The organism is Paenibacillus sp. NPDC058174 (genome assembly GCF_042883865.1).
Taxonomy (GTDB): domain Bacteria; phylum Bacillota; class Bacilli; order Paenibacillales; family Paenibacillaceae; genus Pristimantibacillus.
Window position 1 is genome coordinate 1 of the sequence record NZ_JBHVUY010000012.1, and the last position, 57,671, is coordinate 57,671.

At 51.3% G+C, this 57,671-nt stretch carries 44 protein-coding genes, 2 tRNA genes and 1 riboswitch (1 of these 47 running past the window's edge); of the genes, 39 read left to right on the forward strand and 7 right to left on the reverse strand.

What is annotated here, in order from left to right; genetic code table 11:
* The first annotated feature begins 345 nt into the window (after window positions 1–345).
* The 20 genes from ACFVVF_RS27695 (at window position 346) to ACFVVF_RS27790 (ending at window position 30,683) form a co-directional block, all read left to right on the forward strand.
* Window positions 346–2,523 carry a hypothetical protein gene (locus tag ACFVVF_RS27695; protein ID WP_387816329.1) on the forward strand — a complete coding sequence of 726 codons (2,178 nt, stop codon included), beginning with the start codon at window positions 346–348 and terminating at the stop codon, window positions 2,521–2,523.
* Between the two features lie 547 nt (window positions 2,524–3,070).
* Entirely contained in the window at window positions 3,071–3,811 is a 741-nt protein-coding gene (locus ACFVVF_RS27700; RefSeq protein WP_387816331.1) for an FCD domain-containing protein, read from the forward strand.
* Between the two features lie 30 nt (window positions 3,812–3,841).
* Window positions 3,842–5,884 carry a hydantoinase/oxoprolinase family protein gene (locus ACFVVF_RS27705; RefSeq protein WP_387816333.1) on the forward strand — a complete coding sequence of 681 codons (2,043 nt, stop codon included), beginning with the start codon at window positions 3,842–3,844 and terminating at the stop codon, window positions 5,882–5,884.
* On the forward strand, window positions 5,881–7,866 hold the full coding sequence (locus ACFVVF_RS27710; RefSeq protein WP_387816334.1) for a hydantoinase B/oxoprolinase family protein: 1,986 nt from the start codon (window positions 5,881–5,883) through the stop codon (window positions 7,864–7,866). Before ACFVVF_RS27705 ends, ACFVVF_RS27710 begins: the two co-directional genes overlap by 4 nt.
* Window positions 7,867–7,929: 63 nt before the next feature.
* The gene (locus ACFVVF_RS27715) at window positions 7,930–9,063 is read left to right on the forward strand and encodes an ABC transporter substrate-binding protein (protein ID WP_387816335.1); all 1,134 of its coding nucleotides are present in this window, start codon (window positions 7,930–7,932) and stop codon (window positions 9,061–9,063) included.
* A gap of 39 nt (window positions 9,064–9,102) precedes the next feature.
* Complete coding sequence (locus ACFVVF_RS27720) at window positions 9,103–10,230, forward strand: ABC transporter ATP-binding protein (RefSeq protein WP_387816337.1); 1,128 nt, start codon at window positions 9,103–9,105, stop codon at window positions 10,228–10,230.
* Window positions 10,227–11,135 (forward strand): ABC transporter permease, encoded by a 909-nt coding sequence (locus ACFVVF_RS27725; protein WP_387816339.1) that lies wholly within the window; start codon window positions 10,227–10,229, stop codon window positions 11,133–11,135. Before ACFVVF_RS27720 ends, ACFVVF_RS27725 begins: the two co-directional genes overlap by 4 nt.
* Window positions 11,136–11,140: 5 nt before the next feature.
* Window positions 11,141–11,974, forward strand: a complete 834-nt coding sequence (locus ACFVVF_RS27730) for an ABC transporter permease (protein ID WP_387816341.1) — start codon at window positions 11,141–11,143, stop codon at window positions 11,972–11,974.
* 5 nt (window positions 11,975–11,979) lie between these two features.
* The gene (locus ACFVVF_RS27735) at window positions 11,980–13,194 is read left to right on the forward strand and encodes a M24 family metallopeptidase (protein WP_387816343.1); all 1,215 of its coding nucleotides are present in this window, start codon (window positions 11,980–11,982) and stop codon (window positions 13,192–13,194) included.
* A 76-nt stretch (window positions 13,195–13,270) separates the two neighbouring features.
* Complete coding sequence (locus ACFVVF_RS27740; protein WP_387816345.1) at window positions 13,271–14,467, forward strand: MFS transporter; 1,197 nt, start codon at window positions 13,271–13,273, stop codon at window positions 14,465–14,467.
* Between the two features lie 255 nt (window positions 14,468–14,722).
* Complete coding sequence (locus tag ACFVVF_RS27745; RefSeq protein WP_387816347.1) at window positions 14,723–14,956, forward strand: hypothetical protein; 234 nt, start codon at window positions 14,723–14,725, stop codon at window positions 14,954–14,956.
* 75 nt (window positions 14,957–15,031) lie between these two features.
* On the forward strand, window positions 15,032–15,490 hold the full coding sequence (locus tag ACFVVF_RS27750; RefSeq protein ID WP_387816348.1) for a GNAT family N-acetyltransferase: 459 nt from the start codon (window positions 15,032–15,034) through the stop codon (window positions 15,488–15,490).
* 246 nt (window positions 15,491–15,736) lie between these two features.
* Window positions 15,737–17,020 (forward strand): histidine--tRNA ligase, encoded by a 1,284-nt coding sequence (locus ACFVVF_RS27755; protein WP_387816351.1) that lies wholly within the window; start codon window positions 15,737–15,739, stop codon window positions 17,018–17,020.
* 202 nt (window positions 17,021–17,222) lie between these two features.
* Window positions 17,223–19,565: a helix-turn-helix domain-containing protein gene (locus tag ACFVVF_RS27760; RefSeq protein WP_387816352.1), complete on the forward strand. Its 2,343-nt coding sequence runs from the start codon at window positions 17,223–17,225 to the stop codon at window positions 19,563–19,565.
* 137 nt (window positions 19,566–19,702) lie between these two features.
* Window positions 19,703–21,331, forward strand: a complete 1,629-nt coding sequence (locus ACFVVF_RS27765; protein WP_387816354.1) for an extracellular solute-binding protein — start codon at window positions 19,703–19,705, stop codon at window positions 21,329–21,331.
* 110 nt (window positions 21,332–21,441) lie between these two features.
* Window positions 21,442–22,338: an ABC transporter permease gene (locus ACFVVF_RS27770; protein ID WP_387816458.1), complete on the forward strand. Its 897-nt coding sequence runs from the start codon at window positions 21,442–21,444 to the stop codon at window positions 22,336–22,338.
* A gap of 81 nt (window positions 22,339–22,419) precedes the next feature.
* Window positions 22,420–23,244, forward strand: coding sequence for a carbohydrate ABC transporter permease (locus ACFVVF_RS27775; RefSeq protein ID WP_387816460.1), 825 nt, complete (start codon window positions 22,420–22,422; stop codon window positions 23,242–23,244).
* Between the two features lie 358 nt (window positions 23,245–23,602).
* Window positions 23,603–27,784 carry an Ig-like domain-containing protein gene (locus ACFVVF_RS27780; RefSeq protein ID WP_387816356.1) on the forward strand — a complete coding sequence of 1,394 codons (4,182 nt, stop codon included), beginning with the start codon at window positions 23,603–23,605 and terminating at the stop codon, window positions 27,782–27,784.
* Window positions 27,785–27,861: 77 nt separating this feature from the next.
* Window positions 27,862–29,652 (forward strand): glycoside hydrolase family 36 protein, encoded by a 1,791-nt coding sequence (locus ACFVVF_RS27785; protein WP_387816358.1) that lies wholly within the window; start codon window positions 27,862–27,864, stop codon window positions 29,650–29,652.
* A gap of 137 nt (window positions 29,653–29,789) precedes the next feature.
* Entirely contained in the window at window positions 29,790–30,683 is an 894-nt protein-coding gene (locus tag ACFVVF_RS27790) for a polysaccharide deacetylase family protein (protein ID WP_387816360.1), read from the forward strand.
* A 151-nt stretch (window positions 30,684–30,834) separates the two neighbouring features.
* Here the strand turns inward: ACFVVF_RS27790 and ACFVVF_RS27795 are convergent, their stop codons facing one another.
* The 3 genes from ACFVVF_RS27795 to ACFVVF_RS27805 all read right to left on the reverse strand — a co-directional run bounded on the left by ACFVVF_RS27795 (window position 30,835) and on the right by ACFVVF_RS27805 (window position 34,101).
* Window positions 30,835–31,596: a MerR family transcriptional regulator gene (locus ACFVVF_RS27795; RefSeq protein WP_387816361.1), complete on the reverse strand. Its 762-nt coding sequence runs from the start codon at window positions 31,594–31,596 to the stop codon at window positions 30,835–30,837.
* 464 nt (window positions 31,597–32,060) lie between these two features.
* On the reverse strand, window positions 32,061–33,287 hold the full coding sequence (locus ACFVVF_RS27800) for an MFS transporter (RefSeq protein WP_387816363.1): 1,227 nt from the start codon (window positions 33,285–33,287) through the stop codon (window positions 32,061–32,063).
* Between the two features lie 181 nt (window positions 33,288–33,468).
* Window positions 33,469–34,101 carry a TetR/AcrR family transcriptional regulator gene (locus ACFVVF_RS27805; RefSeq protein ID WP_387816364.1) on the reverse strand — a complete coding sequence of 211 codons (633 nt, stop codon included), beginning with the start codon at window positions 34,099–34,101 and terminating at the stop codon, window positions 33,469–33,471.
* Between the two features lie 283 nt (window positions 34,102–34,384).
* Between ACFVVF_RS27805 and ACFVVF_RS27810 the strand changes: the two genes are divergently transcribed.
* The 8 genes from ACFVVF_RS27810 to ACFVVF_RS27845 all read left to right on the forward strand — a co-directional run bounded on the left by ACFVVF_RS27810 (window position 34,385) and on the right by ACFVVF_RS27845 (window position 43,528).
* Window positions 34,385–35,839, forward strand: coding sequence for a 4-hydroxyphenylacetate 3-hydroxylase family protein (locus ACFVVF_RS27810; RefSeq protein ID WP_387816366.1), 1,455 nt, complete (start codon window positions 34,385–34,387; stop codon window positions 35,837–35,839).
* Window positions 35,840–35,890: 51 nt separating this feature from the next.
* A complete protein-coding gene (gene ssuD / locus ACFVVF_RS27815) occupies window positions 35,891–37,075 on the forward strand; it encodes an FMNH2-dependent alkanesulfonate monooxygenase (RefSeq protein ID WP_387816368.1) in 1,185 nt (394 codons plus the stop codon).
* Between the two features lie 20 nt (window positions 37,076–37,095).
* A complete protein-coding gene (gene sfnG, locus ACFVVF_RS27820; RefSeq protein ID WP_387816369.1) occupies window positions 37,096–38,226 on the forward strand; it encodes a dimethylsulfone monooxygenase SfnG in 1,131 nt (376 codons plus the stop codon).
* A 140-nt stretch (window positions 38,227–38,366) separates the two neighbouring features.
* Window positions 38,367–39,788: an APC family permease gene (locus ACFVVF_RS27825; protein ID WP_387816371.1), complete on the forward strand. Its 1,422-nt coding sequence runs from the start codon at window positions 38,367–38,369 to the stop codon at window positions 39,786–39,788.
* Window positions 39,789–39,809: 21 nt separating this feature from the next.
* Window positions 39,810–41,012 carry an acyl-CoA dehydrogenase family protein gene (locus ACFVVF_RS27830; protein WP_387816373.1) on the forward strand — a complete coding sequence of 401 codons (1,203 nt, stop codon included), beginning with the start codon at window positions 39,810–39,812 and terminating at the stop codon, window positions 41,010–41,012.
* A 19-nt stretch (window positions 41,013–41,031) separates the two neighbouring features.
* Window positions 41,032–41,901 carry an acyl-CoA dehydrogenase family protein gene (locus tag ACFVVF_RS27835; RefSeq protein ID WP_387816374.1) on the forward strand — a complete coding sequence of 290 codons (870 nt, stop codon included), beginning with the start codon at window positions 41,032–41,034 and terminating at the stop codon, window positions 41,899–41,901.
* Window positions 41,871–42,206 (forward strand): acyl-CoA dehydrogenase family protein, encoded by a 336-nt coding sequence (locus tag ACFVVF_RS27840; RefSeq protein WP_387816376.1) that lies wholly within the window; start codon window positions 41,871–41,873, stop codon window positions 42,204–42,206. The genes ACFVVF_RS27835 and ACFVVF_RS27840 overlap by 31 nt, the downstream gene beginning before the upstream one ends.
* Window positions 42,207–42,343: 137 nt before the next feature.
* A complete protein-coding gene (locus tag ACFVVF_RS27845; RefSeq protein ID WP_387816378.1) occupies window positions 42,344–43,528 on the forward strand; it encodes a MalY/PatB family protein in 1,185 nt (394 codons plus the stop codon).
* 20 nt (window positions 43,529–43,548) lie between these two features.
* Here ACFVVF_RS27845 and ACFVVF_RS27850 read toward each other — a convergent pair whose 3' ends face one another.
* The gene (locus tag ACFVVF_RS27850; RefSeq protein ID WP_387816381.1) at window positions 43,549–44,151 is read right to left on the reverse strand and encodes a YdcF family protein; all 603 of its coding nucleotides are present in this window, start codon (window positions 44,149–44,151) and stop codon (window positions 43,549–43,551) included.
* A gap of 148 nt (window positions 44,152–44,299) precedes the next feature.
* On the opposite strand from ACFVVF_RS27850, the gene ACFVVF_RS27855 reads away from it, so the two are divergent.
* Complete coding sequence (locus ACFVVF_RS27855) at window positions 44,300–45,490, forward strand: acyl-CoA dehydrogenase family protein (protein WP_387816462.1); 1,191 nt, start codon at window positions 44,300–44,302, stop codon at window positions 45,488–45,490.
* A gap of 109 nt (window positions 45,491–45,599) precedes the next feature.
* On the opposite strand, the gene ACFVVF_RS27860 is transcribed toward ACFVVF_RS27855, so the two are convergent.
* The 3 genes from ACFVVF_RS27860 to ACFVVF_RS27870 all read right to left on the reverse strand — a co-directional run bounded on the left by ACFVVF_RS27860 (window position 45,600) and on the right by ACFVVF_RS27870 (window position 46,059).
* Window positions 45,600–45,676 (reverse strand) — tRNA-Pro (locus ACFVVF_RS27860).
* Window positions 45,677–45,684: 8 nt separating this feature from the next.
* Window positions 45,685–45,760: transfer RNA gene (locus ACFVVF_RS27865), tRNA-Thr, on the reverse strand.
* Window positions 45,761–45,846: 86 nt separating this feature from the next.
* Window positions 45,847–46,059, reverse strand: a complete 213-nt coding sequence (locus tag ACFVVF_RS27870) for a YrzA family protein (RefSeq protein ID WP_387816383.1) — start codon at window positions 46,057–46,059, stop codon at window positions 45,847–45,849.
* A 162-nt stretch (window positions 46,060–46,221) separates the two neighbouring features.
* Window positions 46,222–46,306, forward strand: a riboswitch (cyclic di-GMP riboswitch).
* Window positions 46,307–46,397: 91 nt separating this feature from the next.
* Between ACFVVF_RS27870 and ACFVVF_RS27875 the strand changes: the two genes are divergently transcribed.
* From ACFVVF_RS27875 to ACFVVF_RS27920, 10 genes are all read left to right on the forward strand, one after another.
* Window positions 46,398–48,146, forward strand: a complete 1,749-nt coding sequence (locus tag ACFVVF_RS27875; protein WP_387816385.1) for a methyl-accepting chemotaxis protein — start codon at window positions 46,398–46,400, stop codon at window positions 48,144–48,146.
* Window positions 48,147–50,058: 1,912 nt separating this feature from the next.
* Window positions 50,059–50,442, forward strand: coding sequence for a GntR family transcriptional regulator (locus ACFVVF_RS27880; protein ID WP_387816387.1), 384 nt, complete (start codon window positions 50,059–50,061; stop codon window positions 50,440–50,442).
* Between the two features lie 3 nt (window positions 50,443–50,445).
* Window positions 50,446–51,150 (forward strand): ABC transporter ATP-binding protein, encoded by a 705-nt coding sequence (locus ACFVVF_RS27885; RefSeq protein WP_387816389.1) that lies wholly within the window; start codon window positions 50,446–50,448, stop codon window positions 51,148–51,150.
* The gene (locus ACFVVF_RS27890; RefSeq protein ID WP_387816391.1) at window positions 51,147–51,911 is read left to right on the forward strand and encodes a hypothetical protein; all 765 of its coding nucleotides are present in this window, start codon (window positions 51,147–51,149) and stop codon (window positions 51,909–51,911) included. Before ACFVVF_RS27885 ends, ACFVVF_RS27890 begins: the two co-directional genes overlap by 4 nt.
* A 237-nt stretch (window positions 51,912–52,148) precedes the next feature.
* Window positions 52,149–53,066, forward strand: a complete 918-nt coding sequence (locus ACFVVF_RS27895) for a prenyltransferase (RefSeq protein ID WP_387816464.1) — start codon at window positions 52,149–52,151, stop codon at window positions 53,064–53,066.
* Between the two features lie 25 nt (window positions 53,067–53,091).
* Window positions 53,092–53,820, forward strand: coding sequence for a DUF6081 family protein (locus tag ACFVVF_RS27900; RefSeq protein WP_387816393.1), 729 nt, complete (start codon window positions 53,092–53,094; stop codon window positions 53,818–53,820).
* Window positions 53,821–53,988: 168 nt separating this feature from the next.
* The gene (locus tag ACFVVF_RS27905; RefSeq protein ID WP_387816394.1) at window positions 53,989–55,410 is read left to right on the forward strand and encodes a sensor histidine kinase; all 1,422 of its coding nucleotides are present in this window, start codon (window positions 53,989–53,991) and stop codon (window positions 55,408–55,410) included.
* Window positions 55,403–56,107 (forward strand): response regulator transcription factor, encoded by a 705-nt coding sequence (locus ACFVVF_RS27910; RefSeq protein WP_387816396.1) that lies wholly within the window; start codon window positions 55,403–55,405, stop codon window positions 56,105–56,107. The genes ACFVVF_RS27905 and ACFVVF_RS27910 overlap by 8 nt, the downstream gene beginning before the upstream one ends.
* Window positions 56,108–56,948: 841 nt before the next feature.
* Entirely contained in the window at window positions 56,949–57,617 is a 669-nt protein-coding gene (locus tag ACFVVF_RS27915; protein WP_387816397.1) for a YwaF family protein, read from the forward strand.
* On the forward strand, window positions 57,614–57,671 hold the start of the coding sequence (locus tag ACFVVF_RS27920) for a DUF2339 domain-containing protein (protein WP_387816399.1). It continues 1,598 nt past the right edge of the window; only the first 58 of its 1,656 coding nucleotides appear in the window; it begins with the start codon at window positions 57,614–57,616; its stop codon lies beyond the right edge, outside the window. Before ACFVVF_RS27915 ends, ACFVVF_RS27920 begins: the two co-directional genes overlap by 4 nt.

Sequence of the window (57,671 nt, forward strand, 5' to 3'; positions counted from 1 at the left end):
TGGGTTATTTATCACCCAATCAATTTGAGTTGAATTATTACAAAAAAGTAAGTTGATACACTTAAGCAGTGTCTACTTTCTTGACAGAGGTCCAATGTGCATTTTGATTGGCCTGAAAAGCCTCAAAAGGGCGAAAATATGAGATTCCAAATGTACTTTTACATTTTGAGCGCTGATTTGGACCATTTGGGGCTCATCAACCTGCACTTTTGCATTTTGTTGCCTGATTAGCACGGGGCACTGGCACTTGAAGCATTGGAGCATCGGAAGATGAAGTGCATGTAAGGGTTACTTTCTGACCGGCACCTTGTTGCCGGTCATTCTTATTAGGAGGAGAGAGAGCATATGGGAGAGCGGAAGTCAGAAATGTGGGGAGTACCGGGCCTTCAGGAGCCTAGAGTGACCGGACAATATACAGAAAGGTCATTCAAATGGAATCAACAGGAGGCTGCTGCGGGCGTATTTGAATGCATCATACAGTTTTCGGACGACAGGCCAGCCGGGAAGAGCGGCAATGGAGCCGTTCAATTGGATTTTGCCATCGAAGGCTGGTCGGTTAAAAATCAGATTATGCTGCCCGGATCGGTATACGGAGGCAACCGGTTTCAGGCACGAAGCATACCTTACCCCCCAATATTTAAGGATGAGGGGGATCTGCGCAAAGATTTGCCGGTAACCGTTACAAATATTGCCCGTTTGAACATTGGGCAGGGAGAGTCCCGATTGGAGCGGGACACCCGGGATTTGTCTACGCCTGCAATCGGCATCTATATGCCGGACAGTCATGTTGGCTGCTGGCTGCTGCTGGAGTCTAATCTGTCTGGCGGCCCGATTGGTATCGTGATTGAGGAAAACGAGGACCGCTCTAGGGCGGTGCTGTCGCTGCAAATTCCGGCAAATGGCGCCACGTCGTTGCTCACACAGGAAGGTCAAGCAGATTCAAGCGGAGAAACAAACGTCCGCCTCCATGCCCATGTGTTCCCGTGTACGAGCGTTACAGAATGGATTGCGCGCTTTGCCCCGATTCGCAAATCATTGGCGAGTGAGCAGCAATTGCCTGCTGCTATCCCCTTTTTCGCGGCATGGGATATTTTGGAGAACAAGTATAACGAAATGAACTGGGAAGATAAGGAGCATTATTACTCCGTTGGCCTTAGAGAGAACCACTTTCAAGATTGGCAATGCGGCTGGGTAGGCGGCGGAATAACGACATATCCATTGATGGCGGCTGGCAGCGTCAAGAGCCGGGAGCGGGCTCGCCGTACGATTGATTTTATGTTCCGTACGCAAACGGAATCGGGGCTGCTGCACGGTATTTATTCGCAGGGGCAGTATCAGGGCGACGGCTTTGACCGGGAGGATGCTTCAAGGTGGCATCTCGTCCGTAAAAGTGGGGACGTATTGTACTTTGCCCTCAAACAAATTGCACTTATCGAGCAGCAGGGCGAAGCAATACCGGATGACTGGAAGGCCGGAGTGAAACGGCTGGCTGACGCCTTCGTCCGCTTGTGGGAGCAGAACGGCCAGTTCGGCCAGTTTGTGGACGTTCACACCGGCGATATTATCGTCGGCGGATCTACCTCCGGAGCCATTGTACCTGCCGGACTTATGCTGGCGGCTGAATACTTCAACGACGAGAAATACGCAGCAGCAGCTCGTGAATCCGCGCGGCTATATGTGGAGAGGGATTTGAGAGCAGGCTATACGACGGGGGGGCCGGGCGAGATTTTGCAATGCCCGGACAGCGAATCGGCATTTGCGCTGCTGGAATCGTTGATCGTGCTCTACGAAATAACGGGCGAACAAGAGTGGCTAACGTCGGCCCGGGAAGCTGCGAGCCTGTGCATGACCTGGTGCGTATCCTATGACTTTCAATGGCCATCCCATGCGGAGTTTGGCCGTCTGGGGATGAAGACCACGGGAACCGTGCTGGCGAACGCCCAGAATCAGCATAGCGCTCCCGGTATTTGCACACTCTCTGGCGATTCCTTGCTGAAGCTGTTCCGTGCGACCGGGGATATGCAGTGGCTGGAGCTGCTGCGCGATGTTGCCCGTACGATTCCACAGTATATGTCCCGTGAAGACCGGCCGATCATGAGCTGGGATGAACCCGGAAGCCGTCTGACTGCCGGATTTGTCAACGAAAGAGTTAATCTGAGCGCCTGGGAAGGGGAGGACAAGGTTGGCGGCGTCTTCAATGGCTCCTGCTGGAGCGAGACGGCGCTTATGCTGACTATTGTCGAGGTGCCGGGGCTCTACGTTCAGCCTGATACCGGCATCTTCGCAGCGATTGATCATATTGGAGCGGAAAGGCTTGCCGATGTGAACGAAGGCGAGCTTTGCTTGCGGCTATGGAACGAGACGGATTTTCCAGCCGCCGTTCATGTCCTCTCTGAAACGTCACTGGAAGCCCGTAAGCCGCTTGGGCAGCAGCATGTACGCTCGTTGCCTGCTCTTGAGCTTGCTCCCGGAGCATCGATCATCGTTCAATTTGGTCAGCGAGGTTTTGAAGTCGTGTCATGAGTAGGATAGCGTTCTGACCGTACCAAAAAGTTTTTGGTGTATTGTCACCGGGATCGGGCGTCTGAGTCTTCGAAGTCTCCAAGCGTTCAGTGAATGTTAAAACCTTCTCATCCTCCACCGTTGTGGAAGATGAGAAGGTTTTTTATTTAGAGGGAATTAGGTAAGCATAAAAAAATGATTGGGAAAAAAAGGAGAATGACAAAAATTGTCGAATTAACACAAAACTCGACAAAGAGAAGGCGGGCATCAAAATAGAGCGGGAGATCTCTTAATGGAGGGGAATAATGACGATTATAGTATTGTGGGCAACAGATATTGGCTGCTGTACGATTGTTTCAAACGTTTCCCATTGTAAGCTAGGCCGGCCAGTTTGAATGAAAGCGGCAAGCTTTCAAAGATATTCGATCAAGCACGGCATTATTCGCACTAATTTGGTGTGAATAGTTGATTATTTGTCGAAAGAGCGATATAATCCGATTAATCATCAATGAGTAACAACGTAAGGCGACATCAAGAATGATACGGATTGCCTGAAAGGATGAGCAGAATGACCTTGGAATTACAGAGCTTGCAGCTGGAGTATGAGCTGCTTAAGGAATTGTTGAACGCCGAAAGCCCTTTGGGGGCAAGTACACTGGTTCACACGCTCGGTAAAAAATATGATTTGAGTCAAGCCACGATCGGCCGGAAGCTGATGGAACTGGACGTGGAGGGCTTTACCGTTCTGGAAGGCCGTAAAGGCCGGATTCTAACGGAGGAAGGTAACAAGCGCATCGCGTATCTGGAAAGAGAGCTGCAGCAGAAAAATGTGAATGTCCGGCTGCTTCAACTGCTGAACAATTCCGGAGAATCCGCATTGCTTGATGTGCTCGTAGCCAGGCGGGCGCTGGAGCGGGAAATCGCTTCTCTGGCTGCGCAGCGGGCAACGAAGGAAGATATTCTTTTGCTGGAGGAATCCATAGCTGCCCAGCTCAAGCTGTTGTCCAAAAATATGATCCCTTACGAGGAAGATCGTGAATTCCACACGATATTGGCTCTTACAGCACGCAATCAGGTGCTTTTCCATGCCGTTCAATTAGTCTGGCAGACGAGCAGAGACTTTATGGAAACCGCCTATATCCGCCGTTCGGTAGGCAGTGAGCTGGTCGTCGATCATCAGCGGATATTGGATGCAATTGCGGCAGGCTCTCCAGAACAGGCGGAAGCGGCAATGGTTACGCATATCAATCAGATGATCGAGGATGTTAAACGTTATTTCGCGATCAAAAATAAAGAGCACCGTATTTAGCAGGTTGCGCAAGGTGGAGGAGTGAGGGAGATGGATGCCATCTACCGGTTAGGCATAGATATTGGCGGTACGTTTACGGATGCCATCGTCACGAATGGCGAAGGCCAGGTTGTCGCTGCACTGAAGACGCCTTCGGTTGCCGATGCGCCTGAGCAGGCTATCTTTCATGCGCTGGAGCAGCTTCAAGACCGCGGAATCGATACGGGCAGCATTGATCTGTTTGTTCACGGTACGACGCTTGGAGTCAACACATTAATTGAAAGAAACGGTGCGGTTACAGGCCTGCTGGTGACGAAAGGCTTCCGGGATGTGCTTGAGATCCGCCGGCTTCGGCTTGAAAATACGACCAACCTGTACGGAGACAAGACGCTTCCGTTAGTTCCGAGGCATCTGGTGAAGGAGGTTGATGAACGGCTGCTTGCGGACGGCAGCGAGCTTCGGCCGCTTATTCCCGAACAATTGCTAAAGGCGGTAGATGAGCTCGTTCAAGAGGGCGTCACCGCGCTGGCTATCAGCTTTCTGCATGCTTATGCGAATGCTGAGCACGAGCGGCAGGCCGAGCAGCTCATTCGCGAGCGTTATCCGCAATTATTCGTTTGCACAAGCAGCGCCATTTGGCCGCAGCAGCGGGAGTTCGAACGAACATTGGCTACGGTTATGAATGCTTATGTAGGTGAAAGAATGGGCTCGTACTTTAACCGGCTGCAAGCTGGAATCGGAAAATATGGCGTGGAAGCGACGCTGCTGTCGACGATGTCTAACGGAGGCATTATGACAGCTGCAAGAGCGGCTGCAGAACCAGTCCGAACACTGCTGTCAGGTCCGGCATCCGGCGTCATCGGCGCAACTCATATTGCGGAGCAGGCAGGGATTTTCCAAGTAGTGACGTTTGATATGGGCGGAACGAGCGTAGATGTTGCCTTGATCGATAAAGAACCGGCGTATTCGACGGAAAATCAAGTGGGCGACTTTCCCGTTATCATTCCGGCGGTAGATGTGACTGCAATTGGCGCCGGCGGAGGCTCCATCGCCTGGGTCGATTCGGTCGGCGTTCTAAAGGTAGGCCCGCGCAGCGCGGGTGCCAAGCCGGGCCCGGCTTGCTACAATCGGGGCGGTGATCAGGCTACAACGACGGATGCGTATCTGCATCTTGGCATTTTGCAAGCAGATCGTTTTCTCGGCGGCCAGATGCAGTTATTTCCCGAATTAGCGGAGCAGGCGCTTAAGCGGCTGGGCGATCAGCTTGAATTGAATGCGACGGAGACCGCACAAGCGATATTGGATGTCGCAACAGCCAACATGTACGCACAGTTCTCGCCGCTGATGGCTCGTAAAGGTGTCGATCCTCGCGATTTTACTCTGCTTGCCTATGGCGGAGCGGGGCCGATGCATGCTTTTCTAATGGCTCGGGAGGTTGGCATTCGCCGGGTTCTCATTCCGCCCTCACCAGGAACGCTTTGCGCTATGGGCTGTACCGTCGCGAATCTGCGCAATGATTTTGTCTATACGCATCATAAGAACAGCAGCGAACTGAAGGCGGGAGAGCTTGCCGGACAATTCGCCGGGCTGGAGCAGCAGGGACGCCGATGGATTGAGGAGGAGATTCGCGGCGGAGTGAAGCCGGAGCGCATTTATGTCATATACAGCGCGGATATGCGCTATGAAGGACAGGCCTTCGATATGGAAGTAACCCTAACGGAAGAAGAAATTAATAACCCTTTACAAGCAACCGCGAAGTTTCATGCCCTCTATGAGACGGTATTTGGCATCAGCCAGCCGGAGGCGGAGGTTATGTTCGTCAATTTACGGGCTACAATCGTCGGTGTACTTCCGAATAAGAGTACGGCCGTCAGTCAGGCGCCAGCCCTTAACGAGAAGCCGATTGAGACTCGAAGAATTACATTTGACGGGCGTCTGTATGAGGCTAGCGTACTGAGCCGTGATCAGCTTTCCGCTGATGCGCGCCTGCCCGGTCCAGCCATCATCGAAGAGTATGATACGACAGTATTCATCCCGCCAGGATACTCGATTTATCGAGATGCGAACGGCAATATAATCGGGGAGGCTGAATGATGATTACCGACAAAGTCTTCCTGGAAATCTTCAACAACCGGATTCAGGCTGCGGTCGAGGAGATGGCTAACGTTGTTCTTCGTACCGGGTTTACCGCTTTTGTCAAAGAAACCGGCGATTTCGGCACCTATTTGCTGTCGCCGGAGGGAGAGACGTTTGGCTCGCCGCTTGATACGGGCTACAACCTGTCGCTGGGCATTCCGGCAGCTGCGGCTATTCAAGCGATCGGTCATTGGCAGGAAGGCGATATTGTCATTTGCAATGATCCCTATACGACTGGGGGAATGGTCACGCATCTTCCGGACATTCATTTGATCAAGCCTTATTTCCATGAGGGCCGGATTATCGCGTTCGGCATGTGCTTTGTCCATTCCTCGGATGTCGGCGGCAAAGTTCCCGGCAGCGTGTCGCCGACCGCTTACGATATTCATATGGAAGGGATACGGATCGCACCGGTCAAGCTGTATGAAGCCGGCCGGCCTAATGAGCAGGTGCTTCGTCTGCTTCTGGACAACAGCCGTATCCCTGAACAAAATCTTGGTGATTTGAAGGCGCTTATGGCGGCGCTGAATCGGGGCGAGACCCGGCTCAAAGAGTTGATCGCCAGGTATGGTGCTCCTCAAGTCGAACAGGGGATCGAGAGCCTGCTGGAGTATGCCGAGCTGAAAGGGCGGGCGATCGTCGCAGATATTCCCGACGGCTCCTATGATTTCTGGGATTACCTGGAGAAAGGGCCGGGAGGCTATCCGATCCGGCTGCGCTGCCGGATGACGATTGCCGGCTCGGACATTCATCTGGACTTTAACGGAACCGATCCGCAGGTACGAGCTTCATTTAATATACCAACGCATAACCAGCAAGGCCATTACATGCTCGTCCCGGCGTTAATCCGTTATTTCCGTACAATCGATCCTACAATTCCGTGGAATTCCGGAATGATTCGGATGGTGAGCAACGATGCCCCGCCGGCTTCCGTTCTCAATCCGGAGCCGATGGCTGCAGTAGGAGCGCGGGCGGCAACTTTTATCCGCGTGATGGACGTTATTACCGGCGCGCTCAGTCAGGCACAGAGCCGCAAGCTGCCCGCAGCGGGAGCAGGCCAGGCGTGCATTGTCATGATGGCGATGACCGATTCCTCGAACGGGAAGAAAAAAGTAGGCGTCATTCAGCCGATATGCGGGGGATCGGGCGCAAGACCGATGAAGGATGGCATTGACGGCATGGACTTCGCTGTCGGGCATTTGCGCAACATTCCGGCAGAAACCGTTGAAGCGGAAATGCCGGTCTTGATCGAGCGTTACGGGCTGCGTGCCGACTCTGCTGGCGCAGGCAAATACCGGGGCGGAAGCGGCATTGATCTTCGTGTCCGGATTCTCAGTCCGGATACCGTAATGACCGCAAGAAATATGGAGCGGATGCAATTCCAGCCCTGGGGCCGTCTTGGCGGCGGTGTCGGCGAACACGGAGAAGCGATCCTGAATGCCGGATTGTCTGATGAATGCGCTCTGGGGCGAATTGATGAGCTACTGCTGCAGCCGGGGGAAACCGTAACCTTTCTATCCCAGGGCGGCGGAGGCTATGGCGATCCCTTCGAAAGAGAGCCTGCTCTCGTACTGAAGGATGTGCAAAGCGGACTGTTGTCAGCCGGCAAAGCACGCGAAAGCTATGGTGTAGAGGTGAAAGGGAATCAGCTCGATGAAGCGTCTACCGCCAGATTGCGGGCTAATCATGTAAGAAGCGAGGCGCCGTTCAGCTTCGGCAGTGCGAGAGAGCAGTTCGAAGCTATGTGGAGCGATGAATTGCAGCTTGCCGTCAACGCCGCTTTGCGCAGCTATCCGGTTTCGCTTCGAGATTTCCTGAAGCGAAAAACGATGGCGGAAATTGAGCATCTCAATCAAGCCGATCAGACAGACCAGCTTGTACCGCCCCATGAAGTCGCAAAGCTGATGGAGCAGCTTCGCCGGGGCATCGAGCTTCGTTAGTCAGGACGCCAGGCTGCAACAATAAATAAAAAACAAACGAACAACCAAGAGGAGAGATCGACTATGTTCACTGGAACACGTAAACGTTCAAATGTATGGCTTACACTTGCGCTCGCCCTGATGCTGGTGCTGTCAGCTTGCGGAGGAGGCACCACCAATAATAGTCCAGCCGTTAATAATCCAGACAATGCCGGAAGCGGCAAGAAGGTTAAATTGACAATGTTTATATGGGCGGGATCGAATCAGGATACTGTTCCGAAAGAAGTAGTAGCCGAGTATGTGAAGAAACATCCAAATGTAGAGGTGACTTTCGAAGAGTCCTCGAACTCCGTTATGTATCCGAAAATGGTAGCAGGCAAGCAAGCCGATCCGAACAACCCGATTGTGAACTTCGGTTACTTTAACGCCGATGCAACAGCTAAAGGCTTGAACGACGATATGTGGGAGCCGCTGGACACCAGCATCGTTACGAATATGAAAGATATTCCGGAGCAATTCCATACATCCGATAACAAAGGCATCGTATGGGGTGTATCGAGTTTTGCCCTGGTTTATAACAAAAACCTGGTGAAGACACCGCCAACAAGCTGGAATGACCTGTGGGACAACAAAGAATTCAAAGGAAAATCGGCGCTTTGGGATTATATGTTCTATTCCTACTTGTCCCCGCTGATTGCCGTTAAAGGCGAAGAGCTGGGAGCATCCTATGAAAATCCCGAGCCTGCCTTCAAGTTCTGGGCGGAGCACAGCGACCAGATCGGTACGCTCGTTACGTCCAATGATCAGTTGAAAGGCTTGCTCGATTCCGGCGATGCCCTCATCGCGCCATTCAGCGCGCAAGTTGCGCAGACGTGGATCGACGGCGGTTCGCCGCTTGCAGTTGCTTATCCGAAGGAAGGCGCGATATCCTTCCCGTATTCTTTGCAAGTTGTAAAAGGCTCGACGCCGGAGCAGCAAAAGGCTGCCAACGAGATCATTAATGAACTGCTTAGCGCAGAGGCGTTGTCCCGCTATGCCGAAGTGACAGGAACGCCTGTTACGAGCACGGCTGCGGCAGTTCCGGATAAATACAAAAACGACCCTTCCTTCTCTGTCGAGGAGCAAAGCAAAGGAATTAATCCGGACTGGGACGCACTTGCCAAGAACAGCTCCGCTTGGAAAGAGCAGTGGGACCGTCTTGTGAAAACAAAGCTGTAAGCCGGCTGGCTGTGCAGTAACAGATAGGAGGAGAGCACGATGAGCGACGGGCAGGGTACTATAGCGATAGAAACGCGGAATGCTGTAAAGCGTTACGCGGGAAATACTGCCGTTGATCAGGTGACGTTGCAAGTGAAGCGGGGAGAGTTCGTATCGCTGCTGGGGCCAAGCGGCTGCGGCAAAACGACGCTGCTCCGGCTGCTCGGCGGCCTCGAGCAGCCGGACGAGGGGACGGTACTGCTGTCTGGCAAGGATGTCTCGGGCATTCCGGCTTACGGAAGGAATTCGAATATGATCTTCCAACAGCTTGCGCTGTTTCCTCATATGGATGTCTACAACAACATCGCCTACGGCTTGAAAGTGAGAAAGGTTGCAAAAGCGGACATTAAACGGCGCGTTCATGAAATGCTGGAGCTGGTGCAGCTCGGGGATTACGGCCGCCGTTCCGTCTCCCAACTGTCCGGGGGCCAAGCGCAGCGCGTAGCGATTGCACGCGCTCTGATCAACAAGCCCGAGGTGCTGCTGCTGGACGAGCCGTTATCGGCGCTGGATATGCAGCTTCGCCTCGATATGCAGCGCGAGCTGAAACGGATTCAGCGCGAATTTGGCGGCACCTTTATTTTCGTCACGCATGACCAAAGCGAGGCCATGAATATGTCCGACCGGATTGGCGTGATGAGAGGCGGGAAGCTGCTTCAATACGCTGCGCCGGACGAAATTTACGAACGCCCTGCCGACAGCTTTGTCGCTAAATTTATAGGCGATACCAACTTGCTTCCGGTGAAAGTGCTGGAAACCGGGCAAGATCACGTTCGTGTTGCTTGCTTCGCCAGCACACTCCAAATCCGGCAGTCGAGGGAGGCCTCGCCTTCCCGTTCAGGCAGCTTGCTTGCGCTTTCTATCCGATATGAGTACGTCAGACTCGGTGAAGCGGCAAGTCATATGGCAAACCGCTTGGAGGGCAAGGTAATCGAGAGCGTCTACGGCGGTGCCAGCATACGGTACACGCTAGATATCGGCGGACGATTCCAACTCCAGGCAAGTGTGCTTTATCAGCGTGGTGACATCCGATATAACGTTGGCGATACGCTGCAAATTGGCTTCAATCCCGAGGATGGACTGCTCCTGAATGATGAATCTTCTGGGAGCATGGGGGCCGCTCTATGATGCGGGCAGCCAGCCGGATTGTCGGATTGTTCACCTACGGGAACCGACCTTGGGCCGCTCAACTGCTGCTGCTGTTGCCCGCCATCGCATTAATGGGTGTTGTTTATCTTGGAGGCCTGCTTATTTTTGGACGCTACAGCTTTGATCTGTACGACAACGGAAGCTTGATACGTGATTGGAACGGGCAGGCTTATCGGGCTTTCCTGACTGACCCATACTATTGGACGCTGATCGGAACAACATTTCGCGTCGCGGCCAAGGTAACGTTCTGGAGCCTGCTGCTTGCTTATCCGCTGGCCTACTGCATGGCTGGTCTGCGACGGCCCGGACTGAAGCAAACGCTGCTGTTGCTAACGTTTCTTCCGCTGCTGGTCAGCGCCGTCGTAAGATCCTACGGCTGGCAATTGCTGCTTTCCCGCCAAGGCTTTATGAACTGGTTGTTTATCCATCTGGGGTTGACCGATCACGGATTCAATATGATGTACAACGAGACCGGCGTCGTCATCGCTCTGGTGCATATCTTTTTGCCGTTCATGGTATTCCCGCTGCTGAATGTGCTCTCGCAAAGCGACAATCAATTAAAGGCTGCCGCCCATGATCTGGGGGCAGGCAAATGGCGCACATTCTTCACCATTACATTCCCCTTGTCGGCGAGGGGAATTGCGAGCGGCGTACAAATCGTATTTACGCTTTGCCTGACGGCCTTTACGACACCGCAGCTGATAGGCGGAGGGCGGGTTATGACGCTTCCTGTATTTATTTATCAGCGGACGCTGGACACCAACTGGCCGATGGCGGCCGTAGCCAGTATCTTTCTGTTCGTCTCCTCGATCGCGGTATCGCTCATTGTCAATAAGGGTGCGGATTGGCTTATGTTCCGCCGCGCCCGGCAGGGGAGGATATAACAACGATGCCTAAGAAAACAGTTGATTTCAAGTGGCTCCTCTATGTTTTCGTCGGAGCAGTCGGCCTGTATTTGCTTTTGCCGCTGCTGATGATTATTATGACCTCGATAAGCATGGGGGCCGCCACGAAATTTCCGCCGGAGGGGCTGACGCTGGAGTGGTATGGCAAGCTCGCGGATCACAAGCAATTTCTGCAAGCCTTTCTGAACAGCATCGCCGCTTCGGCAGGCGCCGTGACATTGGCATTAGTCGCCGGCACCTTGGCTGCTTTGGCGATTATACAATATCCGTTCCGGGGGAGCGGCGTGCTGCGCGCCTTCTTCATGTCGCCAATGGTTATGCCGAAAATTACACTCGGCGTCGCTTATTTAATTTTATTTTCCAAAATGCACATTGCCGGAGGGCTTTTTGCACTGATTTTAGGCGAGGCCGTCATCGTATTGCCGTTCGTCCTGTCTATTGTAGGGAGTGCTATGGCTAATCTGAATGCGGCGCACCGCGAAGCTGCAGCAGATCTTGGGGCAGGTCCGCTTCGCATTTTTTTCACGGTTACGCTGCCTCAGCTGCGCCTCTCCTTGCTATTGGCCGGGTCGATTGCCTTCGTATTTACATTTGATCAGGTGGAGACTGCGCTGCTTATATTGCGGCAGGGCAGCTATACGCTGCCGATCCAGCTCTTTCTGTATATGGAGAAATGGCAGGATCCGACCGTTGCCGTCGTCTCTGTTGTGCTTATCGCATTTGCCCTGACGTTGTTTTTGGCCATTAAGCTTATTATTCGTTCGGCGCCCGGTATAGACAGCTTGCTTGGCGGCGGGCAGAACAAAAGGAGGTCATGAATGCCATGAATGATCTTGCCTCACTTGGAGAATCGGGGGTAAACCGGCCGCGCGCGGAAGAGCTGATGGCCGCAGCAGGTGTGGAAGCTATAGTAGCGACTACGCCTGAAAATGTACATTATGTGCTGGGCTCATCGCTCCGCGCGACCAATTGGACGATGCAGATTTATGCGCTGCTGCCGCGGGACTCAAGCTTGCGCCCATGCCTCATTATTCCGACCAACCGGCTTGGCGTCATCGCGCAGATGGGTATTACGAGCGCTGATTTATATGTATACAGCGACTTTTTCGTAGAAGGGTCTGTGGAGGGCAAGCCGTCTACGCCTGATATCGATCTGTTCTATTCCTTGCTTCAGAGCGTGAATACGTACGCTGGACCCGTCGAAGCTTTAGAGGCTGCAGCAGCGGATTTGGGGCTTAAGGGTCAACCTATTGGCGTTGATGAGATGAGAATGACACCGGATCTTCTGAGCCGGTTTGCCGAAGGTCTTCCTGGAGGAGAAGCGCTGCCGGCTTATAAGCTGTTCCGGCAAATTCGACAGATCAAGACGCCATTTGAATTAGAGCGATTGAGGCGTTCGGCTGCGCTTAATGAGAGCATCGAACAGCAGCTGATCGATCTGATCGCGGCTGGTGTTCATGAACGGGAGCTTGCTGAGCATTACCGGCTTAGCGTTATGAAGGGCAGCGGCACACCTGCTATGACGGCGGTAGGCGCGGGACCTCGCAGTGCGCTGCCGCTGATCGAGAACTATTTCCGCACTATTGAAGCGGGCGATCAAGTCCGCTTCGACTTATGCATGCAGCTGGACGGTTATTGGGGAGATACAGGCCGGACTGCGGTGCTCGGAGAGCCGACGGCTTGGATGACCCGTCACTTTGCTGCCGTATTAAGCGGCTGGAGAGAGGCGCTGGATCTCATTCGCCCGGGAGTCAAAGCATCGGAGGTATTTCAAGCGGCCGTCGCCAGAGTGCAGAAGGAAGGCATTCCCCATTACCGGCGTCAGCATGTCGGGCATGCCATCGGTTTGGAGCTGTACGATGATATTACGTTAGCCCCTGGCGATCACCGCATGCTGGAACCTGGAATGGTGCTCTGCGTGGAAGTGCCTTATTATGAGCTGGGCGCCGGCGGTTTTCAGATTGAAGATACCGTTGTCGTGACGGCTGACGGCTTTGAATTTCTAACGCACATGGAGCGGAAGCTATTCGTTAAATAAATGGGCGGGTTCCGGTCAACCGGTCCCGGTCCTGCCAGGGCAGCCGGAGCTTGCTCAGTGAAGAAGGTTGGAGGAAATGCGGATTCAACAAGGTACAAAGTCTTTCCGCAATGTTAGCTTTGCACTGTTTGCGGGCGGATTCGTCACATTTGCCTTATTATACAGCTTGCAGCCGTTAATGCCTGAGATGACGGCCGCATTTGATATTACACCGACGCAATCCAGCTTGACTTTGTCGGTAACTACGGTTTCCATGGCATTAACGATGCTGTTTATCGGCTCATTGTCCGATGCGCTTGGCCGAAGATCAATCATGACGGCCTCGCTTATTGCAGCATCTGTTATTTCCATCCTTTCGGCATTTAGCCCTCATTTTCCGGTGCTGCTGCTTTTGCGTATTTTGCAGGGCGTCGCGCTCGCTGGACTGCCGGCTATTGCGATGACCTATCTGGTGGAAGAAATTGACTCCAGAAGTTTAGGCTATGCAATGGGGCTGTACATCAGCGGCAATTCCATCGGTGGAATGGCGGGCAGAATGATAAGCGGCCTGCTGACGGACTGGTTCGGCTGGCGTGCAGCTATAGGCGGCATGGGGGCGGTTGGTCTGGCCGCCGCGTTGTTTTTTTTCGTAACGATTCCTCCGTCCCGTCATTTCATCAAACAGAACGCCAAGCTGAACCGGGTCATCCCGCTGCTGTGGTCACAATGCCGCAATCCCCGACTGCTCTGTCTGTATGGACTTGGTTTTTTGCTGATGGGCAGCTTTGTCACGCTGTTTAATTACATTGGCTTTGAACTAACCGGCGAACCGTTTCATCTAAGCCAATCGATCGTGGGCAGCATCTTTGTCGTCTATTTGATGGGCACATTCAGCTCTACCTGGATGGGCAGACTCGCTGACCGTTACGGGCGGACTGGGGTCATCATCCTTGCCCTTGCCATTATACTGGCAGGTGCCGTACTTACTCTTCATCCTCACTTAGGGGTGAAGATCGCCGGGTTGGCGCTGTTTGCCTTCGGCTTTTTCGGCGGCCATTCCATTGCCAGCAGCTGGGTCGGATTGGTGGGCGACGCCCATAAGTCGCAAGCCAACGCCTTATATCTGTTTTTCTACTATGTAGGTTCCAGCGTTAGCGGTACGGGCGGCGGCTTGCTGTACGGGCAGCTAGGCTGGATCGGCATCGTTGGCATGATTGGGGCTTATGTGGCTATCAGTGTCGTGCTGTGCTATTTTCTTTGGTATAAGGGGAAAATGGCCGTGCGGCCTTCTTGAAGCGCAAAGTCATTTGATGAACAAGAAACCTCAGAGAAACATTCTCTGGGGTTTTTCGTTATACAAACGAACGGAGGCTATTTTCTAGGACCATTGACCGCCTTTGTTCCCTTTTACAATTTAAGACAATCTTAAGAATTACTTTAAGTAATGTACAGGTTGTGGTTGCTATACTATTGTGGAGATGCACAATACGTTAGGCAGTAGGTGAGAACGGATATGAACGGGAATGCAATGACACTTGAAGATCGAGCCGTGAATAAGATCGAAATTCTTCGCGATTATGAGCAATACTGCTACCAGATCGCATACTACTTAGTACAGGATGAAGCGGCAGCAGCGGCTGCGACATGCAATACCTTGCTCTCGATATATGCGAATGAAGCCTTTTTCACGTCCACACAAGCCGGGCAGCAGGAAGCAGTCAAGCAGGCTGCAATGAGAGAGGCGCTTCAAGCCTTCAAAAAAAGCCGTGCGGAGCTTAATTGATAAATAATATCAATTGAATTAAAATGTAACAAAACGCTGTCCGTCCTATGGGAGTTAACAGAGAAGGGGGCGAATATGATGATAAGTCAAGTCGTCGCTTTAAAACCGATAACCGAGCAAAACCGGGAGCTATGCATCGGGCTAAAACCTCGGGAAGATCAAATGAATTTTGTTGCACCTAACTTGCATTCGTTAGAAAAGGCTGAGGCAGAACCTTCTTCCAGGCCTTATGGCATTTATGCAGGAGAGATGATGGTCGGTTTTACTCTTTTTGACGAAGAACCCTATCCGGAAGACGGATTTTATTGGATTGTGAGATTCATGATTGATGAAAGATATCAGGGCAGAGGATACGGAAAAGCGGCGTTGAACGAAATTATTAGCAAAATTCGAGATGGCCGTGAGCAAGCATCTATTCGCATTTCTCATGTGCCTCAGAACGTGGTCGTCAATAAATTATACAAAGATTTAGGCTTTATCGAGACCGGAGAAATAATCGGCGGCGAAATCGTGCTTGATCTGTTGCATCGTTAGCCGCATATGTTATAATCAATTTTATTTCAATGCAACGATTCGATTTGAAGGGGTTAACGACATGAATTTCATCATGCAAAATCAACTTCATCATCATCACAAACAGCGTTAGCACACCTGTCGAACATTTCAGGGTGGGCTAACGCACTTCGCGTTGGCCTCCCTGCCGCATATGGAGCGCGCAGGACCAAGAGGTCCTGCGCGTTTTTTATTTTTCTATTACAAAAAAAGAGAGGGATGAGTGTCATGCAAAATGTGAAGGGAACCTATGATTTTTTCGGAGCCGAGCAGGCGCTTCGGAGCAAAGTGCAATCCGTGCTGCAAGAGGTGTTTGAGCTGTATGATTACGGCAGAATGGAATCGACGATCTTAAATGAACTGGACTTGCTTGCTTCCAAGTACGCGGGCGGCGACGAAATTATGAAGGAAATGTACCAGTTGACGGATCAAGGCAAGCGGAGCTTAGGTCTTCGTTATGATCTGACAATTCCGTTCTCCAAGGTGGTGGCTTGGAACCCGGGAATTGAACTGCCGTTCAGAAGATATGAAATCGGAAAGGTATTTCGGGACGGACCGGTCAAAAAAGGACGGCTGCGGGAGTTTCTGCAATGCGACGTAGACGTGGTTGGCATTGAAGGTCCGGAGGCTGAAGCCGAACTGATCCTCATAGCGGTTGAGGCGTTCAAACGATTGGAAATCCCCATTGTGCTGAAATGGAATAACCGGCGCTTTCTGGGAGAACTGCTGGAAGCGGCTGGCGTTGCGGAGGATCAGAAGCTGTCCGTTATGCTCACGCTCGACAAAATCGAGAAGATTGGCATAGGAGCGCTCATCGAGGAGCTGCGAGATAAAGGAATAAGTGAAACGGCAATCGGCGCAATTTCCGAGCTTGCTGTAATGGAGGAGCCATCCTTCCAGCGCTTGTCGGGCTTATACGGCCTCGAAAATTCGAGAGGTTCAATGGAAGTACAAGCGCTTCAGCAATTGCTGGACAAACTCGGGCTGGGCCAAACCTGCCGGTTCGATCCCTTCCTGTCTCGCGGTCTTTCCTTCTATACGGGGACTGTATACGAAATTTTTGATGCGGAGCAGCGCTACGGTTCCAGTCTTGGCGGAGGGGGACGGTACGATGCGATTATAGGCAAGCTGGCTGGCAGGGAGGATATTCAATATCCGACTGCAGGCATCTCATTCGGCATGGAATCGATCATGGAGATGCTTAAGGAACGGCCGGTTCAATTACCGCTGCCGCTGGCTGCCGTAATCCCGATCGGTGACACAATGGCAGAAGCTTTAAAGGCAGCAGCCGAGCTTCGAGCCAGCGGTATCCGTACAAGCGTTGAGATGGGCAAGCGGAAGCTGAAAAAAGCGCTGGCCTCCGCTGCATCCAAGGGCATCCGGTATGTCATCTTAGTCGGCAGCGAAGAAGCGGAAGCCGGTATACTGCGGCTGAAGGATATGAGCGCGGTGAGCGAAACGCTAATGAGCGTGCAGGAAGCGATTGCGGTTATAGGCAAAGAGAACGGGTAAACGTTAATAGGAGTACTGCGCGGCATCGCCTGCTGCGCAGTCTTTTTTTCGTTCTGTCCCGTGCATATCTTATAAACGGTTCATGGATCGAATGAAAGGATAATCTCTAGTCGTTTGTAATATTGGTATACTTAAACAATCTTAGAGACAGAGGCAATCGTATATCACTTGCATGGAAAGCGGAGGAAGCCGGATGCGTACGATGAGTAAGCACAAATGGGAATGGTTTAGATTAAACGGGGCATGGTCAGCGTTATTCTGGTCGTATATTGCGATTCTTCTATTATTGATCGTAATTGGAAGCCTGCTGTATTGGCGCGCCAAGGATGTGGTAGAAACGGCAGTTGAACACACGAATTCGGCAATGCTGGGGCAGCTGCGGGAGCTGGCTGACGGGCAATTGCAAATGATTGAACAGCTGGAGCAGCAGGTCGCTAGCCATCCTAAGCTGATGCAGCTGATGAGAAGCAAACTTCCATTGTCGGACAAGGATCAATACGCCATGATCGAGGTGGCCGACGATTTGAAGCGGTATAAGCAATTGACGCCTTTTATTTACGACTATTATATTTACTTGCCTAAGCTCGGGACGATGCTTGGCCCCGGTGTGAAGACGACGCCTGACATTTTGTTTGGCCAAGTGGACCGGTTCGAAGGCATAACGGCAGAGGACTGGATGAACAGGTTTCAGAACGGCTATCATTTCCGTACGTTTGAACCGGCGCTGCAGGCGAGCAACAGCTTCGGAGAGGATCGCCGCATTCTTGGTTATATGCAGACGCTGCCGCTTGTCGACCGTTCTAAGCAGCTGGCAACCTTATTCATAATGATTAATGACGAGCAGCTGGGGAATATGTTCAAGGGCCTTGCTGAGGCGGGCAAAGGACAAATCTATATCGTTGATGCCGACAATCGGATTATTAGTGCAACGACAGAACAACGAGACGTTTTGCCGTTCAGCTATGCGGACATGGCAGGCGATCAAGGAAAGCTGTCGGCCAAGCGAAGCGGCGAAGATACGGTTATTTCCTATGCCACATCGAGCGTCTACGGCTGGAAGTATGTATTGGAGGTTCCTCGCACTGTATTTCTGGCAGAGGTGAATGAAGTGAGAAGCTGGGCCTTGCTGTTATTTGTATTGGCAGCGTTTTCAGGGGCGGTTGTATCCGGATATTTGGCTTTTCGGAACTACAGGCCGATTCGTGATCTTGTAACAGCCGTTTCCGGCAATAGCGCTGGCGTCGTCTCCCCAGGTAAGCAAGGGCCAATCGAATATGAGTTTATTCGCACATCGATTCAAACCGCCCGATTAACAGAGACGGAGCTGCGGGGCAGATTGTCACAGCAGACGCCAATTATTCGGATTCATTTTTTAAGCCGCTTCATTAGAGGTTATGCCGAACCTCATGAATTGCTGGAGCAGTCGCTGCAGTTTATGGGCATCCGTTTCGTCTCGGAAAGCTTTGCCGTAATGCTGATTGATGTGGAGGATATGAGCGCTTTTGCAGCTGAAAATGATGAAAAAGAACGGCTTTTCGTCAACTTCGTCATCTCCAATATTGCATCCGATCTGGCTAATGAACGGTACATGGCGTATACAACGGAGCTTGATCCGGGAAGAGTGGCTCTTATGATCAATTTCTTTGAAGCGGATGACATTCAGAATGCAAGCGGACTTGCAGCTATCGCGGAACAGCTTGATCAAGTGCTGCGCCAGCGGTTCCGTCTGCGTGTTGCCATTGGCGTTAGCTCCCTCGTTCATGATCGCCATGATATTGGCGAGGCGTTCCGCGATGCTCTGAAGCGGCTGGACGAAAACCGGAAGAGCCATGCCGAGCAACTCGAGGCGAATCAGCTGCCGGAGCAGATACCGGCCTATTATTTTCCGCTCGATATTGAGCAGCAGTTGACCAACTACGTAAAGTCCGGTGAAGAAGAGAAAACCGAACAGCTGCTGAATGCGCTGTACACTGACCATGATACGGGGGAAGGCACCCGATCAGTGATCATCTCTTATTTTCTCATGCATCTGTCCTCGACGCTGTTCCGTATCGTCCAGACGACGCCGAGGGCTGAGCCGGATATGGCATTACGGTTATTGAGAAATCAAGGGGACAGCATGCAGGATGCGCATCGCCAGTTTCTGGAGCTGAAAGCGGACTACCAGGCCGTATGCCGTCATTGGAAGGAGGGCCGGAGCGATCAGGGAAGCCGTATGCTGGATACGATTCAGCGGATCGTACAGGAGCGCTTTGGTCAAAACATGCTTAGCGTAGGCCTGATTGCAGACGAGCTTGGTATTACACAGCCGTATTTGTCTTCCTTCTATAAGAAAGCAACGGGGCGCACCATACTGGAATTTATATCGGAGGTTCGGCTGCGCGAGGCGAAAAGACTGCTGTCGGAAACGGAGTCCACGGTTGCGCAAATTGCTTTGGTCGTCGGCTACTCGAATGATATCGGCTTTATCCGTTTTTTCAAGAAGCATGAAGGCATTACACCGGGACAATACCGGGTAAACAAACATACGGAACATCCATCTTAAAAGTAGATAGCCGCGCATGGATAAAAGGAATGCCGATCTAACAACCGGATTATAGGCAGCCGCTGGGCGCCGGCGATAGGATAGAGGTCAGGCAGCGAATACAGGCCTAACCAAACTCAAGGGGGTATAACATTAACATGCACAAACGTAAATCCATCATGCTGCTGTCGGTTATTTTGACCGTCGCGTTAGCCGGATGCTCAGGGGGCAACAATTCAGCGAAATCGCCTGCAACCGCTTCGCCGGGTACAGCGACAGCAGAGGCGCCGGCAGACGGCAAAATCGTTTCAAGTCCGCTCACACTCACTTATTTTGTAGAGATGTCGGGGAGCCCGGCACCGGGCGTGAAGACCTTGAACGACATGGCAGCCTATCAGGAAACAGAGAAGAAGACGGGCATCCATATCGATTTTAAACATCCCGCTGGCGGACAAGAGAAAAATCAGTTCAACCTGTTGATGAGCTCCGGCGATTATCCGGATGTCATCCAATGGGGCTGGAATGATTATCCTGGCGGCGGCGTTGGCGCTATGAATAACGGCGTCATTATTCCGCTTAACGACTACATCGATAAGTTCGCGCCAAACCTGTCCAAAATATTGGCAGACAACCCGGCGATCAAGAAAGAAATTTCGACCGATGACGGCCGTATATTCGCTTTCCCGTTTCTGAGAAGCGATCCATATTTGCGTACGTATTTCGGACTAGGCATTCGCCAGGATTGGCTGGATAAGCTGAATCTGCAGATGCCAACTACAATTGATGAATGGCATAACGTATTGACTGCATTTAAAGAAGGCGATCCGAACGGCAATGGGAAGGCGGATGAAATTCCGCTGCTGATCCGCAAAGATACGATGCTTAATTTCAGCAACGTATTTGTGAACGCCTGGGGCATTTCCGGCCGCTTCAATCTGAAGGACGGCAAGGTGCAGTACGGTCCGGTTCAGCCGGAGTACAAACAGTTTTTGCAAACGATGCGCAGCTGGTACGTGGAAGGGCTGATCGACCGCGACTATGCCGGTACGGATGATAAGCAAAAGGATGCGAAGTGGACGGGAGAACTTCTTGGTTCGTCCGAAATGGCCGTCGGCGGCGGTATCGGCAAGTATACGAATGCGATGAAGGAGAAAAATCCTTCCTTTAACCTCGCAGGCGCGCCTTATCCGACTCTGGCTAAGGGCGACAAGCCGGTGCTTGGACAGCTGGAGCCGATTTTCAACAGCGTAGGCGCAGCTATAACGAAAAACAACAAGCATGTTGAGGAAACGGTAAAATGGCTTGATTACAAATATGGTGAAGAAGGCTCGATGCTGTTCAACTTCGGAATCGAAGGAAAAAGCTATGAAATGAAAGACGGCTTCCCGACTTACACGGATGAAATTATGAAAAATCCGGACGGTTTGTCTTTCGCAACCGCGCTGGGCAGATATGCCGTACCGTTCGGGGGACCGCTTGTTCAGGATAAACGCTATCAGGAGCAAAATGCTTCGCTGCCGCAGCAGAAGGATGCGCTTAACACCTGGATGAATGTTGAGAACAGCAACTGGCTGCCGCCGCTTTCATTCACGAACGACGAATCCGCGCGGCTTGCGGCTATTATGACGGACATTACCACCTTCCGCGACGAGATGTTCGACAAATTCGTAATGGGCGCTGAGCCGATCGACAACTTCGACAGCTTCGTGAAGACGATTGAAGGCATGGGGCTGCAAGAGGCGCTGAATATTCAGCAGGCTGCTTACGACAGATACTTGAAACGTTAAGAAAGTAGGGAAGGGAAGCGGGTTCGCCGGAAGCAGCTTCGAGAGCTTGTAGCCGGGGAACCCGCTTGCTTCGTCACCTTTTCAACAGAAGGAGGGCTTGGAAGTTGAAACTGCTGCGGGAATGGTCACGCAATAAATACATTTATTTGATGCTGCTTCCGGTCGTGATCTATTACGTTGTGTTTCTTTATTTTCCAATGTACGGCTTGCAGATTGCGTTCAAAAATTTTTCGCCCGCTATCGGAATTTGGGGCAGCGAATGGGTTGGCTTCAAGCATTTTATCTCTTTTTACGAAAGCTATTATTTCTGGAGACTGATCCGCAATACGGTCATGATCAGCTTGTATGAGCTCGTATTCGGCTTTCCCGCTCCAATTATACTGGCACTACTGCTGAATGAAATCCGCAAACGCGTGTTTAAAAATATCGTGCAATCGATTACGTACTTGCCGCATTTTATTTCCATTGTTGTCGTTGCCGGCATGATGGTCGATTTCTTGTCCGGGGACGGACTAATTAACCAATTGACGGGACTGCTGGGCCTTCCGTCGGTCTCGTTTCTGATCGCGCCGGAATGGTTCCGTACGATCTATGTCTCTTCCGGCATCTGGCAAGGCATCGGCTGGGGCTCGATTATTTATTTGGCAGCTATCGCCGGCATTGATCCAAGTCTGTATGAAGCCGCCAAGACGGACGGGGCGGGGCGATTCAAGCAAATTCTTCATATTACCGTCCCCGGCATTATGCCGACGATTATCATTATGCTGATTTTGCGTTTCGGGACGCTGATGGCAGGGGGCAGCCTGGAAAAAATATTGCTCCTGTACAATTCAACAACTTACGAGACAGCCGACGTTATTTCTACTTTCGTATATCGTCGCGGCCTGCTTCAAATGGATTACGGATTCTCAGCGGCAATCGGCTTGTTCAACAACATTATGAATTTCATTCTGCTCGTATCGGCGAACACGATTAGCCGGAAAATCAACAACACGAGCCTATGGTAATTTCACACGAGGAGGTGAAGCCCGTTGAAGCCTCGCATCCCGCTCGGCGAACGGATTTTTGATACGACCAATTCTTTGTTTATGCTAGGCTTAATAGCCGTTACACTATACCCGTTTCTTTATGTGCTGTTTGCTTCATTCAGCGATCCGTCCGAATTAATCGAACATCGGGGGCTGCTGCTCGCGCCTACCGGCTTCAGCCTTGAATCATATAAATATGTGTTTGAGAATCCGATGATTTCTACCGGTTATATGAACACTTTAATTTATGTCGTTGCAGGAACGGCTCTGAATTTAACGTTAACCAGCTTTGCTGCTTACGCTTTGTCTCGCAAGGGCGTACGTTTTGTCGGACCGATTATGTTCGGGATCGTATTTACGATGTTTTTCTCGGGCGGAATGATTCCTACTTACTTGAATATGCGTAATCTGGACCTGCTGGACACGAGATGGGCGATGATATTGCCTTCGGCAATCAGCACGTGGAACCTGCTCGTCATGCGGACATCGTTTGCCGGCATTCCGGTTGCGCTTGAAGAATCAGCGCGAATCGACGGTGCGAATGATTTCCGGATCCTGTTCCAAATTTTCATTCCGGTGTCGCTGCCTATTATGGCGGTTATGACGCTTTTCTACGGCGTAGCGCATTGGAATGCCTACATGGATGCTTTAATTTATTTGCGGGACAGGGATCTATATCCGCTGCAGCTCGTTTTGCAGGAAATTCTCATTTCCAACAGTACCGACTCCATGATGACATCCGTTGCGGACGTCGATAAAGGGCTTATTCAGGAAACGATCAAATATGCGACGATTATCGCCGCTACCGTGCCGATTCTGCTGCTCTATCCGTTTCTGCAGCGGTATTTCGTCAAAGGTGTTATGCTGGGTTCTATCAAAGAATAGCCAAAACTTTAATCGCTTCCTGCCTGCTGTATGAGCCGGCGAGGAGGCGATTTTTCTTATATTATTCCAGAAGGAAGTTCCATATCTGCGCATCCGCTAAGGGGAAAGTCAGCGCAGCGAGTACGATTTCCGGCTGCGGGAGCGATAGTGATAGATTTCGAACTATCCGCCCTCGCTGATTTTTAGTATCGTTAGCGTTATCAGGGCTGGAGAGCGAAGCTGACCGTCATTCATCGTTCTGTGGCTCCGATAATAGCAAGGTACAGCTCCGGGGAGGTGACCTGCCTTTTTTTAAAACTCTAATTGAAAGCGCTTTCCATTGTTGCTATTTTTTATTAAACGAGGGAGGTTGAATGAATTGTTAAAGAAAAAGGCTAGGAAAATGAAAGGCGGGATTGCGGTCCTGATGGCATTTGTGCTGGCGCTTTCCAGCGTGCCGGTCACGCATGCAGACCCGGTAAATCAAACCGTGCGGATTAATTTATTGGCTGCGGACATGGATACGGGGTTTGATTCCGGAGTCAGTCCGTTCGTCAACGATCAGCCTGGGAATGGCGGAACTCAGCAAATTGTACAGATCAATGGCAATAACGCGCTGGAGCTTCGCGATGCTTCACTCGGCTCCAACGCCTCAAGCTCTTTCTATTACCAGCTTACATCAGGCACGCTGGTGTCGCGGATGAATGAAATATACAGCTTGCCGGCAGGAAGTCCTGCGGTCGATTTTGTATTGTCATACAAGCTGATGCGCAGCGCAGCAAGCAACAAGCCGGTCAACAAAGATATTTATGCGCAAATTCAGCTGGCGCCTTACGACAATGTCTTAATTCCCAGGTTCCCGGCTGAAATGCCAAGCATTACAGGAACGGCCGCTTATTTGAATACGACTCCGAATACGCCGGTGACCGTAGACGACAATGATTTGGCGAGCTACCGGTTTAAGGTCGTGCCTAACGGCGGACAGAAAAAGATTACAAGCTTCAAGCTTACTTTTAGCGTTCGCGTCGATACAGGCGGCACGGATGAAGCCTATGTGATCGATGATCTGGCCGTATTTGAAGAAGTGCCGAATGCAGTGGAGGATAACGAAGCGCCTACAGCGCCAACTAATCTCACGGCGGCAAGCACAACCGATACGAGAGTGAACCTCTCCTGGACAGCATCGACAGACAATATCGGTGTAACCCGGTACGATGTGTACCAGAACGGAGCGCTTGCGGCAATTGTGCCGGGATCGGCGACGGCCTATTCCATTACGGGGCTGACTCCGAATACAGCCTATCAGTTTGCGGTATCGGCCCGTGATGGAGCGGGCAACCAGTCGACCCTCAGCAATGTGCTTAGTGTAACGACGAATCCTTCACCCGGCGGACTGCCGCAGCCGTTCGGCAATCAGGATATTGGCAGCGTCGGGATTGCTGGCAGTGCTGCTTATGATGCCAATACGAGTACCTTTACTTTACAAGGCTCTGGTGCCGATATCTGGGGCACGGCGGATGCTTTCCAATATGCATACCGCCCATGGACAGGTGACGGGCAAATCGTCGCCCGGGTGACTGGCGTTGCGAACGGCGTCGCATGGACGAAGCTGGGAGTTATGATCCGCGAGTCGATATCGGATCAGTCCCGTCACGTTATGATGGCCTATACGCCGAATAATGGAGCCGTCTATATGAACCGGCCTCAGACCGGCAATGCCACGGTGCTGACAACAGCAACGAACAGTGCGGCAGCGCCGTTCTGGGTCAAGCTGCAGCGCAAAGGCAATGCCATTAGTGCCTACTATTCCAATGACGGGACAAGCTGGACGCTTGTGAAACGAGAGGCGGTCAGCCTGCCGCAGACGGTTTACTTCGGCCTTGCGCTTACGAGCCATGCCAACAATAAGCTGACGACTGCAACGTTCGATAACGTGAGCATAGGCGAGATTCCGGCTGAGGAAAGCACGGATGCGCCGTTCCCGGGTACGATCGAGACGCGCAAACAATGGCTATGGGACAAAGCGAAGTCGATGTCCGAAATAAACGGCCAATTGAATATTGTGCAAATCGTCGCTCAAATTCTCGACAACCAGAATGTAACTGCCAACATGCAGAAGCTGGATACGATGTTCCAGACTTATGACTGGGAGCAGTACAAGACGGTCAGCAAAATGTACGCCTATCTGCTGCTGGGAGACCGTTTCGACAGCACGATGATCAGCCATGTCCGCAATTATTTCGCAAGCTATGCTTACGCCAAGCTGCCGCAAACGGAAAATCTCCGGATGAGCAATTATGCGGCTGGTTACTTGGTTGGCCAATACTTCCCGGATCTTGCAGACTTGAACGGGGTATCGGGAGCAGCGCTGAAGAGTACAAACCGGGCGAATATCGAGGAAATGATCGAGGCCGCCGTTCATAAAGGCTGGGCGGAGTATGAAAGTCCGGAATATACGTACATGACTTATCTGTGCTTAAACGCGCTTTATCAATATTCAGATGAGCCCGATTTCAAACAAAAGATCAAGATGACGATGGACGTTATGTGGTTTGAATGGGCCAATGACTGGATTGACGGCACCTTCATTTCCAGCACGAGCCGGGCGAAAGGTGATTCCGTCTCCGCAAGTGATCCTTCATGGAGAGGAACGGATCATACCGCTCTGGCATGGATGTATTTCGGTGCCCATAAAGCGCAGGAGGCTATCGGCGAATCCGATGCAATGGTTCCATCGGCCTATCGCCCTTATCTGGAATACTTAGGTTTGATGCTTGCTCCGGGAATGAGTTATTCGCCGCCGGACATGGCCGTCCGCATTGGGCAGACGCTGAATAAAGACTATTCATCGCGCAAAGCCAATCTGCAAAACTCAAGCGGCCGCAATTTGAAAACCTATCGTCAAGCGTTTGTGGACAAGACATGGGGACTCGCTTCGGAGGTCACCTATAATCGCGTTGATAATTGGATTGAGAACATTCAGCTTGCGCTCCGCTGGCAGTCAGATGCTCCTAATCCGTTGTTTAGAGTCAATGCGGATCAAGGCGACAGCCCGATTGGCAACTACGATCAGCCGGAGAACCACCGCGTCATGCAGGACGGGAAAACAGCGGTTGGCGTCTATAAATCTTTGGGATCACCAGGCGCGAGCGACAGCTATCTGAATGCGATGTTCCCGGATACGGGCTCCATCCTGAACCGCAGCGAGCAGGCCGGCTGGGTGTTCAGCGAAACGGAGCAGATGTACTTCGCTTTCAAGATGATTAAGCCGTACAGCTGGTACTACCAGACGCCTTTCGACCCTGCAAACAAAGTGAAGACGACGACGCAGGTGCATCCGACGAAGCAGCTGTCCTACAGCTACAATATTCTCCGCAGTAAAGCCGACAAAAACGGCTGGGTGCTGGAGACGGCCGATGCTTCGCAATATGCGGATTTCAACAGCTTCAAAAATGCGATTTTAACACAAACCACACTCGACAGCTCGCATATCGACGATAGCAGTCCTCGCCTTATTTTTACGAATTTGGCGGGAGACAACTTGGACATTACGTTCGACTTGGCGAGCGGAGCGTATGCGGGAACGCATAAAGTGAACGGAGTGCCAATCGATTATTCCAGCTTTAAGCTATTCGATACGTCATGGCTGCAGCAAGAGCAAAATGCAGATGTGTTTGTTGCTACGCAGGGCGGCGAGCAGCTGACGTACAATTTCTCGAATTGGACGATTACAGCAAGTGATCCGAATGCGCAGGTGGGCGTTACCGGTGTTTCGCTAAACCAATCAGCTTTGTCGCTGGGCAAGGGAAAGACTACGGCGTTAACCGCAACCGTTCAGCCCGCGAATGCTACGAATAAAGCCGTCGTTTGGAGCTCAAGCGCACCGTCCGTAGCGACGGTCAACTCGAATGGTGTTGTCACCGCAGTGGCTGCCGGAACAGCGGTCATTACGGCGACAACGGCGGACGGCGCTTATACAGCATCGAGCACAGTGACTGTCATCAATGAGCCTTTATTTCAGGACAATTTCTCTGGCGGCTTAGGCCAATGGGACTTTTTCGGCAGCACCGCATGGCAGCTGCAAGGCAGCGGAGCAACGGCGGCAATGAAAGGCTCGACAACGCTGGGCTCTCCGCAGCGGGCGATTGTTAAAGCTTCGGCACTTCCCTACAACTCGCAGAACTATAGCGTAGCATTCTCGGGTCAGGCTGCGGACCGGTTTCGCATCATGTTCCGGTATACGTCAGGAACAAGCTACTACTTCCTGGAATTGAAAAATACGAAGGAAGTCGAGCTGTGGAAATATGCCAACTCAGCAACGCCTGTGCAGGTCGGGTCGATGATTGATATTAGCTCCAGTCTTGCTAATTATGATTTGGCCGGCAGCTATGCGTATCGGCTTGATGTCGCTGGTAATCAATACAAGCTGTATATTAACGATACGTTGGTTGCATCTTTTACCGATTCGGATCTGACTGCAGGGGGAGCAGGCTTCTCGGTCAAAAGTGTAGGGCCAGCCGCCAGCCTGACTGTCGATGATTTTATCGTAAATCCGATTTAATAGATTAAAGAAAGCTGCCGTTCGTCCTTTGCGGCGAATGGCAGCTTTAATTTTTGTCACGTATAAGGAGAAAAGATATGATACTGTCCAAACCAAGCTTAATGTCGGAACACAGCTATACGTTAACTGGTATTGACGATGAACGGTTACAGGCGAGCTTATCCGTGGAGTTGCTGGAGGAAGGAGTGGAGCTCGTCCATTTGCGTCTGCAAGCATCATCGCCGCTGACTCCGCCAGTCATCCGGCTGGAATGGAAGCTGCCTATTGTCGATGTCCAAGGGGTATGGCAGCCGAACGGTTATCGCAATCGCGGACTGGCCCCGGATTGGACCGGCGGCTACAGAAGCCAATTGACGAATTCCGCTCCGGTTGTTTGCCTGTTTAGCGGGAGTGGCAGCAATAAGCTTACATTTGCTTTTTCCGACACACTGAATGCGGTAACCTGCAAAGCTGGCGTGCATGAAGAAACGGCCGATTTCTATTGCTCGGTTACACTTTTTGAAGCTCTTTCAGCGCCGCTAGATAGGTATGAGGCCACGCTCCGGGTGGATACCCGGGCGGGAGCTTACTATTCCAGTCTGGAAGGGGTAAGTGAATGGTGGAGCAGCATGCCGGGCATGACGCCGATGCCGGTGCCGGAACCGGCCAGACAGCCGATGTATTCGACTTGGTACAGCTTTCACCAAGAGCTGGAGCCGGGGGAGATCGAGGAGCAGTGCCGGCTTGCGAAAGCGATGGGCTGCGAGGCGGTCATAGTCGATGACGGCTGGCAAACCGCGAATAACGCCCGGGGCTATGCCTATTGCGGAGATTGGGAAGTATGCACGGATAAAATGCCGGATATGAAGGCTCATGTTGAACGCGTGCATCAGCTCGGCATGAAATATATGCTGTGGTATTCCGTTCCCTATGTCGGCAAGCACAGCAAGGCGTGGACACGATTCCGCGACAGGATGCTGTACACGGTGGAGGAAAGGGGCTGGGGCGTTGTTGATCCTCGCTATCCCGAGGTGAGAAGCTACTTAATCGGGATCTATGAGCGTGCGATGCTCGAATGGGGATTGGACGGCTTTAAGCTTGATTTTATCGACAGCTTCAACGCCCCGGCGGACAATAAGCAGGCATACGGTCCAGGCATGGATTATGTATCGGTGCCGGAAGCGGTAGACCGGCTTATGTCGGATATTGCAGGCCGGCTTAGAGATCTGAATCCCGATGTGCTGCTCGAATTTCGCCAAAGCTATGTCGGTCCCTATATGCGCAAGTACGGCAACATGTTCCGCGCTGCGGATTGTCCGAATGATGCGGTGGAAAATCGGGTGCGCACCATCGATATCCGGCTGCTCGCCGGCTCGACAGCGGCCCATGCGGACATGCTGATGTGGCATCCTGCAGAGCCTCCGGAAAGTGCCGCGCTGCAGCTCATCAACGTATTGTTTGCGGTGCCGCAGCTTTCCGTCCGGCTTGAACGGCTGCCGGAGAAGCATGCGGAGATGGTGCGCTACTGGCTCCGATTTTGGAAGGAAAACCGGTCGCTGCTGTTAGACGGCAGTCTGGAACCGCATCATCCAGAATTGTTGTATCCGCTCGTCACAGCTAGCAATGAGGATAAGCTTATTGCTGTTGCGTATAGCCGAACGGTAATGGAGCTGCAGCAGCGAAAGCTGCCGGACACTGTTATGTTCGTCAACGGAACGAGAAACGAGGGGATCTACGCTGATTTTGGCGGAAGCTCGGGTCGCTGGAGGATGGAAGTTAGAGATTGTATGGGATATGTCGTGGAGGAGGTGGAGCTGCTATTGGTGGCAGGGCTTTGGCTCTGGAACGTTCCGCCTGCGGGAACTCTGATTTTAAACCGAATGAAATGATACTATTTACATTTTGAAATTCTATTGTATAATGACGGTAATTTAATGCTTCGCACAATAAGGGCGCAAACACTTTAAAGTGTTTGCGCCCTTATTGTTATTGTCTTTTATAACAATCACTGACGGGAGGAATAGCAATGATTCAAAAATTAGGTTTTACGGCTGATGATCGTTTGTTAATCATCAATGCAGACGATTTTGGAATGACTACGGGAACTAATGAAGCCATTGTTAACTTGTTTGAAGCAAACTCTATAACATCCGCATCGATTATGGTTCCTTGCACAGATTCAACTGAAGCAATGGAGATAAGCAATCAAAAGGGTATAAAAAATATCGGCATTCATCTTACTCTATCAAGTAGTGAGTTAGATCCTTACACACCCGTTTTTCAACTAAGGACTTTGAATAGTTTAATTACAGCAGAAGGATACTTTCACACTGATGTTACTTTTATAGAAAGAAACGCCGATGAGGATGAGGTTCGAGCAGAAATGGAATCTCAGATTCAATGTGCAATATCAAAAGGAATTGATCCAACCCATCTTGATAGTCATGGGGGGAGCATTATGGGATTATTCACAGGCAGGGATTTTTTAGAAATCACATTTGACTTGTGTGAAAAGTACCGACTCCCATTTAATTTACCTAGCAGGATACTAGAACAATCATTTTTTAATGCGGATCAGCTGAGGTTATTCAAAAAAAGGATTAATTCGGCAAAAGATAGAAAAATCTTATCAATTGACGATATCGTTACTCTTCCATATTGTTATAATCCCGTTGTAGAGTACAGCCAAATGAAGAAGCAGTTAACTGAGAAATTAAAGAGTATAAAACCTGGCATAACCCAATTAGTTTTACATCCGTCTAAAATAACTGACCAATTAATAGCGAAAACGAACTGTTATAAAGAAAGAGAAATGGAGTACCATCTACTAAATGATATAGATATTAAGGGATTGATTAACAAAGAGCGGATTAAGCTTATATCGTGGAAAGATATTCGGGACTTACAACGAAGCATCTAGGCAATGTAAAAGGTGACCGCTTTTACTTTAGATCAAACAAATTGACGTGCCCTTTGGCACGTCAATTTGTTTGTCATTTATTCATTCTGTACGTCAAAACGGAATCCGTTACATTGATAGGCGAGAGCATTTTTTCGATTGCAGACCGCAATTAAGCGCGTCCTGTATAGATCAGCACCGCATCCCGCAGGAAGGCCGCCGTCCCAGGCTGCTCGCTGTCATAGTAAGCCGTGAATCTTTCATCGTCGACATACATTTGGGCTACGCCTGCATGAGCTTCCTTATTGTAGCTGTCCCAGTAGAAGGTGAGCCACTGGCGGTGAAGATCGGCCGCTTCCTGGGCGAGAACGCCAGCGGCGTCGCCTGTTGCGAAAGCTTCGGCGAGCTTGCGGTGAAGCTGCTCGTTTAGCTTTTCGACAGCGGCATGCTCCTCCTCCGTCCTATTTTTGAGCTTCTTGTTTGAACGGTCGATTGTCTCGTCTCCGTATTTGGCACGGATCTCATTGCCGTATTTACGCTCGTTATCGTCGATTAAGCTTTGCTTGAAGCCTTCGAATTTTTGCTTGTCACTCATTGCGCTTTTCCCCTTTCGCTGCTCTAACGTCCTGTCGACGTTGGCAATCAGCCTGTTCAGCTGCTCGCGCTTCTCCAGAAGCTTTACACGATGCTCCTCAAGGGCGCGATCGGCGTCAAAAGCTGGCGAGGCTACGCTGTCTTTGATCTCATCCAAGCTGACACCCAGCTCCCGATAGAACAAAATATGCTGCAGCCGATCCACCTCTTGCTGCCCGTAAATGCGATAACCCGATGAATTGATTCTCGCCGGCTTGAGAAGGCCAATTTCATCGTAATATCGAAGCGTCCGGGTGCTGACGCCCGCCAGGAGCGCTAGCTTCTGTATCGTATATTCCATTCTGCATCCCTCCTGACCTAAAGCTATCCTACACCTTTACGCCGCGTGAATGTCAACAGGAAATCAAAATGTAAACGTACAGGTTGTTGGCCGGTTTTTGTGTGAATAGTCGCCTCAAAATGCAAATGTGCAGGCTGATTGGCGGAAAAAGCGGCTTTCGGATGAAATCAGGCGATTCCAAATGTATTTTTGCATTTTGAACGTGATTTTAGCCGATTTAAGACGGATTAAAATGTACTTTTGCATTTTGGTCTTTGTTAGTTTGATGACTGTTTCATTGCCGCGCAAATAATGCGATCCATCAACGGGCGTTACATGACGGTGGTCGATCTAATCAGCCAGACTTGAGCGACAGCTCGAAATATTGAATAGAAGAAACGAAAAAATCGAGTTGCACTGGTAAAAATTAAAACCCCCGCGCCTGAAATAAACGAGGGGGTTCTGCGTGCTGATTATTCTATATATTATCGATTTGCGGTGCGCTGCAGCGCCGCCTTCACTTTGCGGTCGAGCATGAAGCTCAGCAGGACGCCGATCAAGCCGAGCATAGCGAGTCCTGCGGCCAGCCAAGTGAGCGAGTGCAGTCCCGCCAAGGTGATGGCGGCACCGCCTGTATAAGCGCCCAGGGCATTGCCAATATTCAGTGCGGAATGGTTGGCTGTAGCCGTAAGCATTGGCGCGTCTCCGGCCAGCGTCATCGTCCGCAGCTGGATGCCCGGCATAATCGCGAATGCGGCAACGCCCCATAGGAAGATCGTAATAACAGCAAGAACTGGATTGGACAGCATAACAGTCAATACTGCCAAAGTGATGGCAAGCACGGCGTAGTTGACCGCCAAGTAAGGGAGCTGCTTCCAGTCGGCTAATTTGCCGCCAATGATGTTGCCGATTGTAACGCCGATGCCGAATATTACGAGAATCCAGGTGACGCTGTTCTCCTGAAAGCCGCTAATCGACTGCAGGACAGGCGAAATGTAAGTGAACAGGGCGAACAGGCTTGCGCAGCCGAACAACCCGAAGAGCAGAGTCAGCAGCACTTGCGGTTTCAATACGCTGCTGATTTCCTGCGCGAGGCTCGAAGCTTTTTCTCCGCGAATGACGGGTATAAACCGCATAATGCCTAGAAGCGAGAAAATGCCGAGTATCGTAATGACGCCGAATGAAGCCCGCCATCCGAAATGCTGACCGATAAACGTCCCAATCGGTACGCCGATAATGTTGGCGATTGTCAGGCCAGCCAGCACGATGGATACGGCGCTGCCCCGCCGTTCGGGACTAACGAGATAAGTGGCGATCAGCGATCCGACGCCAAGGAACGTTCCGTGGGCTAGCGCAGTCAGTACGCGGGCGCCAACGAGCAGTGGATACGTCGGTGCAATCATGGAAAGCGCGTTGCCGAGAATAAAGATGAGCATCAGCAAGATTAGTAATCTTTTTTTAGGCAAAGAGTGGGTGAACATCGTGAGCACAGGTGCTCCGATCGCAACGCCCAGCGCATATCCGGTAATAATCTGCCCGGCCTGCGATATCGTCACATTCAAATCTGCAGCGACGTTCGGGAGCAGTCCCATCACGAGAAACTCCGTCATGCCGATGGCGAAAGCTCCAATCGTCAAGCAGATGAGCGATAGCGGAAACGCTCCTTTTTTCTTTAATGGCGCAGCTTGTGCATGCTGCAAGGTATTGTTCATTTTACGGCTGACTCCTATCCCTGGAAAGTATGGCTTAGCCTCTCTTCTCTTTATTTGTCGTTCTGCAAGAAAGGTAAGCTAAGCATAATCGTTCTGCAGGAGCAGCACAATCATACATCTTGGCTTTGTTTTCACTTGTTTGGGAAAATGTTATATATGTTGCTGAGAGTTGAAAAATAGGCTAGGAAACGACGAAGCCCATTGCCCGGTAATCGCCCAAAATAGATAAGCGCGTCAGCTGCAGCGCCATATGCCGTGAGGAATATATCATCCGCTGCTCCATCCATTTTTTCGCGGAGTGGAAGGTGGAGAAGCTGATATGGTCGAGCAGCAGGTCAAGGGGGACAGCTTGCTTCTGGCTCATGCCAAGCGAGCTGATCCGGGCGTAAAACGCGTCGCGAATGACTGCAAACATCGCATACGGATAATCATTGGCTGCTGAAGCGGGGCCAAGCCGTGTGAACAGTACGATATAGAAAGGCTCATTCTCTTCCAAATGGTCGAACAATGCGGAGAAGAACGGGTCTGGCTCATTAAAATCCGGCAAATAGGCTGCGGCATCGGCATTTCCTGCAATCAACAGCCTCGAAAGCTCACCCAGCTTAGCTTTGGTCATTTGCTCCAGCAGGTCGAATTTGTCGCTGTAGTAGGCATAGAAAGTAGAGCGGTTCACATTCGCCCGCTCGGTAATATCTTTAATCGCGATGTCCTCAATCCGCTTCTCCTGCAGCAGCTCCAACAGTGCTCCGCTAATGAATTGCTTCGTCCGGCTAACGCGGCGATCCTCATTCAGCTGGTTTTGTTCGGCTGACATCCAATAACCCCTCCTATACAACAAATGAACTCCTAATGTTGGAAAACCAACACTTCATTCTCTTCGATAAATATCATGGTCAGTGAGTGACCGCCAAACAGTTTGTCGCCCGGTGTAGGAATAAGTGCGCGGGATCCATACATAATGGCATCAAGTGTCGGATTTACAACGTTTTGGGCCCAATTAATGGTTGAAGCCGAATAATTAATAGCTATCATAATAAATAAAACCAATTAAATCAATTGGGATAGTGTAAAAAATTATTTGAAAAGGGGAGAACGGCTTGAGGGGAGATACTTTCGTTCGCAGCTTGGACGACGGCCGGAAAATTTGGCTGGAGGGCACGCAAATTACAAATTTGCCGGAGCATCCCGCCTTCAAAGGGACGCTGGATTCCATCCGGCAGCTGTTCAATATGCTGGACGATTCGTCGGTCCAACAGATCGTAGGCTATCAAGCCGGACAATCGGATCGTTACTCGCATAGCTCATTCCTTGTTCCGTACACGGCGGAGCAATTGGCCCAGCGAAGCCGGTCATTTGCCCGCTGGTCTCAGGAGACGCACGGCATGATGAGCAGGTTGTCCGACTATGCGCGCTCTATCGTAACCGGGTGGTATGCAGCAAGAGAGGAGCTAGGGACGCTTGACCCGCATTTTGCAAATAAAATTATGCGCTATTACGAGGAAGCGAGAGATCAGGACCGTTTCTTGACGACGGCTATTATCGATCCGCAAATCGACCGGTCGAAAAATTTGGACGATGCGCGCATTGCTGACCGCTTTCTTCATGTCGTACGAGAGAACAGCGAAGGTATCGTGGTTAGCGGTGCGAAGATGATCGCTACCGGAGCGCCTTATACGCATGATTTTATTATTTCGTCGTTTTTGAAGTTCGACGCCTCTAACCGCAATCATGCTCATGTGCTCATCGTGCCAGCTAATTCGCCGGGACTGCATATCGTGTGCCGGGAGACGTTCGCGAGCACGAATGAACGGAATCATCCGCTCAGCTCCAAATACGATGAGATGGATGCGGTACTTTTCTTCGATGAAGTGCTGGTTCCGTGGGAACGGGTGCTGCTGCATGGAGATGCACAGAAGGTGTTGACGCTGCGCGGCAATCGAACGGCTAATGCCCTTGCCTTCCATCAGAATATCGTTCGGTATGTAGCAAAGCTGGAGTTCGTAACGGGCGTAGCGTTTGCAGTAGCGGAATCAATCGGGGCCCAAGGCTTTCTTCATGTGCAGGAGAAGCTTGGCGAGCTGTTGACTCAGGTCGAAGTGATTAAAGCGCTGGTGATTGCCTCCGAAGCGCAAGCAAAGCCCGATGCATCCGGCGTGCTCGTTCCCGAGCTGTCGTATATCGATACGGCGCGCAATATCGGGACGAAATTTTATCCGCGTGCACTGGAAATATTGCAGCAAGTGGGGGGCGGCGGTTTCGTTCAAGCGCCGTCCGGCGTGGAAGACTTTTATGGGCCGCTTTCCGAGCTGATGCACAAATATTTCGAGGGCGCCTCTGTCAGCGCGGAGAAAAAAGTGCAGCTGTTCAAGCTCGCCTGGGATTTGATCGGCAGCCCGCTTGGCGCCAGACATGAGCTTTACGAGCGCTTCTATGCCGGTGATCCGGTTAGAGGCTACGCCAATCAATATACCGCCTTCGAGAAGGAGCGGTTGACTGATCCGATCTGGGATCTGCTCAAGCGAACGAGCAAGGAAGGGAAGACGCTGGTCTAGCGTGTGAACGGCGCAGGTTAGACAAACTGAAATCGGAAAGGAAGAACGAGCTTGGAACTGTTTTGGTTTATACCGACCCACGGAGACGGCCGGTACCTCGGTACCGCTGCAGGTGCAAGGGCTGTAACTTACAACTACTGCAAGCAAATTGCACAGGCGGCAGATGAACTGGGCTACAGCGGCGTGCTGCTGCCGACGGGGAAATCATGCGAGGACGCTTGGATTGTCGCTTCCACGCTGGTGCCCGTTACAGAGAAATTGAAATTTCTCGTTGCCGTTCGCCCCGGTCTGACGCTGCCGACCGTTGCTGCGCGAATGTCTGCCACGCTGGATCGCTTCTCGGGCGGCAGATTGCTCATTAACGTAGTGGCGGGAGGCGATCCGGTCGAGCTGGCAGGCGACGGACTGTTTCTTGATCATGATGCCAGATATGAGCTGACCGATGAATTTCTTCATGTATGGCGCAAGGAGCTTGCGGGCGAGACTGTTGACTTCGAGGGCGAGCATCTGCGGATTGAAGGCGGAAAAGTACTTTATCCGACCGTGCAAAAGCCTTATCCGCCGCTGTACTTCGGGGGCTCGTCGGAGGCGGCGATGGAGGTTGCGGCCGATCATGTCGATGTGTATCTGACATGGGGAGAACCGCCGGAACAGGTTCGCGGCAAGGTCGAGAAGATGAAGGCGCTGGCCGCGACGAAAGGGAGGAAGCTGAAGTTCGGCATTCGGCTGCATGTTATCGTCCGTCCGACGGAGGAAGAGGCTTGGCAAGCGGCAGAGGATTTAATTGCTCATTTGGACGAGGAGACGATCGCTTCGGCGCAGCAGATTTTTGCCCGTATGGATTCTGAAGGACAGAAGCGGATGAGCCAGCTGCATAAAGGGGACCGCTCCAAGCTGGAGATCAGCCCGAATCTATGGGCCGGCATCGGGCTTGTACGCGGCGGAGCGGGAACGGCGCTTGTCGGCAGTCCGGAAAATGTTGCCGCGAGGATCAAGGAGTATGCCGAAATCGGCATGGAGACGTTTATTTTATCCGGGTATCCGCATCTGGAGGAAGCATATCGGACAGCCGAGCTGCTATTCCCGCTGCTGCCGCTGAACAAGCGTGACGGGCAGGACGATAGAGCGTTTATTAGTCCGTTTGGCGAGCTGATCGCGAACAATAAAATTCCTTCCTCGAAGGGGAGCGAAGCGCCGGAGGCCGGGATCGCAACAGCTGCTCCGGCAGGATCTTAAAGAAGGAGGCTCATATCGACATGAGTGCTATAGAGTTTGGCTATTGGGCTCCGCTGGAGGATGGCGGGCAAGTTGCGACAAAGCTGGAGCAGCGAACGGATTCGTCGTTTGAAGCCAATGTCCGGTACGCGGAAGTTGCGGAGAAGACGGGCTTCAGCCAGATGCTGCTGCCGACGCGCTTCGTCGCCAGCAGCGACGCTGAGAATCAATGGGAATCGCTCACGTTCGCCGCGGCTCTAGCCGTCAAGACGAAGTCGCTAGGCTTAATTGCCGCAGTTGCTTCCGGCTTGTGGCCTCCGGCTATCGTTGCGAAAATGCTGACGACAATCGACCATTTGAGCGGCGGCCGAGCTGCGATCAATGTCGTCAGCGGCTGGCTGAAGGAGGAGTACATCGCTCTCGGTCAGCCTTGGCTCGACCATGACGAGCGCTATCGCCGCTCGGCAGAGTTTATCGAAGTGCTGCGCGAGCTGTGGACGTCGGACCGGGCTAACTTTGCCGGGGATTTCTACCGGCTTCGCGAGGCGGACTATAAGCCGCGTCCGCTCCAGACGCCGGGTCCGACGGTTTATCAGGGCGGCAACTCCAAGGCTGCAAAACGAATGGCAGGCCGGGTATCGGATTATTATTTGATGAACGGCAACCATTTGGAAGGCCTGAAGAAGCAGATCGATGAAGTGAGCGGTTACGCCGCCGAATATGGACGGACGGTCAAATTTGGCGTGAATGCTTTCGTCATCGTCAGGGATACGGAGGAGGAAGCGAAGCAAGTGCTGCGGGACATTATTGACAATGCCGATACGGCAGTCGTCGAAGCGTTCCGCGAGCAGGTGAAGCAGGCTGGTCAGGCGTCATCGGAACGGGAAGGAATGTGGGCTAATTCCAGCTTCGAGGATTTAATTCAGTTCAACGACGGCTTCAAGACCGGGTTGATCGGCACGCCTGAACAAGTGGCGGAACGTATTGCCGGCCTGAAAGGAATTGGCATCGATTTGGTGCTTACCGCCTTTCTCCACTACGACAACGAGCTGGAGGCTTTCGGCAAGCAGGTCATTCCGCTCGTGCGGAAGCTGGAGGCTGCTGGCAATGCGGATGCAGATGCTGATGCCGAAGGAACGGTTCGCGAAGAGGCAACGGCTGCTGGAAGCTAACGGCTATCGCACGCAATTATAAAGATGAAGGGATCTGATCGGACGACCGAAGGCTCTCCACTTTCCCAAAGGCAGGGAGAAGCGGAGCAGTCTTTTTTTGATGCCTATTATCGCTTTACTATGAAGATTAGGAGGATTTTATGATGGGTAATCAAGCGACGGAAGCAGCGTCCACGGGTCAATTAACGCCTGCAAAAAAGTTAAGTCTGTTTGACGCAATCGGCTCCACGCTGGCACAGATGGCGCCAGCAGCTGCAATCTATTACGGATTGCCGGTTATCTTTATCGCGACCGGCATCGGCTCGCCGCTCACTATTCTTTTATCCGCAATCGCCATAATTATCGTAGGACTGAGTCTGACCCGGTTTTCTGCCAAACATCCGTCAAGCGGCTCGCTTATCAAATACATCGGGATGGCGTTCGGCGGCTTGACCGGTACGGCGGCCTCCATTGTTTTTATAGTCGGAACGGTGTTTCTTGCGGGCTCGGCTTTTATTGAGCTGGGAGGCTGGACGTCAGATTCATTGGCGCTTTATGGCATTCATGTCCATTGGGCGATCCCGACCGTTGTGCTGGGTGTCCTCATATGGGGACTCACCATTATCGGCATTGACCGCTCGACGAAGATTGCAACGATTGCGCTCGTTATTGAGGTGCTCGTGCTGGTCGGTGTGTCGGTCTATGTGCTTCTTGATCCGCCGGCGGGCTTGTCGCTGAAACCCTTTGCGCCGTCCTCTATTACTGGCGGTCTGGCTGGCATCGGGCTCGGATTCCCGCTCGCCATCTATTTGTTCATCGGCTTTGAGAATTCCGCCGCCCTGGCGGAAGAGACGCAAAATCCGAAGCGCAACACGAAACGAGCTGTGCTTATCAGCATCGCTGTCATGACCGTGTTCTACTTGTTCGTCAGTTACGCTGTCGTCACTGGCTTCAGCAATGATAATGAGTCGCTGATCAAGAGCTCGAACCCTTTTATCGAGGTTGCTGACCGATACCTAGGCCGGTTTGCATTTTTGGCCGTGATTGCCGGGTTTACGAGTATCGTAGGCATGACGATCGCTTGCTTGAACGGTTTCTCGAGGGTTGCCTTCAATTCCGCTCGTGAAGGGCTTATCCCGGCGAAGCTTAGCTTTGTTTCCAAATGGCGGACGCCAGCGGGCACGTTATCGCTGATAAGCGGTCTTGGCATCGCTTTTGCACTGCTGTTTGGCTTTGCGGGCGGCGCATGGGTGACCGGCTTTGGCTATTTAGGCACGATTGGTACGATTCCGCTGCTTATTATTTACGCGCTGCTTAACATAGCCGTAATCATCTATCCGAACAAGGATTTGACGATTATCCAGCGGTATGTGCTGCCTGTGCTTGGCGTAATCAGCATCGCGCTTCCATTGTGGGCGATGGTTCAGCCCGGCCAGCCGAAGCCGGTCAGTTATTTTCCATGGATTATAGCGGCGGTTGTTGTGATTAGTTTGATTTATGCTTGGGTGCAAATGAAGCGCGATCCGTCGATCGCACAGCGGATCATTTCCGGCACAGGATCCGGAGAAGAAACGGCGGCTTAATATGAAGGAGGTAAATGCGGGATGACAGCAATAAATACGACCGTTTCAGAAGCTTCTTATGAAGCGTTGCTCGCCGAAGTTCGGCGGACAGTGGATGAAGTGATAAGACCAAATGCAGAGCGGATTGACAGGGAGGGCGTATTTCCCTCGGAAAATTTGCAAGCGCTGGCGGACGCAGGATGGAACAGTATCATTATTCCGACCGAATATGACGGTCTGGGTCTCGATTATAGAGCGTTTGCGCTGGCAGCGGAAGAGATCGGCAAGGGCTGCCCTTCAACTTCGCTGATCTATGTGATGCATGTAGGGGCGGCGCAAACGATCGTCTATTACGGCTCCGAGGATCAGAAGAAGCGCTGGCTGAAGCCGGTCCGGACGGGTGCAATTGGCACGCATTCGATGAGCGAGAAAGCGACGGGAGGCCATACCTGGTTCAATCTGAGCGAGGCGAAGCGCAACGGAAATGATTATGTGCTGGATCTGGAAAAGTCGTTCACGACGAGCGGAGGCCATGCCGATTTCTACGTGCTTCAGACTCGGACGCCCGGTGCGGAGAAACCGACTGATCTGAGCTATTTCATCGTTGACGGCCAGGACCCCGGCATAACAGCTGGACCTTGGGAGGCGCTCGGTGTTCGCGGCAATCAAAGCGGGCCGCTAAAGCTGGATGGCGTAAAGGTGCCGCGTGCGGATTTGCTTGCCGGGGAGAACAGAGCGATTGAAATTGCATTTAATGGCGTTGACCCGCTTTATTTGCTAGGCATCGGCTCCGCTTGGATCGGGGTGGCGGAGGAGGCGTTGTCCATCGTCGTCAACCGGGTGAAAAATACGGTGCATCGCGATTTCAACCGCAGTCTCGCAGATTATCAGGTCATTCGTCAGCAGCTGGCGCAAGCGAAAATTGCGCTAAGCAGCTTGAGGCCTTGGCAGCTGGCCTTGGCCGACAAGTACAACCGCTATGAAGCCGAAGGCAGGCTGCTGGGCGAGCTGTGGTATGAAGCCACCGAGTTCAAAATCCATGCGACGGAGGTTGCCAATCAGGTCGTGTCCATCGCGATGGATGTGACTGGCGGGTACGGATATAAGAAAGGGACGATCGAGCGGCTGTACCGGGATGTGCGGGCTGGGCTTGTTCTGGCGCCTTCCAATCATTTGGCGCGGGAGCTGGTCGGCAAGGATCTGGTTGGCCAGCCGCCTGAGCTGTTCACGCCGGGCGGCGATTAAGCGGAAGGAGGAGTACGGCATGGCAGCAACGGCGGTAGAACAGCAGCAATATAGGAGATTGGCATCGGAGCTGGCGAAGCGGTTTGGCGAGGACGCCGCCCAGCGTGACAAGGAGGGAGGCACGCCGAAGGAACAGCGGGACTGGATACGCGAGAGCGGTCTTTTGAAGCTGCTCATTCCTCGAGAGTATGGCGGGGACGGCGGGCAATGGTCCGACGTGTTAGGGGTTGTGCGAGAATTTGCCCGGACCGATGCGGCATTGGCACATGTGTACGGCTATCATTTCCTTTGTCTCGTAGCGCCTCATTTGGCTGGCAGCGAATCGCAAAAGGCATACTTCTATGAAACGACAGCTAAGCACAATTACTTCTGGGGCAATTCCTCCAATCCGCTTGAAAAATCAATTGTAGGCCAGCGGCTGGAGGATGGTGCCATCCTTGTAAACGGCAGCAAATCGTTCAGCTCCGGGTCGCCGGATTCGGACTTGCTTGCGATTTCATGGAATGACAGCGCGTCGGGAGAATACTATGAGGGCATTATCCCTACTTCCCGCACGGGAGTGACGGTGCATGACGATTGGGACAATATGGGGCAGCGGCAAACCGGCAGCGGCACGGTCTCCTTCGAGTCGGTGCGGGTAGAGCCGGATGAAATACTGGAAACTCCTTATGGGGGGCAGACGGTATTTTCTACGCTCATTCCGCAGCTGTCACAGAGCATATTGGCCAGCATTTTTATCGGCAGCGCTGCGGGCGCATTGGACGAGGCTAAGTATTATACGAAAACAAAGTCGAGGCCGTGGTACACATCGGGCCTGGACGAAGCGTCTGCGGAGCCGTCCACCATAAGCCATTGTGGATGGCCTATCAATCCGCGCTTAGTCTCGTAGAGAAGTCAGATCGTGAGCTTGATGCCGTATGGGCTCGAGATACTGCCTTGACCGAAGCCGAGCGGGGGGACTGCGCGGTCATCGTGGCAGCGGCTAACGTACAAGCGAGCCGGATGGCGCTGGAAGTGACGAGCCGGATTTTTGAAGTGATGGGTGCAAGGGCGACAGCCTCCCGATACGGCTATGACCGTTTCTGGCGCAATGTCCGCACGCATTCTCTGCATAATCCGGCTGAGTTCAAGCTGCGCACCGTCGGAAACTGGTTTTTGAACGGGCAAGCTCCCGTTCCCGGCTTTTATTCATAATCGTACTTTAAGGAAGCGATCCCTTTTGCCTGCAGAACAGGATGAAAGGGGTCGTTTTTTACATATCGGTTCCATTAAAAATGGCGATTTGGTATGATGGATAGAAACGCAGACTTGAAAAGAGGCATAAGACAACGATGACGATGACCAATCCATTTGACCAAATATTTAATAGAAGAAATACGAGATCTTATAAATGGGATGATATGAAAAAGCTGTTCGGCAGCTCCGAACTGCTGCCGCTATGGGTAGCCGATATGGACTTTGGATGTCCGCCGGCTGTCCGCAAAGCTGTGACTGATCGCGCCGAGATGGGGATATACGGCTATACGTTCTTTTCGGACGACTATTACGAGGCCATTACTAGCTGGTACAGCCGGCGCCATGGCTGGAATATTGATCCGAAATGGATCGGTAATTTGCCTACGGTCGTTACTTCAATTAGCATTGCAGTAGAGCTGCTAAGCTCGCCAGGCGATTCCGTCGTTATTCAGACGCCGGTATATCCGCCTTTTTACGAGGTGGTTGAGGACAATGACCGCGTTGTCGCGAAAAATCCGCTCGTCATCCGGAACGGACGCTATGAGATGGATCTTCCGCATTTGGAGACGTTGTTCCAGAACGGTGCCAAGCTGATGATTCTATGCAGCCCGCATAATCCAGGCGGCCGCGTATGGACGGAGGAAGAGCTGCGAGCGCTTGGCGCATTGTGCCTGCAATACGGCGTGACAGTTATCGCCGACGAGATTCATTGCGATTTGACGTTCCCTGGCTATAAGCATACTCCGTTCGCTTCGCTCTCGGCTGAGCTTAGTGATCGTACCATCACGTGCACAGCTGCTACAAAAACGTTCAATTTGCCTGGCATTCAAACGGCTTATTTCATTACATCTAATGAAGCGCTGAAGAAAAAAATGGATAAGCGGCTGCAGGTGCTTGGCCTGAATTATCCGCATCATTTCGCTGAAGCAGCGATTGCCGCCGCTTATACGGAAGGAGAAGAGTGGCTGGACGGATTATTGGACTACGTTAAGGGCAATCTCGATTTCGCCATCGACTACTTGTCCGAGCATTTGCCGGAGGTGGAGCCGCTCAGACCGGAAGGAACTTACTTGCTGTGGGTGGATTGCCGCGGATTAGGGATTGAGTCCCGTAAGCTGAAGAAATGGATGGTTGAGGAAGCAAAATTAGCGTTCAGCCTCGGATCGGCATTTGGCACGGAGGGAGCAGGCTGGCTGCGGATGAATCTGGCTGCTCCAAGAGCCATTGTCGAGCAGGCGCTGAAGCAGTTTTGCGAGGCGGGAAGACTGGCTCTGAAATAATTTCAGAGGCCAGCCGGCTGTCAGCTGCGAAACGGCGACGTAACCTTGTAGCCGATATAATAGAACAGCTCCCGAAACAGAAAGGGAAGCTTCGTTTGCAGGCTTTTGTAGGCAGAGCTTGGGGTGGGTGCGGCATAGGCGTCCATTCCAAGCTTTTTTGCAATGGTAAGCGCCCGTTTCATATGAAGAGGATCGCTGACGATGGCAAAGGTATGCAACTGCTGCTCTTCCGCCAGTTTGCTTGCAAATCGCAAATTTTCCTCTGTTATCGTCGATTCCGTCTCCACGAGAATGGCACTCGGATTCACGCCCTGTTCCAAGGCATAGTCGCGTGATACAAGCGCTTCTGTCCATTGGCCGCCGTGTCCCTTTCCTCCGGTGAAAATAATTTTTTGCACATAGCCCTGCTCGTAAAGCCAAATGCCATGGTCGATTCTGCCTCGCAGCACGGGGGAAGGCTTGCCGTCCCAGACGGCTGCCCCCAGGACGATAGCGGCATCTGCAGCGATAGGCTCGCGGGGTTTGCCAGATGACCAAATGTCATAGGCTGCATAGCTTATCGTTAGAACAGCAATGATTAAGGCGATACTAATAATTTTATAAAGGGCTGGTTTCTTTTTCATAATGGACTAGACGCTTCATACGCCGGAAAGTTTCATTATTAGATAGGAATTGATGCGGAAACTGCTTTTATTCAACTAAGTATACCGATATACTATGATTAATAGAATGGACAGAGGTTCGAATATTGAAAAGGGAGCTGAACAACAGATGTCCGAGTTTTCCAAGCAAGATCCATTTATACGAAATGAACGGGAGGCGGCCATCGCCGCAAGGTCGGATAGATTAGCGGAATTATTCGCGGTTAGGGCACCCCAGCATGACCTTAATGGCAGTTTTCCAGTTGAAAATTTTAAAGATTTGCGGGAAAGCGGTTATTTGGCGCTGACTGTTCCACAGGCTTACGGAGGGGAAGAGGCTTCGCTGTATGAATTGGTGCTGGCGCAGGAGCATTTGGCGCGCGGAGACGGCTCGACAGCGCTTGCTGTCGGCTGGCATGTGGCGCTAGTCATGCAGCTTCGAATATCGCAGGCTTGGCCGGATTCGCTCTATGGGGCATTAAGCCAAGAGATTGTAGAGCATGGTGCGATCTTCAACAGCTATGCCAGCGAACGTGCGACCGGGAGTCCCAGCCGCGGCGGCAAGCCGGAGACGACAGCTGTACATACTGAAGGCGGCTGGCTGATCAATGGCCGGAAGACGTTCAGTACGCTTAGTCCAGTCGCTACGCATTGCATGGTCTCGGCCTCGGTGGAGTCGGAGGACCGTGTCGGCGAGTTTTTTGTCCGTATCGGGGAAGGTGTTGAAGTTGATGAAACCTGGAACACGATGGGCATGAGAGCGACGGGCAGTCATGATCTGGTATTCAAGGATGTGTTCGTTCCAGATGGGGAATCGATTGCGGGCGCGGCCCTGCGTCCCAAGACGCAGGCGGATTCCGATCATGGGGGCGCGATGCTTCATATACCGGCCTGTTATATCGGTATCGCGCATGCCGCCCGGGATTTCGCGCTGCGCTTTGCAAGAGATTACCGGCCGAACAGTCTGAATGGTCCGATTGCAGATTTGCCGAATATTCAGCGTCAGCTCGGCGAGCTGGAGGCTGAGCTTATTACAGCCCGGACGCTCTTGTATAGCTTGGCAGACCGATGGGACCGGGATCCTGCAGGAAGAGCAGAACTGCGTGCCGATCTGGGGCTTGCCAAATACGTGGCGACGAATGGGGCGCTGCGAATTGTTGATCTGGCGATGCGGGTTGTAGGAGGCGCCGGCCTTTCCCGCAATCTTCCGCTGGAGCGCTATTATAGGGATGTGAGAGCCGGGCTGCACAATCCGCCGATGGATGATGTAGCCTTGTCAAACCTCGCCAAGCGGGCGCTAGGCTCGTTTGACGGACTTTAAGAGAAACAGGCTGCTGAGTTGTGCTCGGCAGCCTGTTTCTTTATCTGTATATATAGAAGAAATAAAAAAGAAGCTTGATAGCATCAAGCTTCTTGAAATGTCTAATTGATGGTCGGGATGACACGATTTGAACATGCGACCCCCTGGTCCCAAACCAGGTGCTCTACCAAGCTGAGCTACATCCCGTCCTGTGATGGTGCCGGCGATAGGAGTCGAACCCACGACCTACTGATTACAAGTCAGTTGCTCTACCAACTGAGCTACACCGGCATAAAATCTCTCAGGCACAAAATGTATTATGCCATAAACATTAAAGATAATGCAACTGTTTTTTTAAGAAATTTATAAATTTATTTTTATTGCCTTTTTACTTTGAAGTGAACAACTGCGCTATAGTGCATTTTACCTGTAAGCTGGTTGAACGCGGAATGATGCTGCACTGAATGCACATCCAGCATCAGCGCTTTATTATTTTCGATTTGCCGGTCGATTTGTTTTTCCAGTGTGCTTAGATCATAAGCTTCGAAAAACTCAACTTTATTTTCTATGAGATCCAAACGGAAGTCCATAATCATTCTCCTTCAGGCGCTGCTATTTATTATTTCTGTCCATTATAAACAACCTGACAAGAAGCGTCCAATCTCTGAAAATATGAATATATTTTGTTAGACAAACTGGCAAAAATGTCCTAAACTAGAAGGGTGTCGAAAGTGGTCGAAAAATAGAAAATGAACTGAAAAGAGCAAACTTGTTGAAAAACAAGGACGCAAAGTTATGGGCCTAAGGTTGCAAAACTACGGCTGCCAGACCACCAGATCAAGGAAAATGCGCTGAAATCAGGCTATCCGCCCATCTGGTCGGATAGCTTTTATTCTTTTCAGGGATAGGAAAAGGAGAAAGAGGACAGATGGCTCAATGGAAAAAGTGGCCGAATCAGGCGGCCATGTTCGTGAAAAAGCAGAAAATTACGTCTAAGCTTCTGCTTATTACGTCGCTTATTACTATTTTTAACGTAGCGGCGGGGGTATTGATTTACACGCAAAACTTATCAGTATCGAAAGCAATTGACAGCTCCAACGAATTTGGCGATACCGAACGGGAGTACAAAGCATTGTCCGATACGATGCTCCGCACCATGCTTCTAATGATCAATTCGATTGAAAACGGGGAAGACGAGTCGGATATCATCACACAATCGATGAAGCCGATTCCTGATATGCTGGCCAACTTGACGAAAAGCTTCGAAAAGATGGATCAGAAATATCCGCCGCAAGAAGGCGACTTGGAGTACAGCAACCAAGTGAAGGTTTTCCAAATGGCTTATAACAGCTTGAGCGGATTTGCCATGGACAACGCGGAATTGCGAAGCGATATGAAGTCGCTGCGTATCCGGGAATTGATCAGCGTCTATACGATTACTCTGAGCTATGCGAACGAAGCGGTTGAAGCCCGGATGAACGTTGACCAAGCATCCAATGAGAAGCAGCTTGCCCGAAGTGTGGATTTTGCGAATACCATTATTATCATTAACGTTCTGCTGTTGGCTGTGCTGCCGTTCTTGATGTCCTATACGCTTAGCCAAAGCATCAAAAAGGGCTTGCGAGGCATTATGGGCCGGATTGACGCCTATAAAAACAGCGATTTTACATACGATCTGAAAGTGGACCGGCATGACGAGTTCGGTGATATCGACCGGATGCTGTCCGAAATGGGCCATCGTTTGCGCGATACAATCAAATCTACGCTTGAAGTAAGCGGAACGGTGCTCAGCATGTCCAATTCGATGGGCGAGATGGTCGACCGCAACCGTACTGCCTCTGAGCAGGTTCGCGATCAAATTAAAGTGGGTACAGTTACTTTGCTGTCCCAATATGATGATGCTTCCTCCATTTCTGCTGTTACCGAGCAAATCTCGGCCAGCTCTGAGGAAATTGCCGCATCCAGCGATTATATCAATAGCGATATGCGCCAAATGCGTCAAGCTTCCCAAGAAGGCGCGCAGGATATGGAAGGCGTCGTTGAGATGGTTAACCAGACAGTTGAGCAATTCGAGCTTGTTAATGAATCGTTTAATCGTATTGTGCAGCGTTTTGGCACTGTAACGAAGTTTTTGGGCGGCATTCAAGATTTGAATACGCAAACGAACTTGCTTTCGCTTAATGCCTCGATCGAATCGGCTCGCGCAGGCGAGCATGGCAGAGGTTTTGCTGTCGTAGCTGAAGAAATTCGCAAGCTGTCCGGCCAGACTGAAATGTTCTCGAAAAACATTACGAAAGAGCTTCAGCTCATTCAGAGTGATGTGGCATCGAGCAGCGATCGTCTCGGTTCCTTCTCGCAGGTTATTGCCACGACGAAGGATGCGTCGATTGCGGCAAGCGATATGTTCAAGGGGCTGGAGCAGCAAAGCAGCGCGTTGTCCGAGCAAGTGGGTGAAATCTCCACTGCCATCGCGGAAATTACATCCGGCATGACCCACATCGTTACAGCAGTAGATAAGCTGCTGCAAACGTCCTCTGACGTTAACGGCAAAATGGATGTCATGAGCGGCCTCTCCGAGCAGCAAAATGCTGTGTCTGACCAGCTGGGCGCTCTTGCGGGAGAGCTCAAGCAGTCGTCTGGCGTGCTGAAAGAGAAAGCAGCTGTATTTAAAGTGTAAAAGTAAACGGAGCCTGAGTCGCATCCCGATTAAAGGGATGTGCCTCAGGCTTTTTTGTTTGTTGATTTGATTAGTAAGTGTGCACTCGCCAGATTGATTGTTCGCACGTTCGTTTGTTTATGGGGGAATGCATGTCGTTTTCATTGAATGTGAGCGAAATTGAGTGAAAGTGGGGAGGGCGGGCGAGTAAACCTGGGTTCGTGGAGAATATTGTGCGATTACACAGATTTGGCTCGAGTGCCAAGTAACTAATTAGTTGGGTTGGTTTACTGCAATAATCGAAGTTGCTACGTAACTTCGATTATTGCAGCTGAGGCAGACTAGGGAGAGTGCGCTTATGTTGAGCAAGTTGCCGGAAGAATTCGAAGGTTAGTTGGAGCAACGTAGGCATGGGGAGGAACAATGTACAATAGCAGGCATTCGGCGCAGGTGCCAAGTAACCAACTTAATGAAGTTTTCTGGCTGGACATCAGGGTAGCGAAGCCGACTTCGTAAAACGGCGGAACAGGTTCTCTGTAGGGAGAACGTCGTCGCAATACTGTAGAGTACCTTTGTTGGGCAGCAGGATAGCGAAGCAGGTTCGTAATATAACGAAGCTAAATTCGCTACTGGTCGTGCCGGAGCATTGCTTTGCTCCAACAGCGAAGTAAATTTCGCAAATGGCGAACCTAGGTTCACGAGTAGCGAAGTTAGCTTCGCTAAAGTGAGGCCGAGGGGGCGCGAGCATCATAACAGCGAAGCTGACTTCGTTAAACAGCGAAGTAGGTTCGTTGCAGGGAGGGCGTCAGCGCAATACTGTAGAGTACCTTTGCTGGGCAGTAGGATAGCGAAGCAGGTTCGCAATATAACGAAGCTAAATTCGCTACTGATAGTGCCGGAGCACAGCCTTGTCCAAACAGCGAAGTAAATTTCGCAAATGGCGAACCTAGGTTCACGAGTAGCGAACATTGCTTCGCTAAAGCGAGGCCGAGGGCGCGCGAGCATCATAACAGCGAAGCTGACTTCGCAAAACAGCGAAGTAGGTTCGTTGCAGGGAGGGCGTCGTCGCAATACTGTAGAGTACTCTCGTTGGGCGCAGGATAGCGAAGCAGGTTCGCAATATAACGAAGCTAAATTTCGCTACTGATAGTGCCGGAGCACAGCCTTGTCCAAACAGCGAAGTAAATTTCGCAAATGGCGAACCTAGGTTCACGAGTAGCGAAGATTGCTTCGCTAAAGTGAGGCCGAGAGGGTACGAGCATCATAACAGCGAAGCTGACTTCGTTAAACAGCGAAACAGTTTCGCTGCAGGGAGAGCGTCGTCGCAATACTGTAGAGTACTTTTGCTGGGTAGCAGGATAGAGAAGCAGCTTCGCAATATAACGAAGCTAAATTCGCTAATGGTAGTGCCGGAGCATAGCTTTGCTCCAACAGCGAAGTAAATTTCGTAAATGGCGAACCTAGGTTCACGAGTAGCGAACATTGCTTCGCTAAAGCGAGGCCGAGGGGGCGCGAGCATTAGAACAGCGAAGTTAGCTTCGCAAAATAGCGAAACAGGTTCGCTGTAGCATTGAGCAGCTTTGTTAGCATTAGAACAGCGAAGTTAGCTTCGCAAAATAGCGAAACAGGTTCGCTGCAGCGTTGAACAGCATTGCGAGCACTAGCATCATAACAGCGAAACAGCCTCGCTATTACAACTGCCACACACGCCGCCAGGAGCTGCGCCAGTACCCCCTTTGCGCGACAACGCCCTCAGCCGCAAAAGCCCGCGATCCCGCGGCTTTTAAACGTCAATCGCAACACATTCCGCGGCAGCAGAAATCTTTTCCGCAAACACCTCTTTACACACCTATAATCTTAGTGTACTATTTAACTATAACACCAATACAATAATACAGTGGCAGCATAAACTGCTATAAGGAGGATCGCCATTGTGACGATGGAGTTCGACAACAACCAACCGATTTATTTGCAAATCATGAACCATATAAAGCGGCAAATCATTGTCGGCAAGCTTAAGCCCGGAGACAAAATCGATTCGGTTCGTGAGCTTGCGGCGGAGCTGCAAATTAATCCGAACACGATTCAGCGGACGTTTCAAGAGCTGGAGCGGGAAGGCATTGTAGAGACCAAACGCGGCTTGGGCCGCTATGTAACGAGTGAGGAGTCGACGATTATGAGCATTAAGAAGGAAATGGCAGGCGATTTGCTGGACCGCTTCGTGCTAGGGATGAAAGAGCTTGGCTTTGAAAGCAAAGATATTATTACCATCGTCTCGGACGCAGTGTCCGATAAGGATAAGAAAGGTAGTGAGTGACAGATGAGCAGCATTTTAAAATTATCATCAGTGTCAAAACGTTACATTTCTTCGCGTGATGCCCTGCATAACGTTTCGTTTGATCTTCAGCCTGGCAAAATCGTCGGATTGCTTGGCAGCAACGGCAGCGGTAAAAGCACGATTATGAAAATGGCCGCAGGCCTGCTGCAGCCTACGTCAGGTACAATCGCCGTTGACGGGCTTCCAATTGGAACGGCTACAAAAGCTGTAACCTCCTTCATGCCGGATCGTCCGCTGACAGAAAGCTGGATGCGGGTAAAGGACGCCGTACAATTCTATGAAGACTTTTACCCGGATTTCGATAAGGTGAAGGCGGCAGAGATGCTTCGTTTCATGAATGTAAAAGAAGACGATCGCGTCGGCGCATTGTCCAAAGGAATGAGTGAACGGCTGCATTTGTCGCTTGCGCTCTCCCGCAACGCCAAGCTTTATTTGCTGGATGAGCCGATTGGCGGCGTCGATCTCGTCGCGCGCGACAAAATATTGGACGCGATCTTGCAATATTACAGCGAGGAAAGCTGTTTGGTCGTCTCAACGCATCTAGTCAGCGATATCGAGCGGATTTTCGACGAGGTCGTATTTATTCGCAATGGTTCGGTTGTGCTCCATGAGGAAGTCGAAACGATCCGGATTAAGCATGGCAAGAGCGTGGAAGAGAAGTTTAAGGAGGTATATGCGGAATCATGAACAATCTGCTTAAAATAATGAAGTATGACTGGAAGCGAAACAGTGTGGCGTTCACGACATTTACAGCCGTTTTTGCCATCGTGCAGCTATTCCTTTTATTTAGCCATAGTCTGCTGAATTGGAACGCGAATATCGTATATATATTTAGCTCTGTAGGCTTCATGGTGCCTGTTTCTATGATTGTCGTGTTCATGTGTAGAACGTATGCAGCAAACATTTCCTCCTACAGCAGACGTCTTATCCCAGTATCAGGCGGATGGACGATCGCTTCTCCTCTTGTTTTAGGAGCAATAGCGCTTATCATTTTACCCTTTGTTTTTTATGGATATAGCGAGCTTTATAATGCAGTGACAGGTTCAAGCTTCCATGTACTGAATCCCATTGCAGATTCATTGTCGAATCTGGCGGCCGCTTTGATCATCTACTTTTGGACCTTGCTTTTCTTGACGATCGCAATTCAGTTCAGTATTACGCTTGCCAAATCTGTTTCGATTAAGAAATTGGGTCCTTGGCTTGGTATTGCGGCGTTCTTCGTCATTCAGATGGTTGTATCGTGGATGGATAAATTGCTGTTCGACAATAACGGCAATAACGGCAGTTTCAATTTTGTAGCTGAGACGGACTCGGCCGCGAATGTCATCAGCTATCAGGTCGAATTATGGAGTACACAATTATGGGGTTCGGCAATCATGCAAGCAGTCGTTGCTGCTATCATGTTTTATGCAATGGTCAAAATGTTGAACAAACGGGTTCAGCTCTAGCTCTCACCCTAGTCAAATCCCGCCTGCGGGTATATACGAGCCTTATATGCAGAATAGTACCAAGGAACGATTTCGCAATTGCGGGAATCGTTCTTTTTGTCATTTTTTGAATCATTCGCCCTATTCTTGCTGTTGACGCTCGCCTGGGGGAGTGGTTCAATAAATAATGAACACGATGACGATTAACCGCTGCCTTTCATAGAGTGAGACAGCAGAGGGGAAAAGGCAAATATGCAGATGAGCATTGCGAAGCAATTTATGAAAGCTGCTCGCATTCGGGTATTGCCGGTTATGCTGATTCCCGTTGCGCTTGGCGCATTGGGAGCTTTTGTATGGGATGGCAAGCTGAACTTGTGGCTGCTTCTATTAACGCTGATTGGCTCGGGAGCGGTGCATTTGTTCTCGAATATGATTAATGACTTATGGGATTACTACAACGGTACCGACGATGCAGCAAATAAGACAGAGGGCGCGATATCGACGAATTCCGGTTTTCTGACAAAGGGAACCTGGCAATTGCGGACGTTCGCAGCTGTTACTTGGGGACTATTCGCACTGGCCGCCGTGTGCGGCATTATATTATCCTTTTTAAGCGGCTGGATGGTGCTAGTGTTCGGGGTGCTGGGCGCGTTGCTGGCCTACTTCTATGTAGCTCCGCCTATTAAATTCGGTTATAGGGGAAAAGGATACAGCGAAGTTGCGATTCTGCTGTCATTCGGTGTTCTTCCGGTTGCCGGAGCGTATTATGTGCAGGTGTCTGAGCTGGATTATCGGGCGCTGCTGCTGTCCCTTCCAATAGGCTTGCTGACGACGCTTATTTTATTTAACCATCATTTTCTGCATTGGCAAGCGGACAGGCAGGCGGGGAAAAAAACGCTGGTCGTCGTGTGGGGCGAGCGTCGTGCGCTCGTATTCTCGCGCTGGCTGTTGGCGCTAGCCTATCTATCGCTAATCGCTTGCGTTGCGGCGGGGGCGCTGCCGATTTATGCCATTATCGCTTTGCTGACGGCATGGCCGCTTTACCGAGTGTATGGGAGATTGAAAGAAAACAATGAATCTGTCGCTTATTTGCCGCTGATGGGAGCTTCTCTGCAAGTAACTATTCGCTGCGGCCTCATACTTATCATCGCTTTGATTGTGGAAGGGCTGCTATAATTTTAACGGGAGAAGAGGGATTGGCATGGCAAAACAATGGACGTTAGGTGACTTCGATACGATACTGGATGAAGGAAAAGTATGGACAATCGGCGGCTTCCCGCTTCCGGACGGCTCGTTCTGGCAATATCGCGAGCCCGATGCGGTCGTTATTGTACGGAACGGCATTTTATATGTAAGAGCTCCGTTAAGTCGCAAGCATGAACAAGTACAAATTCTCGATAATGCGAAGCATATGTACTATTCGGCCAAACCGGTAGAAGTGCCGGAAAACGGCGAAATCAGCTTTGAGCTGCAAATTCGCGCCCGTTCGCAAAACACAGCTCCAGGAGATCTGTACGATGGCTATGTCTCCTTAAATCTGCTCGATTTCACGACCGGCGGAGCACTGGATTTCTTCGCTGGCAACGATAAGTACGCAAGCGTCTACGCCGTGCTGCCTTTCCCGGGAGTTCCTGTGCCGGAGTCGGACAAGACCCGCTTTTTTTGTATTTTTAAAGAAGCGGAGGATTTCAACGCCAGAGAATTTAATACGTACAAAATTTCGTACAATCGGGCAGAAGACGAAATTGTGTTTTTCATCAACGGCCGGGAAATACGCAGGGAAAAAGGCGTGCCGGTTAAATTCAATCAGTTCACCGTTGCGCTGGGCATTATGACGGAGAAGGATCTGACGCCGGAGGGCAGCGTATCGGTTCATGGACAGACTGTAATCGGTGAATATTCGCCGATCACGATCACTGTAACCGAATAATTACCGAATAATTACCCAGGAAATCATCTACGGCAAATGGACTCGCGAAGGCTTTAATAACGCGGGTCCGTTTTTTTTCTCCAAATGAATGATGACATAGGGTTGACGACCCAATCCGTTCAACGCTATGGTTAAAGATACCTAGATAAACAAAAAGGAGCTGCACCGATGCTTTTCGTGTTGATCGCGCTATGGGGCGTTGCATTAATATTGCTTTTATCCGATTCGAGATCGGCGATCAACCGGCGGCTGAGCGGAGTTGCTTTTTCAGGCGGAGCAGGCGCTTTGGCTGCAGTTATTGACGGTACGATTATTCCGCATATAGAGGCGGTGTCCTCTTCGAGTGAGACGGCTGTGCATATGCTGTATATGGTGCAAGCAGCTTCCTCGCTGACTTCCTATTACGGGTTGCCTTATACGTTTCTGCTATTCTCGCTCGCTTATCGTCCGATTCGGCCGTTAGCGAAGCTTGGACTAATGCTTCCGCTCCTGCTGTTTGTGCCGATTGCCTTATGCCTGCTGTTTACTCCCGGCTACAACGAGATGTATCCCATTACCTATAAAATCGTCGTCTGGTGGGCGGTTCCGTATATGCTGTTCGGGACGGTCAATGTTCTATTGAAACGAAATGGACTGGCTTCGCAAGCGCGCAAGCATGCGATCGTCTGTCTTGCGGTGCTTCCGACGGTGCTCCTCAGCATGACGATGAGCTATGTGCTGCCGAGCTTTGGCCTGCTGCGCATGTGGATATATAATACTTGGTTCGTCAGTATCGGTGTAGCAGTGTTTCTGATCGGGATGTTCACTTACGGCTTTATGGGCGTTCGAATTCTGATCGAGCGGCGCAGACTGGATACGACGCTGCGGGCCGTCACCTCGGGTACTGCAATTCTCAATCATGCGATCAAAAACGACGTCGGTAAAATGAAGCTGTTCGGCGAAAAAATGAAAGCCTATGCCATCGAGACGGGGCAGACGGAGCTGCTTGCCGACGTCGAGACCGTTCTGCATACATCACGTCACATACAGGAAATGATCGGCCGGGTTCACCGGCGGACGGAGGATCTGCAGCTGCGAACGACAACTGTCGATCTTAATCCATTTATCGAAAAGACGGTTCAAACCTTTCAGCCGATGCTTGGCGGCGTCAAGCTGCGGCTTGAACTGCCTGCGGTGCAATGGAAAGTGACGATTGATCCTGCACAGATCGGAGAATCGATGTCTAATCTGATCTCTAACGCGCTGGAAGCGATGAAGGGGGAAGGCGAGCTTATCGTGCAGCTAAAGGAAACAAAGCGGGAGCTTTGGATCCGTATTGCAGACACGGGTCCTGGCATGGGGAAGGCACAGGCTGTGAAGGCGCTGGAGCCGTTTTTCACGACAAAAAGCGGTGACGGAGCCAACTTTGGCCTTGGGCTGCCCTATGCTTATAACGTTATGCGCAAGCATGGCGGCACCTTGCAAATTGCCAGCCGGCGGGGCGAGGGAACGTCGGTGAATCTCGTGTTTAGAAAAAATGCGGTATGCGCAGTGAGAATAGAACCGAAAGCCGAAGTGGCAGTTAATGAAAGGAGGGAAGCAAATGGATAATGGGCATGACATGAATCCGATCCGGCTATGGATCGTGGAGGACGACAAGGATTGGCTGCGCGGATTATCCGCTTATTTGAGCGGGCAGCAGGGATTTTCGCTTGTGTTTACCGCCAGCACGCCAGACGAGGTGGGACAGGCGCTCGAAGAGGGCTTGGAACCGCCGGATGTCGTTCTCATGGACATTATGCTGCAGGGACAGCCGGAAGGTGTTCGATTGGCTGAAGCTGTCGCTCTCTCAACCGGAGCGCGTGTCATTATGCTGACTTCGATGGAGGAGAAGGAGCTGATCCTGCGTTCTTTCCAAGCGGGGGCTATCGATTATCAGATTAAGTCTGAATTTGAGACGCTGCCGGATGTGATCCGAGGCGCAGCAAAACGGCAGTCGACGATAAGTGCCGCGGCCGCTGAGCAAATGCGGGAAGAATTCCGCCGGCTGAAAAAGCTGGAGCGCGAGTTTGAGGCGAAAAAAATGAGCGACCGCATCACGCCGGCCGAGCTGCAGCTGCTGGAGCTGATCGATGAGGGCTACACGCAAACGCAGATCGCCGACAAGCTTGTCGTCTCCGTCCGTACCGTCAAAAACCACATCAACAACGTGCTGAAGAAGCTGCAGTTCAGCGGCTCCAAGGAAGCGGCACGGGAAGCGAAGGCTATGGGGTTGTTTAAGCGCGATAATGATGGGGATGGCACCTAAAGTAGCGCTTGGTGCGTTAAGACCGGGATCGCTGCGCGTTTTGGCTCATGCTGCCGTACTTGATTCCAATTTTTCTATCGCGCTCGCGATGAGAAATGTATCGAATCTGCGCAAAGTCATCCTGAACTCAAAACGCTCCGCTCACCCAGGCTTCAGACCAGACCATACACGACTTCGGATCACAGACAATTGGGAGTTCTTGAGTTGGCTATTGCAGAATAGCTTCACGTTCACTCAATAGCCTGTATTAATGGCGCACTTAAATATCTGTAGTCATGACGGACGACGGTGAGTGGCGGGTGTAAGCGAATCCAAATGTAAAAATACAGTTTGTATGCTGCGAAATCGGCGATTTATCGCAACAAAATGCAAAAGTGCAGGTTGATCGACCCAAATAGCGCCAATAAGCCGGATTTCAAGGTTTTTAAATGTATTTTTACATTTTGAGGGCTGTTTTGGGCCATATAGGGCAAAACAAAATGTACTTTTGCATTTTGATTTTTCGTACTGTGCGAGTGCGAGAAGTTTGTCACAACTCTGCAGCGTTTTGAAATGTAATGTGTGTGGCCTTGAGTAGGCGTGACAGAATGTTGAGTTGCCAAAGGCGGAGGGCGCTTTGGTTTGACACAGTGACAAGCAGTGCTGTCTAACACAAGAAGGTGTTGGAGTCCGGCTAGCGGTAAGCTGCCAGCATGGAAAGGATAACTATAGAAGAATCGAATATTCATGCGCGGATCAGATGGTCTGCTGACCAGGTACCAACTAAAGTTGGTACTATTTTTTTTGCCCTTTTTCCATAAAAATGAAGACATCAACGAATTCGAAAAGCGAGGAATTCACTATGGTGTGGTTAGTAACCTTAGTTGTCGCGGCAGCAATCATCTTATTGCGGCAGCCGATTCGAAAGCCGGGCATCAACAAAGCCGTCCGATATACGCTCGCCGCACTGCTAGTAGCCTGTGAGCTGTCTTTTCAGAGCTGGTATGTGATAGGGGGCAATTGGGGTGTGTATGCACTTCCGTTTCAGCTCTGCAGTCTGATGGTGCTATGTTCAGCAGTACTGCTAATTAGCCGAAACGCCAAGCTGGGCGATGTCGTGTTTTTTCTCGGTATACTGGGCGCTCTGCAAGCGCTGCTGACACCGAACCTGGGGTACAGCTTCCCGCATTTCCGCTACTTTCATTTTTACGTTGCCCATATCGGCATCATTGCCGCTTGTCTGTTCTGGGCAGCGGTGGAGCGTTACCGCCCAAATGTTAAATCGGCAGTAAGGGCTTATGTATGGCTGCACTTGCTGGCTATTCCGGCAGCTGTCGTCAATACGATATCCGGCACTACGAACTTTATGTTTTTGGCGCGCAAGCCCGATACAGCTTCGTTACTGGATTTGCTTGGCCCCTGGCCCTGGTATTTGCTGCAGCTGGAGCTTGTCGCAATCGCGCTGATTTTAATATTGCTCGGCCTTATGAAAGCTATTGAATGGTCAACAAATAGGAGGAATGAACAATGAATTATGGAACGCTGATAAAAAAGCACGGAACGTCGCTGCTGGGCGCGCTGTTCG

What these genes read in the sequence shown, in the direction of transcription:
- ACFVVF_RS27850 (WP_387816381.1), bottom strand. Translation starts at nt 44,151, where the DNA reads ATGAAAAAGAAACCAGCCCTTTATAAAATTATTAGTATCGCCTTAATC.
- ACFVVF_RS27760 (WP_387816352.1), top strand. Translation starts at nt 17,223, where the DNA reads ATGAGTAAGCACAAATGGGAATGGTTTAGATTAAACGGGGCATGGTCA.
- ACFVVF_RS27905 (WP_387816394.1), top strand. Translation starts at nt 53,989, where the DNA reads ATGCTTTTCGTGTTGATCGCGCTATGGGGCGTTGCATTAATATTGCTT.
- ACFVVF_RS27875 (WP_387816385.1), top strand. Translation starts at nt 46,398, where the DNA reads ATGGCTCAATGGAAAAAGTGGCCGAATCAGGCGGCCATGTTCGTGAAA.
- ACFVVF_RS27700 (WP_387816331.1), top strand. Translation starts at nt 3,071, where the DNA reads ATGACCTTGGAATTACAGAGCTTGCAGCTGGAGTATGAGCTGCTTAAG.
- ACFVVF_RS27695 (WP_387816329.1), top strand. Translation starts at nt 346, where the DNA reads ATGGGAGAGCGGAAGTCAGAAATGTGGGGAGTACCGGGCCTTCAGGAG.
- ACFVVF_RS27715 (WP_387816335.1), top strand. Translation starts at nt 7,930, where the DNA reads ATGTTCACTGGAACACGTAAACGTTCAAATGTATGGCTTACACTTGCG.
- ACFVVF_RS27885 (WP_387816389.1), top strand. Translation starts at nt 50,446, where the DNA reads ATGAGCAGCATTTTAAAATTATCATCAGTGTCAAAACGTTACATTTCT.
- ACFVVF_RS27805 (WP_387816364.1), bottom strand. Translation starts at nt 34,101, where the DNA reads ATGTCAGCCGAACAAAACCAGCTGAATGAGGATCGCCGCGTTAGCCGG.
- ACFVVF_RS27740 (WP_387816345.1), top strand. Translation starts at nt 13,271, where the DNA reads ATGCGGATTCAACAAGGTACAAAGTCTTTCCGCAATGTTAGCTTTGCA.
- ACFVVF_RS27795 (WP_387816361.1), bottom strand. Translation starts at nt 31,596, where the DNA reads ATGGAATATACGATACAGAAGCTAGCGCTCCTGGCGGGCGTCAGCACC.
- ACFVVF_RS27825 (WP_387816371.1), top strand. Translation starts at nt 38,367, where the DNA reads ATGATGGGTAATCAAGCGACGGAAGCAGCGTCCACGGGTCAATTAACG.
- ACFVVF_RS27750 (WP_387816348.1), top strand. Translation starts at nt 15,032, where the DNA reads ATGATGATAAGTCAAGTCGTCGCTTTAAAACCGATAACCGAGCAAAAC.
- ACFVVF_RS27890 (WP_387816391.1), top strand. Translation starts at nt 51,147, where the DNA reads ATGAACAATCTGCTTAAAATAATGAAGTATGACTGGAAGCGAAACAGT.
- ACFVVF_RS27840 (WP_387816376.1), top strand. Translation starts at nt 41,871, where the DNA reads ATGGCCTATCAATCCGCGCTTAGTCTCGTAGAGAAGTCAGATCGTGAG.
- ACFVVF_RS27915 (WP_387816397.1), top strand. Translation starts at nt 56,949, where the DNA reads ATGGTGTGGTTAGTAACCTTAGTTGTCGCGGCAGCAATCATCTTATTG.
- ACFVVF_RS27720 (WP_387816337.1), top strand. Translation starts at nt 9,103, where the DNA reads ATGAGCGACGGGCAGGGTACTATAGCGATAGAAACGCGGAATGCTGTA.
- ACFVVF_RS27900 (WP_387816393.1), top strand. Translation starts at nt 53,092, where the DNA reads ATGGCAAAACAATGGACGTTAGGTGACTTCGATACGATACTGGATGAA.
- ACFVVF_RS27735 (WP_387816343.1), top strand. Translation starts at nt 11,980, where the DNA reads ATGAATGATCTTGCCTCACTTGGAGAATCGGGGGTAAACCGGCCGCGC.
- ACFVVF_RS27775 (WP_387816460.1), top strand. Translation starts at nt 22,420, where the DNA reads ATGCTAGGCTTAATAGCCGTTACACTATACCCGTTTCTTTATGTGCTG.
- ACFVVF_RS27765 (WP_387816354.1), top strand. Translation starts at nt 19,703, where the DNA reads ATGCACAAACGTAAATCCATCATGCTGCTGTCGGTTATTTTGACCGTC.
- ACFVVF_RS27870 (WP_387816383.1), bottom strand. Translation starts at nt 46,059, where the DNA reads ATGGACTTCCGTTTGGATCTCATAGAAAATAAAGTTGAGTTTTTCGAA.
- ACFVVF_RS27830 (WP_387816373.1), top strand. Translation starts at nt 39,810, where the DNA reads ATGACAGCAATAAATACGACCGTTTCAGAAGCTTCTTATGAAGCGTTG.
- ACFVVF_RS27910 (WP_387816396.1), top strand. Translation starts at nt 55,403, where the DNA reads ATGGATAATGGGCATGACATGAATCCGATCCGGCTATGGATCGTGGAG.
- ACFVVF_RS27705 (WP_387816333.1), top strand. Translation starts at nt 3,842, where the DNA reads ATGGATGCCATCTACCGGTTAGGCATAGATATTGGCGGTACGTTTACG.
- ACFVVF_RS27790 (WP_387816360.1), top strand. Translation starts at nt 29,790, where the DNA reads ATGATTCAAAAATTAGGTTTTACGGCTGATGATCGTTTGTTAATCATC.
- ACFVVF_RS27895 (WP_387816464.1), top strand. Translation starts at nt 52,149, where the DNA reads ATGAGCATTGCGAAGCAATTTATGAAAGCTGCTCGCATTCGGGTATTG.
- ACFVVF_RS27730 (WP_387816341.1), top strand. Translation starts at nt 11,141, where the DNA reads ATGCCTAAGAAAACAGTTGATTTCAAGTGGCTCCTCTATGTTTTCGTC.
- ACFVVF_RS27725 (WP_387816339.1), top strand. Translation starts at nt 10,227, where the DNA reads ATGATGCGGGCAGCCAGCCGGATTGTCGGATTGTTCACCTACGGGAAC.
- ACFVVF_RS27785 (WP_387816358.1), top strand. Translation starts at nt 27,862, where the DNA reads ATGATACTGTCCAAACCAAGCTTAATGTCGGAACACAGCTATACGTTA.
- ACFVVF_RS27855 (WP_387816462.1), top strand. Translation starts at nt 44,300, where the DNA reads ATGTCCGAGTTTTCCAAGCAAGATCCATTTATACGAAATGAACGGGAG.
- sfnG (WP_387816369.1), top strand. Translation starts at nt 37,096, where the DNA reads ATGAGTGCTATAGAGTTTGGCTATTGGGCTCCGCTGGAGGATGGCGGG.
- ACFVVF_RS27845 (WP_387816378.1), top strand. Translation starts at nt 42,344, where the DNA reads ATGACGATGACCAATCCATTTGACCAAATATTTAATAGAAGAAATACG.
- ACFVVF_RS27835 (WP_387816374.1), top strand. Translation starts at nt 41,032, where the DNA reads ATGGCAGCAACGGCGGTAGAACAGCAGCAATATAGGAGATTGGCATCG.
- ACFVVF_RS27800 (WP_387816363.1), bottom strand. Translation starts at nt 33,287, where the DNA reads ATGAACAATACCTTGCAGCATGCACAAGCTGCGCCATTAAAGAAAAAA.
- ACFVVF_RS27710 (WP_387816334.1), top strand. Translation starts at nt 5,881, where the DNA reads ATGATGATTACCGACAAAGTCTTCCTGGAAATCTTCAACAACCGGATT.
- ACFVVF_RS27755 (WP_387816351.1), top strand. Translation starts at nt 15,737, where the DNA reads ATGCAAAATGTGAAGGGAACCTATGATTTTTTCGGAGCCGAGCAGGCG.